Here is a 55,555-nt window from a genome sequence, read left to right as displayed (position 1 = left end):
TCATTGTCGATTTCGAGGACGCGGTGGCGCCCGACGCCAAAGCGTCGGCGCGCGAGGGCCTGGCCGGTTCCTGGCTACAGTGGCAGGCCCGGGCGGCCGCCGCCGGCGTGTCTCTGCTGGTGCGCGTGAATGCCGCCGACAGCGAATATCACGCGGGGGACCTGGACTGGTGCCGCGCCCGGCGGGCGCGTGACCTGGTATTGCCCAAGGCCGATGCCGCCGCCCTCGACGCGCTGGCGCTTGCCTTGCCGCACGCCAATTATTATCCGCTGATGGAAACCGCTGCGGGCTTTGCCGACCTGCGCGCGGTGAGCCGCGCGGCCGGCGTGGTGCGGTTGCTGTTGGGCAGCATCGACCTGATGTTCGACCTGGACGTGGCGGACGAGGACGAGCCGCTGGACTATTTCCGCGCCAGGTTGGTGATGCATTCGCGCGCGGCGGGATTGCCGGCGCCGGTGGACGGGGTTTGCACGGCCATCGGCGATGCCGTGGAGCTGGCCCGGCAGACCACGCGCGCGCGGCGCTTCGGGTTTGGCGCCAAGCTGCTGATCCATCCGCAGCAGGTGGCGCAGGTGCATGCCGGGCTGGCGCCGTCGGAACGGGAGCGGGCCTGGGCGCGGCGCATCGTGGCCGCCGCCGCCGGTGCGCAGGGCGCCGCGCTCGCGGTCGACGGCAAGATGGTGGACCGGCCGGTACTGGAGCGCGCGCGCAAGATCCTGCGGCAGGCCGGCTAGGTTGGGGCGGTGGGCGATCCGCGCGCGTGCTGCGCCGCGTCAGCGAGCGCCAGGGCGAGCGCTGGCTGGTGCGGCGCCTGAACGGCCTGCGCTGGAGGCGCCGTGCGACCGGTGCGGAGCGTGGCCTGGAAGGTGGCTAGGGCGCTGGCGAAGTGCTTCCGCAGCCTGCTTCAGCAACCAAAACGCGCCTTGTCACATGAGCGGCGCACGCTGCGCATGCCGCTGCGCAGCATCGAATTGTCTTGTCATTGCGCCACCGTTATTCATAATTATGAATTATTGGGCCTGGCAAGACACATCCGAGGCCATCCCGATGCCATTGCATTCTTCCATCCGGAGGCACCATGCGCATCATCCAGCAGGCCCTGTACCTCGAGGTGGCGGAGCGCCTGCGCACCATGATCGACGAGCACGCGCTGATGCCGGGTGCCTGGATCGACGAAGCCAGCGTGGCCGAATCGATGGGTATCTCGCGCACGCCGATGCGCGAGGCGCTCAAGGTCCTCGCCGCCGAAGGCCTGGTGCGGCTGGAGCCACGCCGCGGCTGCTTCGTCAATGCGCTGTCCGAGCAGGACCTCGACGAGATCTTCCCGCTGATGGCGCTGCTGGAAGGGCGCTGCGCCTATGAGGCCGCGCGTAACGCCACCGCTGCCGACCTGGAGGCCCTGGAGAGCCTGCATGCCGATCTGGCGCGATACGCCCAGGGCGGCAATATCGACGCCTACTACGAAACCAATTACCAGATCCACGAAGCGATCCAGCAGCTCGCCGGCAATCGCTGGCTGTCTGGGCTGATCAGCGATTTGCGCAAGGTGCTGCGGTTGTCGCGCCACAAGAGCCTGAAGCTGCCGGGCCGCATCCGCGAATCCTGCGCCGAACATCTGTCGGTGTTCTCCGCGCTCAAGGCGCACGATCCCGAGGGCGCCGAAACCCTGATGAAGACACACTTGCTGCGCCAGCGCGCCGCGCTCAGGGCGCTGGACGCGGCAGAGTTGCAGGCGCCCGCGGATACCGCCGCGGGCGCCGGTTCATCCATCCATCGATAGCAGGTACCCCATGGATACCCTCAGCAACAGCGAACAGAAAGCCAGTGCTCCCGTCAGTGCTCCCCTCAGCGGGCCCGAGCCCTCGGGCGAGACCCTGTTGTCGCGCTTCGGCCGCTGGTGGGGCCGCAAGGGCGAGCGCGATGGCAACGCGAGGCCCGATGCCGGCATCGCTGCCAAGGCGGACGCCGGGCCCGTGACCTTGCCGGCCCGTGTGCTGCGCAGGCAGCGCGAGCAACTGCGCCTGTGCTTTGACGCGCGCCTGACCGACGGCGCCGCCAACACCGCCGCGCAGACCTGGCGCGCCGAGTACGAGGCGGCGGGCGACGATGCGCGCCAGGCCATGCTCGCCGTGCTGGCGGAAGTCGCGGCCAATGGCAGCACGGAGGCGGGCGAGGACGGCAAGGCCGCCAAAGCGGCCGCCGGCCTGCCGCAAGCCATGTCGACCGCGCGCATCCGTTTCTTCAAGCGCCTGGCCGCCTTGCACGGCCAGCAGGGCGCCAGCGTGTGCGGCCTGCATTTCCTGATCGGCTTGCGCGCCGACATGCTGCGCTGGCATAAGCGCGTGCCGGGCCTGCACCCGCTCGACGACGATCTCGAAGCGCTGTTCTCCAACTGGTTCGACGTCGGCCTGCTCGAATTGCAGCCGATCACCTGGGACTCGCCGGCCTCGCTGCTGGAGAAGCTGATCCGCTACGAAGCCGTGCACGAGATCGCCTCCTGGGCGGATTTGCGCAACCGGCTCGATTCGGACCGGCGCTGCTATGCCTTCTTCCATCCGCGCATGCCGCGCGAGCCACTGATCTTTGTCGAGGTGGCCTTCGTGCCCGAGATGGCGGCAAACGTCCATGCGCTGCTGGACGAGGCCGCGCCGCTGGAAGACCTGCGCCGCGTGAAGTGGGCCATCTTCTATTCCATCTCCAATACGCAGGCGGGCTTGCGCGGCGTGAGCTTTGGCAATTTCCTGCTCAAGCGCGTGATCGAGGAGTTGCAGCGCGAGTTTCCCAAGCTCAAGCAGTTCGCCACGCTGTCCCCAATTCCCGGCTTTGCCGACTGGCTGCGCAAGCGCGACGGCGAGTCGGTGGGCAAGGTGCTGGGCGACAAGCGCCTGGCGCGCTGGAGCGAGCGGCACGGCGCCCCGCCCGCCGACGGCGCAGGCTGGCTGGCGGCGCTGCCGGCGGATTCCGAGGACGTACTGGTGCGCGACACAGCGCTGGCGCTGGCCGCGCACTACCTGGTGCGCGAGCGCCAGCAGGCGCTGCCGGCCGACCCTGTGGCACGCTTCCACCTGGGCAATGGCGCCTGCGTGGAGCGCCTGAACTGGGCCGCCGACCTGTCGCGCAAGGGGCGCGCGCAGTCGTGCGGCATGATGGTGAACTACCTTTACGCGACCGAGGCGCTGGATGACAATCTGGTTCGCCTCGGCAACGGCAACCCGCGGATCAGTCGCGCGGTGAGCAAGCTGTTGTGACCCTCGTCAGGTCGTAAACAGGGCCATTTTCACGGGCCATTCAGCAGTCCTTCATTTGACTTTCCGCAGCATAAGAGAGAGGAGATAGGTTCATGAATCGTCGTCAGTTTCAACTGGCAGGGCTGGCTTGCGCGCTTGGCGCGGGTCTCGGCGCGGTTGCTCCCGTGGCGCAGGCCGACACCTGGCCGTCCAAGCCGATCACCGTGATCGTGCCGTTCCCCGCCGGCGGCGGCACCGATGCCTTCGCCCGTCCCCTTACCGCCCAGCTCTCCAAGCAGCTCGGCAAGCAGTTCGTGATCGACAATCGCGGTGGCGCTGGCGGGACGGTGGGCGCCAGCATTGCATCCAAGGCCGCGCCGGATGGCTATACCGTGTTTATCGGCGGCGCCCATCATGCCATTGCGCCGTCGTTCTACAAGAAGCTCGACTATGACATCGAGAAGGATTTCATCCCCGTCACGGTGATCGCGCAGCCGCCGCAGGTGATCGTGGTGAACCCGGCCAAGGTGAGCGCCAACACGCTGGGCGAACTGATTGACTATGCCAAGAAGAACCCTGGCAAACTGAACTACGCCTCGGCCGGCAATGGCTCCTCCCACCACCTCGCGGGCGAGCTGTTCAAGCTGCAGACCAAGACCTTCATCACGCATATTCCCTACAAGGGCGCGGGTCCTGCGCTGTCCGACCTGATTGCGGGCCAGGTCGACATGGACTTCGACGGGCTCGGCTCCTCGGCCCAGCATATCCGCGCCGGCCGCATCAAGCCGCTGGCGGTGGCTTCCTCCAAGCGTTCGGCCGCTTTCCCGAATGTGCCGACCGCCGCCGAGGCGGGTGTGCCCAACTATGAAGTTTCCACCTGGTATGCGATGTGGGTGCCCAAGGGCACGCCCAAGGACATCGTAGACAAGCTCTACACCGAAGTGGAAAAGGCACTGAACACGCCGGAGATGAAACAGATCTGGCTTGCCAACGGCTCCGATACGCCGGCCTACACGCAAGAGCAGTTTGCCCAGTTCCAGCGCGCCGAGATCAAGCGCTGGGGGCAGGTGGTGCAGCTGTCCGGCGCCAAGATCGACTGATGAGGAATCGACCAATGCATCCTGGTGCGCGTGGAGCGCAGGCATGAGCGGCGCGGTGGAGTTCGCGCGCGACGGTGACGTGGCCACCGTCACGCTGTCGCACGCGGGCAAGCTCAATGCGATCTCGGTGGCGATGTGGCGCGCGCTGGCGGAGGGTTTTGCGCAGCTGTCGGCCGATCCGTCGCTGCGCTGCGTGGTGATACGCGGCGCCGATGGCAACTTCGCCGCCGGCGCCGACATCGCCGAGTTTCCCGGGGAGCGGGGCGACGCCGCCGCGCTGCGCCGCTATCACGTGGCGGTGATCGCGCCGGCACTGGCCGCCATCGCCGGCTGCCTCCATCCCACGGTGGCGATGATCGAGGGGGTTTGCGTGGGCGGCGGGCTGGAGATCGCCTGCCATTGCGACCTGCGCATCGCCGCCAGCGACAGTCGCTTCGGCGTGCCGATCAACCGTCTCGGCTTTCCCATGGCCCCCGGCGAACTGACGGGGCTTCTGGCCCTGGCTGGCCGCGCGGTGACGCTGGAGATCCTGCTGGAGGGGCGCGTGTTCGACGCCGCCGAGGCGCGCGACAAGGGGCTGCTGACGCGCGTGGTGCCGGCCACGGCGCTCGGCGAGGAAGTGGCCGCCACGGTGAAGCGTATCGTCGCGGGCGCGCCGTTGGCTGCACGTATCAACAAGGAGAGCATCCGGCGTCTCGCGCCGGCCCCCGAGCCGCTGAGCGCGGCGGAGCTGGAGGCGCACTTCCGCTATGGCGGCAGCAGCGACCATGCCGAAGGCGTGGCCGCATTCCTGGCGCGCCGGCCGCCGCGCTTTACCGGGCAGTAGCAACGGGCCTATCATTGCCGGCTATTGATCGGGATGCCCATGCTATTGCCGATTCCGTTTTTTATCTTCCGCAACATGAACGCCAACCTGTTCGCCCTATTTGAATCCCGCTTTCCGGCGGATCGCAGTGCCTGCTGCATCGAGACCCACGACGGCCTCTACTACAGCTGGGACGACCTCGACCGCGCCACCGCCCGGATGGCCAACCTGCTGACCGCGCTCAAGCTGCCCGAGGGCGCGCGCGTGGCGGTGCAGGTGGAGAAGTCGCCCGAGGCGCTGTTCCTGTACCTGGCCACGCTGCGCGCCGGCTACGTCTACCTGCCGCTCAATACCGCCTACCAGGAGGCCGAGATCGATTATTTCGTCGGCAATGCGGAGCCGGCGGTGGTGGTGTGCAGTAGCGCTAACTTCGGCTGGGTTTCCAAAGTGGCGTTCCGCCACGGCACGCAGCATGTGTTCACGCTGGACGACGACCGCTCGGGCTCGCTGCTGTCCCGCGCCGCCGCGCAGCCGGACAGCTTCGCCACCGTGGCGCGCGGCGCCGGCGATCTTGCCGCCATCCTGTACACCTCGGGCACCACCGGGCGCAGCAAGGGCGCCATGCTGAGCCACGGCAACCTCGCTTCCAACGCGAAGACGCTGCACGAATACTGGGGCTGGCGCAGCGACGACGTGCTGCTGCACATGCTGCCGATCTTCCACGTGCACGGCCTCTTCGTGGCTTCGCATGGCGCGCTGCTGGCCGGCGCCAAGATGATCTGGGCGCCCAGGCTCGACATGGCCCAGGTGCTGAAATTCCTGCCGCGTTCCACCGTGATGATGGGCGTGCCCACCTACTACGTGCGCATGCTGCAGGAGGCGCGCTTCGACGACGATACCTGCCGCCGCATGCGGCTGTTCGTGTCCGGCTCGGCGCCGCTGCTGATGGAGACCTTCGACGCCTTCCGCGAGCGTACCGGGCACACCATCCTGGAGCGTTACGGCATGAGCGAGACCGTGATGCTGGTCTCCAACCCTTACGAGGCGGATGCCGGCGAGCGCATCGGCGGCACCGTCGGCAAGGCGCTGCCGGGCGTTTCCGTGCGCGTGGTGGATGGCGACGGCAAGGTTTGCGCGGCCGGCGAGATCGGCAACGTGGAGGTGCGCGGACCCAACGTGTTCCATGGCTACTGGCGCATGCCGGAAAAGACGCAGGAAGAGTTCACCGAGGACGGCTGGTTCAAGACCGGCGACGTGGGCCGCTTTGGTGGCGCCATCGTCAGCCAGGCCGGCGAGCGCAAGGTGCCGGACGACTACCTGACCATCGTCGGCCGCAGCAAGGACCTGATCATCTCCGGCGGCTACAACGTCTATCCGAAGGAGATCGAGAGCTTTATCGACGAGATGCCGGGCGTGGCGGAAAGCGCCGTGATCGGCGTGCCGCATGCCGACTTCGGCGAAGCGGTGGTAGCGGTGGTGGTCGGCAAGCCGGGCGCGGAGCTCGACGAGTCCATCCTGATCGGCTCGCTCAAGGGCCGCATCGCCAACTTCAAGGTGCCCAAGCGCGTGCACCTGGTCGATGAACTGCCGCGCAACACCATGGGCAAGGTGCAGAAGAACGTGCTGCGCCAGCAGTTCGCGGCGCTGTAAGCCTGCGAGGCGGCGGTCAGGGCCGCCGCCTCGCTGTCATGCCGGCCTGGCTCACCTGGTCACGCCGAGCCACTCCTTCAGTTGCGTGGCCTTCGACCGGCTCACCGGCACCAGCGTGTGTTCCGCATCGTCCATCACCAGCTGGATATGCTCTTCCGACCGGATCACTTCGATCGCGTGCGGAAGGCTGACGATATGGCTGCGGTGGACGCGCAGGTAGACGCTGTCATCCAGGCGATGCTCAAGATCCGTCAGCGAGAGATTGGACAGGTAGCGCTCGTCCCTGGTCACGATCGTCGTGTAGTGGCCATCGCCCTGGAACCGCACGATGTCCTTCAGGTCCACCAGGATCACGCGGTTCTTGCGGTACACGGGAATCTTGAATAGCCGCCGCGGCGACGGCACGTTGCCGCCCGCGCGCTGTTCATCCGGTTCCGTGGTGAGATCCGTCACGTCGTAGAAAATCATGCAGGTGCCGCAGATACCGCCCGAGGCCGTCATCTTGGACACCTTGATCAGCAGGATCCGGTCGGGGATGTTGATCATCATGGCGAGCGGCGGAGGCGACTTCACCGGGCATCCGCTGGCGTCCTCCGCCTGAAGCAGGAAGCGCAGCTTCTCCCGGCTTTTCTCCGGGTGCAACTGCAACACATCGATCCCGATCAGCTTGTCCTGGCTGACGCCCAGCGACTGCTCGCTGGCGGGGCCCAGGATTTGCATCGCCACATCGTTGAACGCGGTGACATGCCCCTGCGCATCGAGCCAGACGATGCCCGGATTGAACTGCTCCAGTTTGTGCTGGAACGTCTCCTGGCGACGCGCATCGGGCGTCGTCACGGTGAAGGGCGCATGGCGGTCCATTCACATCTCCTGGTCATTCATGGGGCCCCTCGTGCGCCTGGCCCGGCATTTCCCTTGTGCATTTCTGTTGTATGTGCAACCTGCATTTCGTGCAAGTTTCCGACGCCTGGCGCAGGCAAAACGGCCGTTCGGGAATTCAAATTGCTTTGCTGCGGTGCATTCTGAAATGCTGCAAGAAACACTGCGCGCCCGGGGCATCGCTGGCCTGGACGGGAACTGGCGCATGACAAGGAGACCGATGTGATACCTCGTCCGTTCGAATATCACTTGCCGAAGACGTTGCCGGAGGCGTTTGCCTTGCTCGGAGAGTACGGCGACGACGCCAAGCTTCTTGCCGGCGGCCACAGCCTGCTGCCCATGATGAAGCTGCGCTTCGCCGAGCCCGGCCACCTGATCGACCTGGGCAAGCTGGCGGAACTCAAGGGCATTCGCGAGGACGGTGGCGAGATCCGCATCGGTGCCATGACGACCGAGAACGAGCTGATCTGGTCGGCCTTGTTGCAGGAGAAATGCCCTCTGCTGGTCGAAGGCGCGCGCCAGATCTCGGACCCGCAGGTGCGCTACCGGGGCACGCTCGGCGGCGACATCTCGCACGGCGATCCGGGCAACGATCATCCGGCGCTGATGATCGCGCTGGACGCCTCGTTCGTGCTCGCGGGCAAGCTTGCCGAGCGCGTGGTGCCGGCCGACGGCTTCTTTCTCGGCACCTACATGACGCTGCTCGAAGCGGACGAGATCCTGACCGAAATCCGCATTCCGGTGCCGGCCACGGGCAGCGGCCATTGCTACGCCAAGCTCAAGCGCAAATCCGGCGACTTCGCCACCGCCGCCACGGCGGTGATGCTGCGTATGCGCGGCGAGACCGTGGAGGATGTGCGCATCGCGCTGACCAATGCCGCGCCGACCGCCCTCAGGGCCAGCGACGCAGAGCAATACCTGCGCGGCAAACCGCTCGACGATGCCGCCATTGCCGAGGCCGCGCGGCTGGCGATGGCCATCTGCGACCCGGCCGAGGACCTGCGCGGCGACGTCGAATACAAGACGGCGATGGCGGGTGAGATGACGCAGCGCGCGCTGCGCGTTGCTTATTCGCGCGCCGCGCACTGAACTGGCGATACGGTAAGCCGATAAGCAGGTTCCGGAGGCACGACATGAGCAAAAAGACGATGGTGTCGTTCAGGCTGAACGGCAAGGACACGGACGTGGTGGTCGAGCCGCGCGAACTGCTGATCCACACATTGCGGGAGCGGTGCCTGCACACCGGCCCGCACATCGGCTGCGAGACTTCGCATTGCGGCGCCTGCACGGTCGACATGAACGGCATGTCGGTCAAGGCCTGCACGGTGCTGACGGTGCAGGCGGAGGGCGCGGACCTGCTGACCGTGGAAGGCATGGCGCAAGGCGGCGAGCTGCACGCGCTGCAGGAAGCCTTCATGCAGGAGCACGCGCTGCAATGCGGCTTCTGCACGCCCGGCATGCTGATCCGCGCGCACCGGCTGCTGCAGGAGATCCCCGACCCGAGCGAGGAGGAGATCCGCTACTGGATGGCCGGCAACCTCTGCCGCTGCACGGGCTACCAGAACATCGTGAAAGCCGTGCAGTACGCCGCGCGCAAGCTGCGCGGCGAGGCGGTCCAGACCTCGCATCCGCTGATGGGCGAGACGCAGTGATCCCGCCGTCATCCAACATCGACGCAACGGAGAAGCATGATGGGAAATATGAATGCCGAATCCGGGCGCGTGGCCGCGCTGGAAGGCATGGGCTGTTCGCGCAAGCGCCGCGAGGATCCGCGCTTCCTGCAGGGCAAGGGCACCTATGTCGATGACATCAAGATGCCGGGCATGCTGTTCGGCGTGATGGTGCGCAGCCCGTACGCGCATGCGCGCGTGAAGAAGATCGACAAGTCGCGCGCGCTCGCGCATCCCGGCGTGCACGCCGTGCTGACCGCCGATGACCTGAAGCCGCTCAAGCTGCACTGGATGCCGACGCTGGCCGGCGACGTGCAGGCGGTGCTGGCCGACGAGAAGGTCTGCTTCCAGAACCAGGAGGTGGCGTTCGTCGTGGCCGACGACCGCTATGTCGCGGCCGATGCCGCGGAACTGGTGGAAGTGGAATACGAGGAACTGCCCGCGCTGGTCGATCCGCTGCAAGCCCTGGTGCCGGACGCGCCGGTGATCCGCGAGGACATCCGCGACAAGCAGGCGGGCGCGCATGGCGCGCGCAGGCATCCCAATCACATCTTTACGTGGAATATCGGCGACAAGGACAAGACCGACCGCGTGTTCGACAACGCTGAAGTCACCGTGACGCAGGACATGCTGTATCCCCGCGTGCATCCGTGCCCGCTGGAGACGTGCGGCTGCGTGGCGTCCTACGACAAGGCGCGCGGGGACCTCACGGTCTACATCACCTCGCAGGCGCCGCATGTGGTGCGTACGGTGGTTGGCCTGCTGTCCGCCATCCCGGAGTCGAAGATCCGCATCATCTCGCCGGATATCGGCGGTGGCTTCGGCAACAAGGTTGGCGTGTATCCCGGCTATGTCGTTTCCATCGTGGCATCGATCGTGCTCGGGCGGCCGGTCAAGTGGATCGAATCGCGCGCGGAGAATCTCAGCACCACAGCGTTTGCCCGCGACTATCACATGAAGGGCGAACTCGCCGCGGACAGCGACGGGCGCATCAAGGCACTGCGCGTGCATGTCGTCGCGGATCATGGCGCCTTCGACGCGTGCGCCGACCCCACCAAGTGGCCGGCGGGCATGTTCCATGTGTGCACCGGTTCCTACGCGATCCCCAACGCCTTCGTCTCGGTCGATGGCGTCTACACCAACAAGTTTCCTGGCGGTGTGGCCTACCGCTGCTCGTTCCGCGTCACCGAGGCGGTCTACCTGATCGAGCGCATGCTGGACGTGCTGGCGCTGGAGCTTGGCATCGACAAGACCGAACTGCGGCTGCGCAATTTCATACGCAAGGAGCAGTTCCCGTATCTCACGCCGCTGGGGCTCGAGTACGATTCCGGCGATTACGAAACCGCGCTGCGCAAGGTACTGGACGCCGTTGACTATCCCGCGCTGCGCGCCGAGCAGGCGGCGCGGCGGGCTGACAAGCATGCCGAGTGGCTGATGGGCATCGGTGTCAGCACCTTTACCGAGATTGTCGGCGCGGGGCCGTCGAAGTCGTGCGACATCCTCGGCATCGGCATGTTCGATTCGTGCGAGATCCGCGTGCATCCGGACGGCTCGGCCATCGCCCGGATGGGCACGATCACGCAGGGGCAGGGCCACCAGACGACTTACGCGCAGATCATTGCTTCGGAGGCCGGCATTCCGGCATCGGTGATCCAGGTGGAGGAGGGCGATACGTCCACCGCGCCGTACGGCCTTGGCACCTACGGCTCGCGCTCCACGCCGGTTGCCGGCGCGGCGGTGGCGCGGGCGGCGCGCAAGATCCGCGAGAAGGCCCGGCTGATCGCCGCGCACCTGTTCGAGGTCGGCCCGGACGATGTCGAGTTCGACCTGGACCGCTTTGCCCTGAAGGGTTCGCCCGGACAGTTCAAGACCTTGAAGGAGGTCGCATGGGCCGCCTACAACAACGTGCCGGAAGGCATGGAAATGGGGCTGGAAGCGGTGGACTACTACGATCCGCCCAACTTCACCTTCCCGTTCGGCGCCTACGTTTGCGTGCTCGATATCAACCGCTACTCGGGCGAGACGCGGGTGCGCCGCTTCTACGCGCTGGATGACTGCGGCACGCGCATCAACCCGATGATCATCGAAGGGCAGATCCACGGCGGGCTGACGGAGGGCTTCGCCGTGGCGATGGGGCAGGAGATGCCCTACGACGAAGCCGGCAACCTGCTGGGCGCCACGCTGATGGACTACTTCATCCCGACCGCGATCGAAACGCCGCACTGGGATACCGATTTCACTGTCACGCCGTCGCCGCATCACCCTATTGGCGCGAAAGGCGTGGCCGAATCGCCGCACGTCGGCTCGATCCCGTGCTTCACCTCGGCGGTGGTCGATGCCTTCGCGCACCTGGGTGTCACGCATATGAACATGCCCCACAGCGCCTATCGCGTCTGGCAGCAAAGCCGCGCGCTCGGGCTGGCGGAGCGCTGACGCCAGGAGCCCGCCATCGCGCCGCGTGCGGTGGCCGGCGGCGGCTCACGAACTCGAGGACAGCCCGATGAAAGTCGTACTCGAAAAGGTATTTCCGCTGGCATCCACGGTCGATGCCGCGTGGCATTCCCTGCGGGACGTCGAGGCCGTGGCCGCGTGCATGCCGGGCGCGACGATCACCGAGCGCGTGGATGCCACGCACTACAAGGGGACGATTGTCGTTCGACTGGGCCCCGCCACGATGTCGTTCAAGGGCGATATCGAAGTGCTTGGCCTCGATCCGGCCGCGCGAAGCCTGCATCTGGCCGGCAAGGGCGCGGATTCGACGGGCTCTTCCGCCGCGTCGATGGACCTGCTCGCGACCGTGCGGGCGGCAGGCGCGGCTTGCGAGCTGGCCGGCAGGAGTGAGGTGACGATGAGCGGGAAGGCGGCCGCGTTTGGCGGACGGATGATGAACGCGGTGGGGGACCAGATCCTCAAGCAATTCGCCGCCAATTTCGCGGCGCTTGTGCAGGCGCCGCGGGCACGGCCCGCTGCGGATGCCGCCGATACCCCCGTGCCGGAGGCGGCCGCGCCGCAAGCCGGGTTGAACGGCCTGGCGCTTGCCTGGGCCATGCTGCGCGACTGGGTGCGCGGGATCTTTTCCCGCAAGGCCACCTGACCGGATGCCCGAGCCCGCCATGACCACCGGCCGCATGAACGACGTGATATCGCTGCAGCAGCGCCTGGAGCGGCATGGCTATATTGCCGAGCGCAGCTTCGCGGCGACCCTGCTGCTGACCATGGAGATGCGCCGTCCCCTGTTGCTGGAGGGCGAGGCGGGCGTCGGCAAGACCGAGGTCGCGAAAGCGCTAGCGCGCTTGCTGGACACGCGCCTGATCCGCCTGCAGTGCTATGAAGGGCTGGACGCGCATTCGGCGCTCTACGAGTGGAACTACCAGCACCAGTTGCTGGCGATCAAGCTGCTGGAGCAGGACGAACGCCCGGTCCCGGACAAGGAGCAGGACATTTTCTCCGAGCGCTACTTGTTGAAGCGGCCATTGCTGGAGGCGATCACCACGACGCCGGCGCCGGTGCTGCTGATCGACGAGATAGACCGTACGGACGAAGCGTTTGAAGCGTACTTGCTGGAGTTGCTGTCGGACTTCCAGATGTCGATTCCGGAGCTCGGCGTGATCCGCGCGGCGGAGCGTCCCTTCGTGATCCTGACCTCGAACGGCACGCGCGAGATCTCCGATGCGCTGCGCCGCCGCTGCCTGTACCAGTATGTGGACTATCCGAGCTTCGACAAGGAACTGCTGATCGTGCGCATGCAGGTGCCGGAGGTGCCGGAGAAGCTCGCGCGCCAGGTCGTCGAGTTCGTGCAGGCCTTGCGGCAGATGGATATGCAGAAGCGGCCCGGCCTTGCCGAGACGCTCGACTGGGTGTCGGCCCTGCTTCGGCTGGGCATCAGCGCGCTCGACGCCGGCGGCGTCGAGCGGATCATGGATTCCCTCTCCGCCCTCGTCAAGACGCGCGCGGACCAGGCCGGGCTGACCCGTCCGGTCGTGGAAAAGCTGGCCGCAGCATGCTGACCGCCATCCCTTGCGCCGACGAACGGGCGCCTGCGCAAAGTCTCGGTGCCATGCTCGAATCCCGCTATGCCGGGTTCGCGGGATGGCTGCGCGCCAACGGCTTTGGCATCACCAGCAGCGAGATGGCCGCCGCGATGGAGGTGGCGCAGCGCATGGGGCAGATGGATAGCCAGCTGCTGCGCTGGAGCCTGCGCGCGCTGTTGTGCTCGCGCGCCGAGGAATGGCGCCGCTTCGATGCGCTGTTCGACGCCTACTTCCTCAGGCCGAACCGCCGCGCGCTGGTGCGGGCCCATGCGGGCGGCGCTGGCCGCATGGCGCGGCAGCGCGACGGCGGCCGGCCCGACGACAGCGAAGGCACGCCGCTGGCACCCGGTGGATATGGCGACGACACGACCGGTATGGGCAGCGCGGCCGCGCGCGGCGTCTCGGTCGAGGCCTCGCTCGCCCACGCGGATTTTCGCCATCTCAACCAGCCCGATGCACTGTTCGCCATCGACGAGGCGATGCGGCGCTTCGCGCAGCGGCTGCGCGGCATACAGACACGCCGCGAACGCCGCGCCGTGTCCGGCCGCGTGATCGACATGCCGTCGACGATCCGGCGCAGCGTGTCGCGCGGCGGCCTGCCGCTGGACCTGGCCTGGCGGCGCCCGCAGCGGCGGCGTCCCCGCATCGTGCTGCTGCTGGATGTGAGCCGCTCGATGAGCCTGTACAGCTTCTTCTTTCTCCGGCTTGCACGGGTGTTGAGCGCGCGCGTTTCCGACGTGCATTGCTTCATCTTCCATACGCGGCTGGTGGGTATCGCGCAGGCGCTGCGCGATCCGGATCCCTGGCGCTCGCAGGAGCGGCTGGCGCTTCTGTCGGCGGGGTGGGCGGGCGGCACGCGCATCGGCGAAAGCCTGGATGAATTCAACCGGCAGCATGCCGCGGCGCTGCTGCACTCGCGCACCGCCGTCGTCATCGTCAGCGACGGCTACGATGCCGGCGCGCCGGCGTTGCTGCGGCAGTCGCTGCACAGGATCCGGCGGCGTTGCCGCACCCTGGTCTGGCTCAATCCGCTCGCGGGCCAGCCCGGCTTTACGCTCGCCAGCGGCGGCATGTTGGCAGCGCTGCCGTATATCGACCTGCTGGCCGGTGCGCGCGATCTCGCAAGTCTTCAGCAAGTGCTGCCACAAGTGCTGTCCATTCTGCAATGAAGCAATGAACGACGATACTCTCCTGCAACTAGAGCAACGGCTGATCGAAGCCTCGCTGCCGTTCGCCGTCACCACCGTGATACGGGCGCAGCCGCCTACCTCGGCCTGGGTAGGCGCGCAGGCGCTGGTGGAAGCCGATGGCGCGTTGCACGGCTGGATTGGCGGCGGCTGTTCCCGCGCCATCGTGATCCAGGCCGCGCTGGAGGCAATCCGTTCGGGGCAGCCCAAGCTGCTTCGCATCAGCAACGCGCCCGCGGCGCCGGAGGCGGATGTGGAAAACCACGCCATGCCGTGCGCGAGCAACGGCACCATCGAACTGTTCATCCAGCCGACGCTGCCGCCGCCCGTGGTGCTGGTGCTTGGCGCGACGCCCACCGCGCTGGAGGCCTGCGTGCTCGCGCAGCGCATGGGGCTGAGCGTTGCCGCCGCGGCGAAGGTAACCGTGCCGCTCGCCGCGCTTGGCTTGCCGCGTGTCATCGAAGGCTTCGACGATGCGGCCTTTGCATTGCTGGATCCGCAACTAGTCCTGGTGGCCACTCAGGGCGACGGGGACGAGGATGCCCTGGAAGCCGCCATGCGCAGCCGTGCAGCGGCGGTCCTGCTGGTAGCCAGCCAGCGCAAGGCGGACAAGCTGCGCGAGGCCATGCGCGCGCGCGGCATCGCCCCGGAACGGCTGGCCGCGCTGCATGCGCCGGCCGGACCCTGTATCCATGCGCGGACCCCGCAGGAGATCGCGCTGGGCGCGGTCGCGGGACTGGTGATGCTGCGCCGCCTGCTGGAGCAGGAGCGGGCGGCCGAGGTGTCGGGCGCGGGGCCGGCCGACAAGCTGCCCGTGGTGCGTCCGTGCGAGTCGATGGCATCGGTCGAGCCGATGCCGGTGCGCTACGTGAACCCGGTCTGCGGGATGGAGATCGATATCGCTTCTGCGAAGTATGTTGTCGACTACGGCGGGCAGCGCCTGTATTTCTGCTGCGACGGCTGCAAGGTGGAATTCGAGCGCGAGCCGGGCAAGTACCTGGCGATCGCGCGGCAGCGGGAAACGACATGAACGACATGAGCGAGACTGCGACCGCGCTGCCTGCCTTCTCGGCGGTCGTGCTGGCCGCCGGCATGTCATCGAGGATGGGGGACAGGCACAAGCTGCTGCTGCCGGTGGCAGGGCAACCCGCGGTCAGGCGTACCGTACGCGCCGTGCTTGCGGCGGGACCGCAACAGCTTGTCGTGGTGACCGGCTTCCAGGGCCGCGCGGTGATCGAATCGCTTGAGGACCTGCCAGTCGGCTTCCAGCCCAATCCGCGCTACGAGGAGGGCCAGATGACCTCGGTGGCCGCCGGCGTCGCCGCGCTGCGGCTGCCGTGCAGCGTGGTGCTGGTCTGCCTGGCCGACCAGGTCTTGCTGGAGGCCGGCGATTACCGGGAGCTGGTGGACGCCTTCGGCGCCATGCCGCGCGGCTCGATCCTGGTCCCGGTATTCGCGGGGCAGCGGGGCAACCCGGTCGCCTTTTCCGCCAGCTATGCCGCCGAGGTGGTGGCGGGGCACGTCAATCCCGGCTGCCGCAAACTGATCGCCGACCATCCGGACGAAGTCTTCGTCCATGAAGCCAGCCACGACCGCTTCACCACCGACATGGATACACCGGAGGACTACGCCCGCATCGTGGAGCGGCTGCGCGTTGGCAGCACGGCTCGCGCATAGGAAAACGGGCCTCTCCCGCTGCGCGGAAGAGGCCCGTTTGACCCGTGTGTGGTTCGTCCTGGTCCGGACGCGCGGGATTTACTTCAGCATCTGCACCGAACCGTTTACCGTCACCGTGACCTGGGCCTTGCCGCCCTCTACCGGCACCGGCGCGGAATCGGCCATCATGGCCTTGGCCGCGTACATGCGCGGCATCGGCTGCACGGCGCCGGCTTCGCTCACCTGGACTTCACGGATGGTGTAGCTGCCGTAGCCGAACAGTTTGGTGGTGGCCTGCGCTTTTTCGCGGAAGGAGGCCACGGCCTGCTCGGTCAGCTTGGCCTCGGCGGCGTGGCGGGCTTCGCGCGACAGCGAGAAGCTGATGTTCTGCACCTGCATCTGGCCGGCGAGCTGGCCCGCGAGCTTGGACACCGCGGAGAAATCACGCGACTCCAGAATCACCTCGGCGCGGCCGCGCCAGGTGCTGATGCGCCCGTTCTTGTCGTTGGACGGATAAATGGTGAAGCCGCCTGATTGCGCCTGCACGCCGCTGGTCCGCTTTGCCTGGGCAATCACTTCCTGCGTCTTCGCCGACAACGACGAGGAAATCGCGCCGGGCTCCGCGCCTTCCTGTTCGGCTGCCAGTGTCATGTGCACCACGTCGGTGGGTACCTCGGTGGCGGCCTGGGCGGACAGCGACAGCACGCCGGCGGGCGCCGGGTCGTGGGTCGGGCCACCACCCTGGGCGGAGGCAACCATGGCGGTGGTACCGAGCAGCGTGGCGGCAAGCAGTTGTTTCATCAGGATTCTCCCTTTCTTGGCGATGCAAATCAGACGCGCGGCCGAGGTGATCGTTCCGTTACCTTGCGATCGACGTTGTATCTACATGTATCCGCTGCGCTGCACCGCCCAAGCCGCCGCTCAGAACGCGTGCCAGGCCTTCCACAGCATATAGGCCGCAAGACTGAACAGCAGGCAGGCGAAGACCTTCTTGAGTTGCCCGACATCCATGCGGTGCGCGGTGCGCGCCCCCAGCGGCGCGGTCAGCACGCTGGCCACGGCGATCACCGCCAGCGCTGGCAGATAGATGTAGCCGAGCGAACCCGCCGGGAGCCCGCCCTGGCCCAGCCCGCTCCATACATAGCCGATCACGCTCGCCACGGCGATGGGAAAGCCGAGCGCGGCCGAGGTGGCCACGGCGTTGTGGATGGGCACGTTGCACCAGGTCATGAACGGCACCGAGACAAAACCGCCCCCCGCGCCGACCAGGCTGGACAGGAAGCCGATCACCCCGCCGGCGCCCAGCATGCCCGGCGTGCCGGGGAGCTGCCGGTGCGGGGCGGGCTTGCGGTTGCGCAGCATTTGCCACGCGGAGAAACCGACAAACACCGCGAACAGCAGCGACAGCCAGCTCGTCTTGAGCGCCGCGAAGACCTTGCCGCCCCCGATCATGCCGCCGATCAGGATGCCCGGGGCCAGCGCGAGCACCAGTTTCCATCGCACCATGCCGCGCTTGTGATGGGCACGTACCGAGGACAGCGAAGTGAACAGGATGGTCGCCATGGAAGTGGCGATCGCCATATGGACGATGGCCTCATGCGGGAAGGCCATGGCGGTGAACAGCAGCGTGAGGAAGGGCACCATCAGCATGCCGCCGCCGACGCCGAGCAAGCCGGCGCAAAAACCGGTGAAGGCGCCGAGCAGCAATAGCCCGGGAATCAGGGAAAAACTCATGATGCGGAATCGGCCTTATTGGTGTTGTAGTTATGTAGTCGGCAGCCATTGTGTCATGCCGCCTGTGTGACCGTCAGTGCTGCCCGCCATGGTGGGCGGCCGCAGCCGCGCCGCATCTTTGAAGCGTTTCAGCGCATCAGCGCATCAGATTCGTGGTAATGAAACGCCATTCGGCCGGCGTCACCGGCGTGATCGACAAGCGGTTGCCGCGGCGTAGCACGGCCATGTCCGCCAGTTCCTCGTGCGCGCGCAGGTCGGCGAGCGAGATCAGCGGGCCCTTGCCGACAAAGCGCACGTCGACCAGCATCCAGCGCGGTGCATCGGGCTTGGCGGCGGCATCGTAGTAGTCGCTCTTCGGGTCGAACTGGGTGGGATCGGGATAGGGCTGCGAGCTGACTTCGGCCAGGCCGGCAATGCCGGGCTGCGGGCAGGAGGAGTGATAGAACAGCACGCCGTCGCCGATGCGCATGGCGTCGCGCATGAAGTTGCGTGCCTGATAATTGCGCACGCCGGTCCATGGCAAGGTGCCACGCTCGGCCAGGGTATCGATGCTGGCCTCATCGGGTTCCGATTTCATCAGCCAGTACTGGCGGGCGCGCGTGGTGGCATTGGCTTGCGTGGATCGGCTCATGGGCAGGCAGGGCAGGCGTGACGTTGGCGACAGCGCTATGGTGCAGCAAGCCCGGCCAAAAGAAAACCGTTTGCCCGACGCGGGCCGGCGTGGGCGCGCATCAGCAAGGAAGCGGGGGCAGGGCGCAGGAGGGAAACATGGCGGCGCAAGAAAGCGCGGCACAAAAGGAAAAGGCGGTGGTTAAAAAACCACCGCCTTTAGAGGGGTCCCCGCCTCGGCCGCTGGATCGGCATCCTGAACCCAAGTGAGGTTCAGAGTGGCTGCGGAAGCCGCATTTCGGGTACATCACTGTTTCAGGGAGTCCAGACTGCGACTATGAACCAAGCGACGCGCTCGCCCACACGGCATAATCCCGCACCAACAAATGCTTATCGGTTCAAGGAATATGATCCTGACGAACCAGGCAGGGAAACTGTCAAACGTCTGACCTTTATTGCACTACCGAACACAACGGCTCCGGGAGGGCTGTCAGACGTTTGCCGTTTCGAACTTGGATGGGATGAAAACGGCGGTCAGGCGCGATAACCCGACCTAAGGTGCCGCAACTATGTGGCTTGGTGCGGCTTGGCTCCACTATACACCGCACCGCTTTCCATACCAAGCCCGTCGTTGCGTGTCGTTACATTTTGCTGACGCGCGCGGCATGTCGGGCACATCGCGGCTCCCCTGTGCCGTGCGGTACACCGCCTGCGGTGCGTTCAGTTGCGCGGCGCGGGCGCATTGGTACCCACGTGCGCGTACTGCCGCAGGGCTTCGTCCGCGCGTTCGTTGAGTTCGCGAATGCGCGCGCGCACGGCATCGACGGGAATCGCGCCGTCCTCCTGCTGCTTGCGCTTGAGCGAGAGCAGGTCGGAGGCGATGCTGATGGCGGCCATCACGGCAACGCGTTCCACGCCTTTGGCGGACACGCCGCCCTTGAGGCGGGTCATCTGGTCGTCTACCAGTGCCACGGCTTCCAGCAGCGCGGCTTCATTGTCGGGCGAAATGGCGAAACGGTAGGACTGGCCGGCAATGTTCACTTCGACTTGCTTGTTGCTCATGCGTTTTCTCCGGGAGCCTTGTGATCGGCGCGGCTGGCCGCCTCGCCTTCGCCCAGCAGGTCGAGCTGGCGGGCGTCGCTGGCGGTGGGCAGCTTGTCGAGGATCGACTGGATGCGCAACTGCGCTTCCTCGATCTTGATATTGAGCAGCTCGCGGTCTGCCGCCATGGCTTCGCGGTCGCCGCGCAGCTGGCTGGCCTCGGCCTGCAGGCGTTCGATCTCCTCGCGCAGCCGCTGGTTCTCCGCCGCAAGGGTATCGGCATGGTGCAGCACACGCCCGATCTTGGCGGCGAGTTGTTCGAGTTCGGTGAGCATAGAGCCTGTCATATCTAGGGTCTCGGGTTTTGGGATTTTAGCCCAAGCGCTATCGTGAGGACGGCGAACGCAGGTGTGTGTGACCGGGCCTGCGCGCCGAAGTTGCATGCATCGTCGCTTAACGGCATTCCGGGCGACGGCTTTATGCCTGTTTTCAGGCGCCCGCCACTGGTTTTCCGCCGGAATCACGCGGCATTGACGCTTGCCCTGAAACTGCCTACACTCGCGCACGTTCCAGGTGCTCGTAATCCTATTCACTACAGGGTTGCAGTTCAACGGGAAACAGGGAGCCAGCCGCCGCCGCCAGGGCGGGGCCGTGCCAACCTGTGCTGCCCCCGCAACGGTAAGCGACCGCGATCGCAAGATCGCAAGGCCGACCCACAAGCCACTGAACCGCAAGGTTCGGGAAGGCGGTCGGACTGGTGTCGCCAGCCCGGATACCGGCCTGGATGAGAGTGCGCTGCCTTTTGCTGTCTTTTTGCGGGAACCGGCGGCGTGCTTCGTCGCCAGACGGTCCGCGGGGGAACGGACCAGGCAGATCTCTCCCACAATCGCATCATGCGCTCATCGTCCTACAGGTCGAGCCGTCCGGCATTGCCGGCGCGCCGTCACACCGCCCCCGTCTTCGTCTCCCGGCAACTGCCCGCAGCGCTTGCCGCCTTGCTTGCCGTGAGCGCGCCTGGCATCGCCATGGCCCAGTCCGCCGGACAATCCGCCTCGCAGCCCGCGGCCGATGCGCAACTAGACCCGGTGGTGGTCACTGCCACCCGCACTGTCCAGCCGTTGACCGAGGCGCTGCCGCATACCACCGTAGTGACCCAGCAGGACATCGTCAACTCGCAAGCCATCGACCTGCGCTCGTTGCTGCGCACGCAGGCCGGCGTGGAGTTTGCCGCCAACGGCGGCCTGGGTGCCAATACCAGCCTGTTCATGCGCGGGGCCAACTCCAACCAGACGCTGATCCTGATCGACGGCGTGCGGATCTCGGCTGCCAGCAGCGGCACGGCCCAGCTCTCGAATATCCTGCCCGACCAGATCGACCATATCGAGATCGTGCGCGGCAATGTCTCGGCGCTCTATGGCTCGGATGCGATCGGCGGCGTGGTGCAGATCTTCACCAAGAGCGGTGCGGGCCAGGCTCCCGCAGCCAACGCTCAGATCGAATACGGCAGCAACAATACGCGCCAGGGCACGGTGGGCTACGGCGGCCAGGTGGGCGATACCTCGTTCAATATCACCGGATCGGCCGTCAAGACAGACGGTTTTTCGGCGATCAATGCGGCCCAATGGAACGGTGACAATCCGGCCAAGGCAAAGAAGGGCACAGGCCCGAACCCGAACGACAACCCGTATGACAACAAGAGCGTATCGGGCCAGGTGAAGCATCGTTTCACCAGCGACTGGGACGCCGGCGTCACCGCCTACTACTCGAAGAGCAAGCTCTCCTACGACACCACGACAGGCAAACCGACCGATGTCTGGTGGATGAACAGCGAGTTGTACACCGTATCCGCCTTTGTCAACGGCAAGTTCACCCGGGACTGGACCACGCATTTCAAGATCGCGCAGAGCGGGGACAATAGCGAAAACACCCTGAACGGACTGTTCAACAGCAACTTCAACACGCGCAACCGCCAGTACACGTGGCAGAACGAATATGCGCTGGCGCCCACCCATAAGCTGCTGTTCGGCACGGAGTATGCGCAGCAGGAATTCAGCTCGAACACGTATGGCGCGCCGGGCCGCAATATCATGTCGGTGTTCGGCGGCTACAATGGCCGGCTGGGCAAGCACCAGCTGCAGCTCAATGCGCGCAACGACCATTACTCGGATTTCGGCAGCCAGGCGAGCTATTTCGCCGGCTACGGCTATAACGTGACCGAGGCGTTCAAGCTGATCGCCAACGCCAGCAATGCCTTCCGCGCGCCCACCTTCAACGAACTGTACTATCCCAACTATGGCCAGCCCGGCATCCAGCCCGAGCGCGCCAAGTCGGTCGAGCTGGGCGCGCAGTACAGCACGGACAGCGCCGGCCTGCTGCGCGTGACCGCGTTCGAGACCCGCTACGACAACCTGATCACCGCCGCGTTGCAGCCCAACGGCTTGTTCCTGGCGCAGAATATCAACAAGGCCAAGGTGCAGGGCATCGAAGCCTCGTGGCGCGCCAGGCTGATGGGCACCGATGTGGGCGCCAGCGTGACCTTCCAGAACCCGGTGGACGAGCAGAGCAATACGCAGTTGCTGCGCCGCGCGCGCCGCCATGCCGCCTTCGACGTGGGCCGCCAGTTCGGCGCCTTCCGCCTGGGCGGCGAGTGGATTGTTTCGTCGGCCCGCCTCGATAGCGGATCGCGTACCCTGGGCGGATACGGTATCGTCAACCTCACTGCCCGTTACAACATCGACAAGCAATGGTTCGTTGCCGCCCGCGTGGAAAACCTGTTCGACAAGAACTACCAGCTCGCCTATCCCTACAACACGCAGGGACGCGCCGGCTTTATCACGCTGGGCTGGCGCCAGTGATGGCGGCCGCCTGAGATGCGTCGCGCGCTAGCCGTCTGGCTGATGCTTGCCGCCGCCGGCGTGGCGGTGTTCCTGCTGTCCCTGGCGGTGGGCAGCGTGCCGCTGTCGGGCACGCAGGTCTGGCAGGCGCTGTCAGGCGCCACCGACGATACCGCCGGCGCGATCGTGCGTGAGCTGCGGCTGCCGCGCGCGGCGGCCGCCTTCGCCTGCGGCGGCCTGCTGGCGCTGACCGGCGCGCTGATGCAGGTGCTGCTGCGCAATCCGCTGGCCGAGCCCTATGTGCTGGGCGTCTCGGGCGGCGCGGCCACCGGCGCGCTCACCGCCATGCTGATGATGTGGCCGCTCTGGACGGTGCAGGCCGGTGCAGCGGGCGGCGCACTGTTCTCGATGCTGCTGGTGGCCACGCTGGCCCGGCGCGACCTGCTGCACCCGCAGGTGCAGGGCGGCCACCATGAGGCCGGCTCGCGCCTGCTTCTCACCGGCGTGATCCTGGCCGCGGGCTGGGGCGCGCTGATTACCCTGATCCTGAGCGTGGCGCCCGAAGCGCGGCTGCGCGGCATGTTGTTCTGGCTGACCGGCGATCTTGGCGGTACCGCCAGCTACGGGCTCGCGCTGGGTGCCCTGGCGTTGGCCGTGCTGCTGGCGATGCCGCTGGCGCGCTCGCTCAATGCGATGCTGCTGGGCGAGACGGTAGCGCAGGCGCTGGGCGTGCGCGTCGGCGCCGTGCGGATGTCGGTGTTCGTGCTGGCCTCGCTGGCCATCGCGGTGGCCATCACGTCCGCCGGCTCGATCGGCTTTGTCGGCCTGGTGGTGCCGCATCTGGTGCGCCTGGCCTGGGGCAACGACCAGCGCCTGTTGTTGCCAGCCTCGGCCTTGCTCGGCGGCGCGCTGCTGATGGCCGCCGACCTGGTGGCGCGCACGGTAATCGCGCCCGCGCAGTTGCCGGTGGGCGTGATCACGGCGCTGCTGGGCGTGCCGACTTTTCTCTTCTTGCTGTTGCGCAGGCCGCGCTGATCCCCATGACGAGCTGGAACCAACCCGTCTCGCCTTGTCCGCCGCTGGTGCTGCAGTCCTTGCAGCTGCGCGCTGGCAAACGCGCCTTGCTCGATGGCCTGAGCCTGACCATGCAGGCCGGCGAACTCTGGTGCATCGTCGGCCCGAACGGCGTCGGCAAGTCCACGCTGATGTCGGTGCTGGCCGGACTGCGCAAGCCCGACGGCGGCGCGGTGCTGCTCGACGGCCGCGCGCCACTGGAGATCGCGCCGGCCGCGCTGGCGTTGCGCCGCGCCTATCTGCCGCAGGCGGTGCACGATACCTTTTCGATGTCGGTGCGCGACGCCGTGGCCGTGGGCCGCCATCCTCACCTATCGGGCTGGGGCTGGTCCGGCCGCGAGGACGATGCGGTGGTCGCCGCGGTCATCCGCGAACTGGATCTCGACGGGCTGGCCGGGCGCGATGTGCTGACCCTGTCCGGCGGCGAACGCCAGCGCGTCTCGCTGGCCGCCACGCTGGCGCAACAGGCGCCGTTGCTGCTGCTCGACGAACCGGCAGCCCACCTGGACCTGCGCCACCAGATCATGGTGCTGGAAACCCTGACCCGGCTGGCGCGCACCGGCCGCCACGCCGTCGTGGTGATCCTGCACGACCTCAACCTGGCGCGGCGCTACGCGACCCATGCCTTGCTGCTGGCCGAGGACGGCCTCTGCCTGCATGGCCCCGCGTCGGAAGTACTGACTCCCGCGTATTGCTCGCACGCGCTGCGCACGCCGATTGTCAGTGTCAGCGACGGCCACCATACCGCGCTGATTGCCGACGGCGCCACTCATCCGGAACAAGACGGAAATCAATATGACTGAACCCCAGGCCAACGCCCCCTCCAAGAACGAAGACGCCGCCCGCGACGAACGCCACAAGGCGCGCATGGCGCGCAAGAAGGATGTCGTGGACGCCAAGATCGCCGCGGCCCAGGACGAGCGCGGCGTCATCGTGATCACCACCGGCAACGGCAAGGGCAAGTCCAGCTCCGGCTTTGGCATGGTGGTGCGCGCGCTCGGCCACGGCATGCAGGCCGGCGTGGTGCAATTCATCAAGGGTGCGATTCCCAGCGGCGAGGAACTGTTCCTGCGGCGTTTTCCGGAGCAGTGCGCCTTCCACGTGATGGGCGAGGGCTACACCTGGGAAACCCAGGACCGCGCGCGCGATGTGGCCAAGGCCCAGGTGGCGTGGGAGGTGGCGCGCGGGCTGCTGCGCGACCCGTCGGTCGGGCTGGTGCTGCTGGACGAACTCAATATCGCGCTCAAGCTGCATTATCTCGATGTCGACACCGTGATCGCCGACCTGCGCGCGCGCCCACCGATGCAGCATGTGGTGATCACCGGCCGCGGCGCGCCGCCTGCGCTGATCGAGGCGGCGGACACCGTGACCGACATGACGCCGGTCAAGCACGCCTTCCAGCAGGGCATCAAGGCGCAGCGCGGCGTAGAGATGTAAGGCTCCGGCCATTTGTGCATTTGTGCCATTTGTCATTCAGCCAATCACTGCGACGAACATCATGCAATTACCCTACATTGCCCCGCTCGACGCCTCCCTGCGCCCGGCGCTGCAAGCCGCCATCGATGCCAAGACCAAGCCGCTCGGCGCGCTCGGCCGGCTCGAAGACCTGGCCCTGCAGATCGGCCTGATCACCGGCGGCGGCACGCCTGAACTCAAGCGACCGGCCGTGATCGTGTTCGCCGGCGACCACGGCGTGGCCGACGCCGGCGTGAGCGCCTATCCGGCCGAAGTGACGGCACAGATGGTGCTCAATTTCCTGGCCGGCGGCGCTGCCATCAATGTGTTCTCGCGTCTGCACGGGCTGGCGCTGGAGGTTGTGGACGCCGGCGTGCGCGCGCCGCTGCCGTCCGCGCCCGGCCTGGTCAACTGCCGCATCGCGGCGGGCACGCGCAATTTCGCGCAAGAGCGCGCGATGACCGCGGAGCAGGTGCAGGCGGCGCTCACCGCCGGCATGGCGCGCGTGCTGCGCCACGCGCAAGAGGGCAGCAACGTGATCGGCTTCGGGGAGATGGGCATTGCCAATACCTCGTCGGCCGCTTGCCTGGTGAGCCGGCTGACCGGCACGCCGATCGACGATTGCATTGGCCGTGGCACCGGCCTGGACGATGCCGGCCTGGCACGCAAGCGGGCTGTGCTGTCGCAGGCGCTGGCCCTTCATGCCGATGCCGTGGAGCCGCTCGACGTACTCGCGGCATTCGGCGGTTTCGAGATCGCCATGATGACCGGCGCTTTCCTGGCCGCGGCGGCCAGCCGGATGGTGATCCTGGTCGACGGCTTTATTGCTTCGGCCGCGCTGCTGGTGGCGCAGCGCCTTGCTCCCGAGGTGCTGCAGTACTGCGTGTTTTCGCATTGCTCGCATGAGCACGGCCATCGCCGGCTGCTCGAGCATTTCGGCGCGGAACCGCTGCTGGCCCTGGACCTGCGCCTGGGCGAGGGCACCGGCGCCGCGCTGGCCTATCCGCTGGTGGCCTCGGCCGCGGCCTTCCTGCGCGAGATGGCGACCTTCGGCGCCGCCGGCGTCAGCACGGCTTCCGCCTAGCGCGGCGGCAATCCTGCCACAATGGCCCATGCTCGATGAAATCCGCTATTTCCTGACCGCCGTTGGCTACTTCACGCGGGTGCCCGTGCCGCGCTGGGTTGGCTTTGCGCCGCACTACCTGAACGCGGCGGCGCGCTATTTCCCGCTGGTGGGGCTGCTGGTGGGCGCGCTCGGCGCGCTGGCGAGCTGGGGCGCACTGCAATGGTGGCCGCCCGGCGTGGCGCTGCTGCTGGGCATGGCAGTGACGCTGCTGGTGACAGGCGCCTTCCACGAAGACGGCCTGGCCGACTGCATCGATGCCTTCGGCGGCGGCTACCGGCGCGAGGATGTGCTACGCATCATGCACGACTCGCGCATTGGCGCGTTCGGCGCTATCGCGCTGGTGGTGGCGCTGCTGCTCAAGTGGCAGTTGCTGGTGGCGATTGCTGCGCGTAGCGGCATGGTGGAGCTGCTGCTGGTGCTGGTGGCCGCGCATGCGGCCAGCCGCGCGATGGCGGTGAGCTATCTGGCCACGCTGGACTACGTGCGCGCCGAGGGTAAGGCGAAGCCGGTGGCGCAGCGGCTGTCGGGCATCGGCCTGGTGTTCACGCTGCTGTGCGGTGCCTTGCCGCTGTTGCTGGTGTCGCTGCCGTTTGCCGCCGTGGTGATGGTGGCGTTGGTGGTGCTGCGTTTCCTGCTTGGGCGTTATTACGTGCGCCGTATCGGCGGCTACACCGGTGATTGTCTCGGCATGGCGCAGCAGCTGGCCGAGTTGTTGATCTATCTCGTAGCAGCGGCATGGACCTGGTCCTGATCCGGCACGCGCGGCCTGAGGTTGCGCAGGGCGTTTGCTACGGGGCGCTCGATTTGCCCCTTGCGCAACCAGTGGAACCCGAACCCGCTCGCATGTTTTCGATGCTCGATGGCCTGGTGCCGCAGCGCATCGTCAGCAGCACGATGGCGCGCGCTCGCGCTACAGCGGCGTTGCTGGCGCGGGACCTCGGGCTGCCGCTCGAGACCGATGCGCGGTTGCGTGAGCTGGATTTCGGCAGGTGGGAGGGCTGTGCGTGGGATGCCGTGCCGCGCGCGGAGGTGGAGGCGTGGGCCGCGGATCTGCTGCATGCCAGGCCTCACGGCGGCGAGACGGTGGCCGAGGCGATGGCGCGTGTGCAGTTTCACCTCCCCTGCGGGGAGGCGACCTACTTTCTTGTCTTGCCAAGAAAGTAGGCAAAGAAGGCGCGCCGGATGGGGCGACACCCCCTCGGGATCCGGCGAAAAGAGCGGCCGGGACCCAAACTCGCATCGCCTTAAGGCGATAYTCAAACATGGGTCCCTCTTTTCCGCTCTTTTCACCGGATCCCGAGGCGCCCCATACGGCCAGGTACACCTACACGGCTCGCTCCGCATTGCGCTGGGGTGTGGGCCGCCCTTGGGGGCGCTCCACACGGCTACCAATCGTTGATTTGGCGGGCTCGCCCCTGCAAATGGCAGCCCTCTCGCGCAGGCGGGATGGGGCGGGCGTTCCTGGACCTGTCCTACCTATTGCGCCGGCCGCTTGCGGCGCGCGTTGTCCAGGTCCTTGCATACGACTTCCGCACCCTGGGTGATGCGCGGGCCGGCCCGGTTGACCAGGTCGCCGTCGATGGCGTACAGGTTGCCGCGCGCTACCGCGGTCACCTGTTTCCAGCGTTCCCACATGGCGAAGTCGGGCAGCGGGCGGTCGGAACGGGTCGCGCCCATGCTGGCGGTCATCATCACCTCGGGATTGCCGGCGACCACGGCTTCCACCGATACCGTCGGTACCAGCAGGGATTCGTTGGCGAACAGGTTGCGCCCGCCGCAGAGCGCCAGCACGTCGCTGATCAGGTGCTGCCCGCTGAGGGTCATCAGCGGTTGCTGCCAGACCTGGTAGAAGACCGTTACCGGCGGCCGTGCGGCGTAGGTCTGGCGCAGTTTGTCGACCTGATGGCGGAAGCTGGCGGCGGCGCCGTTGGCGGTGGATTCGGTGCCGAGCAGCACGCCAAGCCTTTCGATATTGCTGGGAATGCCCTCCAGCTTGCGCGGCTCGCTGTAGAACAGCGGCAGGCCGAGCGCGCGCAGCCGGTCGGTCTGCTTTTGCGCATTGCCGTGGCGCCATACCACGATCAGGTCCGGCTTGAGCGCGGCGATGCGTTCGAGATCCAGTGCCTTGTTGTCGCCTACGCGCGGGATGTCGCGTGCCTGCGGCGGGTAGTCGCTGTAGCTCACGGCGCCGACGATGCGCGCGCCGCCGCCGGCAGCGTACAGCATCTCGGTGACATGTGGCGCCAGCGAGATCACGCGGCGCGCGGGTTGTTCCAGCGTGACGGTTTGCCCGGCATCGTCGACCACCGAGACAGCGGCGCCGGCGTTGCCGCAAACGCCGATGCCCAGCAGTGTTGTCAGGACCAGCAGGGAACGGGCAGTCATCGGGAAAGGGATCATCGGGGTTGTGTCGGGGAAGGTGCCTGTGTTGAGCCGTCTTGATGCATGCCCATGGGCATCGCGGCGCATGCGGATGCCAGCGCCGCGTCGAGCCATTGCCACGCCGCTTCTTGCGCCGGGGGCAATCCCAGCCGCAGGCTTGGCATGGCATCGACGCTGGCCGGTGCGTCGAACAGCCGCGTCCATACGCCTTGCCGCGCAAGCGTGTCGTGCAGCAGCGCCGCGTCGGCGCGCGGCACCCAGCTGAACAAGGGGTGGCTCACGGGCGCCAGGCCGTGCGCGCGCAGTATCGCCGCGAGCCGCCTGCCCGCCTGCTGCAGATGCTCGCGCGCGGCGGCCTGCCAGCCGTGGTCGGCCAGGGCCAGGCGCGCTACCGCGCGCGCCGGGCCTGCCACGGTCCAGTGCCCGAGCTGTTCGGCCAGCGCCGCCAGCAAGGCGGGCTCTGCCAGCACGAAGCCGCAGCGCACGCCGGCCAGGCCGTAGAACTTGCCGAGCGAGCGCAGGACTACCAGGCCGGGGAGATCCGAGCGCGCGGCCAGCGACAGCGCGGGCGTGCAATCCATGAAGGCTTCGTCGAGCAGGAGCGTGCCGCCGCGCGCCGCCAGATCGGCATGCCACGACAGCAGCGTGTCTTGCGTGAGCGTGCGCCCGGTGGGGTTGTTGGGGTTGACCACCACCAGGTGGTCGAGCCGCGCGGCAAGGTCGCCGCGCGCGAAATCCGCTTCGGCCAGCGGCATCACCTGATGCCCGGCGCGGGCGAAGGCGGGCGCGTATTCGCTGTAGCCCTGCGCCGCCACGCCAACGCGGCCCGGTTTGAGCAATTGCGGCAGGGTGCGGATGGCAGCCTGCGAGCCGGCCACCGGCAGGGCTTGCGGCGCGCAGTAAGCCTGCGCCGCCAGCTCCGACAGGCCGTCGCCGTCCTGCGGCAGCCGTTGCCATGCGTCGGCGGGCAGGGCCGGCACGGGATAGCCGTCGGGATTGATGCCGGTGGAAAGATCGAGCCAGTCTTCGGCTGGCCGGCCGTAGCGGCGCACGGCGGCGAGCAGGTCGCCGCCGTGGCGGATCGGTGTACTCATGCGATGCCGTATTGGAGGAGGGCGGCGCTGGCGCCGGCGGCGGCCAGCCATAGCCAGAGCGTGCGTTGAACCAGCCGGAGGCAGGCGTGCACATCGGCGGCGCCGGGTGCGCGTCCCTCGCCAAGCGGCGGACGCTCCTCCCATTCGCCGTGGTAGCGTGCGGGCCCGCCCAGTGCCACGCCGACGGCGCCGGCGCCGGCGGCCATCACCGGGCCCGCATTGGGGCTGGACCACGCCGGCGCCTGCGCCCGCCAGCAGCGCAGCGCTTGAACGGTGCGTCCGAGCAGTGCGTAGGAGAGCGCGGTGAGGCGGGCAGGCGCCAGGTTGAGCACGTCGTCCAGGCGCGCGGCGGCCCAGCCGAAATGCAGCAGGCGGGGCGTGCGGTAGCCCCACATCGCATCCAGCGTATTGGCAAGGCGGTAGGCGATCACCGCCGGCGCGCCGCCCAGCAGGAACCAGAACAAGGCGCCAAAGATGGCGTCGTTGCCATTCTCCAGCGCCGATTCGCAAGCGGCGCGGGCCAGCGCCTCGCCATCCGCGTCGGCGGTGTCGCGCGAGACGATGCGTGCCGTGAGCTGGCGCGCATCGGCGAGATTGCCTTGCGCCAGCGCCACGGCGATCGGCGCGATATGCTGGGTCAGGCTGCGCGCGCCCAGCGCGGCGTAGAGCGCCAGTGCCTGCAACAGCCAGCCCAGCACCGCGCTGAACTGCGTGGCGGCATGCACCAGAATGCCGGCCAGCGCGGCCGGCGTCAGCACCATCAGCGCCCAGGCGGCCAGGCCGGTGAGCCGCTGGCGCAGCGGCGCGCCGCCACGGTTCAAGCGGCGTTCCAAGGCCGCCGCGAGGCGGCCGAAACCCACCAGCGGATGCCAGCGGCGCGGCTCGCCCAGCCACTGGTCAAGCAGCACGCCGGCTACGGCGGCGGCCACGCAGGCGGTCCAGGTAAAGTCGAGAAACGGCCACCACGAAAGCAGCGAGGACAGCGAAGACAGCATCAGCACGCCGGGTCGGCGCCTTTCACGCTGACGGGAATGCCTGCCACCAGCAGCCGCACGCGGTCCGCGGCGGCGGCCAGCTTCTGGTTCAGGCGGCCCAGTTCGTCCACGTAGAAGCGGGTGATGGCGCCCATCGGCACCACGCCGAAGCCGATCTCGTTGGAGACCAGGATGACGTGGCCGGGCAGGGTGGGCAACGCGGTCAGCAGCGCGTCGATTTCCTCGGTGAAGGCGGCCGGCGGCGTCACCAGGCCATGCTCGGGATAACTGCGGGCGTCGAGGAACAGCAGGTTGTTGAGCCAGAGCGTGACGCAGTCGACCAGGATGCAGCCATTGTGGGTCGCGTGCGCGTACAAGGCGTCGGCAAGGTGCAGCGGCGCCTCGACCAGGCCCCACTCGGCCGGGCGCCGGGCGCGGTGCAGCGCGATGCGCACCTCCATCTCTTCATCGGCGCTGTTGTCGTCGTGGCGCGCGGTGGCGATATAGGTGACGGGGCCCCCGGTGGCTGCGGCATGGTCGGCGGCCATCTGCTCGGCAAAGTGGCTCTTGCCCGACCGTGCCCCGCCGAGCACCAGCGTGAGCTGGCGTGCGCGGCCGGCCGCCGCCGCGGCGTGCGGCGCGGTCGCGGCCTGGGGCGTGCGTTCGCCGGCCGGCGCGTGGCTGGTTGCGCTGACGGGCTCGGTGGCGGTGGCGGAGGCTTGTGCCGGGATCATCCGGGTATTGTAGCGGGCGCATCCATGGATCGCACGCCCGCGATGGCGCGCGCAGGGCCGCCGGGAAGCACGCCGATGCGATAATCCCACGATGCAAAAAAATCTCTCCGAAGCCACCGCGCAGGCGCTGCCGGGCGGCTTGCGCGGTACCTTGATGGTGCAGGGCACCACCTCCGACGCTGGCAAGAGCACCCTGGTGGCAGGCCTTTGCCGGGTGCTGGCCCGCGCCGGCGTGCGCGTGGTTCCGTTCAAGCCCCAGAACATGGCGCTCAACAGCGCGGTCACCGCCGACGGCGGCGAGATCGGGCGCGCGCAGGCCTTGCAGGCGCTGGCCGCCGGGCTGGCGCCGCATACGGACATGAATCCGGTGCTGCTCAAACCCAGCAGCGATACCGGCGCGCAGATCATCATCCATGGCCAGGCGCGGCTGGACCTGGATGCGCGCGCCTATCACGCCTACAAGCCGGTGGCGATGCAGGCGGTGCTGGCCTCGCACCGGCGCCTGGCCAGCGCCTACGAGGTCGTCATGGTGGAGGGCGCCGGCAGCCCGGCGGAGATCAACCTGCGCGACCGCGACATCGCCAACATGGGTTTTGCCGAAGCGGTCGACTGCCCGGTGGTGCTGGTGGCCGACATCGACCGCGGCGGCGTGTTCGCCCACCTGGTGGGCACGCTGGACTGCCTGTCGGAATCCGAACGCGCGCGCATCAAGGGCTTCATCATCAACCGCTTCCGCGGCGACATCGCGCTGCTGAAGCCCGGGCTGGACTGGCTGGAGGCGCGCACCGGCAAACCCGTGCTGGGCGTGCTGCCCTACCTGCATGGCCTGCACCTGGACGCCGAGGACGCCATCATCGGCTCGCAGGCGGCCAAGCAGGGCGAACTGCTGCGCGTGATCGTGCCGGTGCTGCCGCGCATTTCCAATCACACCGATTTCGATGCGCTGCGCGCGCATCCGCAGGTGGACCTGCGCTTCATCGGCCCTGGCATGCCGATCCCGCCTGCCGACCTGATCGTGCTGCCAGGCAGCAAGAGCGTGCGCGCCGATCTGGCCTTCCTGCGCGCCAATGGCTGGGAGCCGGCCCTGCGTCGGCATCTGCGCTATGGCGGCAAGGTGATCGGCATTTGCGGCGGCATGCAGATGTTGGGCCGGCGTGTGGACGACCCGGCCGGCAACGAGGGCACGCCCGGCAGCAGCGAAGGTTTCGGATTGCTGGACTACGAGACGGTCCTGGCGCCGCACAAGCAGCTGCGTGTGGTGAGCGGCCGGCTGGCCCTGGAGGACGGCAGCGAGGCAGCCGTGCAAGGCTACGAGATCCATATGGGCGTGACCACCGGCGCGGCGCTGGCGCGCCCGGCGCTATGGCTCGAAGGCGAGCGCCCGGACGGCGCGCAGTCGGAGGACGGCCAAGTGCTGGCCTCCTACGTCCACGGCCTGTTCGACCAGCCCGAGGCCTGCGGCGCGCTGCTGCGCTGGGCCGGGCTGGCGCGGGCCGAAGGCGTCGACCTGGCCGCGCTGCGCGAGGCGTCGCTGGAGCGGCTGGCCGACACGCTCGCCGCGCATCTCGACCTGGGCACCTTGCTGGCGCCCTTGCAAACTTCGCCGCTGGCCGGGCCGCCCGCGCGCGGCAACTGCTAAACTCGCAGGCGGGTCCGCTCCGCCGGGGCCCGCTTACGACAAACGGCAAGGCCGTGGCGGAACCCGGAGCGGCGCGCCCGAGGGCAGCGCCGCCATGGAAAGCCATTGCGGAGACACCCATGCCTGTAGTCGTGATCGCCAATCCCAAAGGCGGCGTAGGCAAGACCACGCTGGCCACCAACCTGGCGGGCTATTTCGCCAGCGCCGGCCATGCCGTGATGCTGGGCGATACGGACCGCCAGCAATCCTCGCGCGCCTGGCTGGGTTTGCGGCCGGCCTCGGCGCCGGCCATCCGCACCTGGGACATCAGCTCCGACCAGATCGCACGTCCGCCCAAGGGCACCACCCATGTGGTGCTCGACACCCCGGCCGGCCTGCACGGCTGGCGCTTCAACGACGTGATGAAGCTGGCCCACCGCGTGGTGGTGCCGCTGCAGCCTTCCCTGTTCGATATCCTGGCCACCCAGGATTTCCTCGCTCGCCTGGCGGACGACAAGCGCGTGCGCCACGGCGAGGTGGAGGTTGGCGTGATCGGCATGCGGGTCGACCTGCGCACCCGCGCGGCCGAGCAGTTGCAGCGCTTTGTCGCGGAGCTGGGGCTGCCGGTGCTGGGTTTCCTGCGCGATACGCAGAACTACGTGCAGCTGGCCGCGCACGGGCTGACCTTGTGGGACGTGGCGCCATCCCGCGTGGCGCGCGACTGGGAGCAGTGGCAGCCCATCATCGGCTGGCTGGAGCAGCCCGCCCTGGCTAAGCGCCCAGCCGCCTGAGCAGGGCGTCCACCGACGGCCAGCTGACGCGGCGTACGGCCACGATAAGGCTGGCGCCGGGAAACGCATCGTCGAACGGTTCGCTTTCGATGCCGTCCAGGCGCCGGTAGAACTCGCGCGCCTGGGTGTTGCTGTCCAGCACATAGAGGAAGAGCGGCTGCCCGGGCCATCCGCTGGCCGCGCGCCGCGCGCAATGCGCGAACAAGCGCTTGCCGAGGCCCAGTCCATGCCATTGCGGCAGCACATGCAGGTTGTCCAGGTACACGCCGAACTGCGGCTCGGCTTCCGCTTGCAGGCAGGCAAAGCCGGCCGGCTCGCCATCCACGCGCGCGAGCGTGACCTCCAGCGGCCCCTCGGCGCCATCCACCAGGCGTGCCCGCCAGGCCCGCAGGCGCTCGGCCGGCACTTCCCGTTCCAGGTAATCCGCCGGCAACAGGCCCTGGTAGGCGTGGTGCCAGCTTTGGGTGTGCAGGCCGGCAATCAGCGCTGCATCTTGGGCCGCGGCGGGCAGCAATTCGATCGATCTGGGCATCTTCAGGGCAGGAACGCGGGGCCGGCGGTGGCCGCGCACGCCATTCTGCCGCAATCCGGTGCGGCCCCGCCACAGTCTTGCTCCCGTCGCGCGCGGGCTTGTAACGCCTGATAGAATCGCGAATCTTTCGCATTCTCATTTTTACTGGCGTGACGTATCCATGCGTTGCCGGCCTGTGATGCGCAATACATAACCCCCCCAAATCTGCTCTCTGCCTCCCATGGTCACCGGCCGCCTGCGCGTTGTCATCGTCAAGATTCATCTCTACATCGGCTTAACGCTGGGTTTGCTGTTCGTCATGCTGGGCCTGACCGGCACCGCCATCGCCTGGCGCGATGAACTCGATGCGCTGCTCAACCCCGGATTGCTGACCGCCTCGGCCGAGGTGCCGCTGCCGGTCGCGCCGGCGACGGTACAGGCGGCGACCGACAAACTGCAGGCCGATCCGCGCTACGGCCGTCCCGGGTTGCTGATGCTGCCGTCCGCGCCGCACGAGGTGTTCGTGGCCTGGTATCCGCTCAAGGGCGCGGATGCCGGCCGTTCGCGCCAGGTCATGGTCGATCCCGTCACGCTGGCGGTGAAAGGGGAGCGGGTCTGGGGCGAGCCGGGGCTGTCGCGCCCGCTGCTGATGCCCACCTTGTTCCAGGTGCACCATTACCTGCTGTCTGGCGAGACCGGCCGGACCATTCTCGGCATTGCCGGCATGTTGCTGCTGGTGATGGTGATCTGCGGGGTCGCGATGTGGTGGCCCAAGCTCAAGCCGCGCGCGGTGTTGCATGCCTTTCGCATCACGCACGGCGGCTCCTGGTCACGCTTCAATTATTCGCTGCACCGCGCGGGCGGCATCTTCGCGGCGCCGGTGCTGGCTACCATGGCGTTTTCCGGCTGGTACCTGGACCTGCCCAAGTGGGTGACGCCGCTGGTGGCCGGCGTGATGACGGTGACGCCACCCGGCAAGCCGGCATCGGCGCCTGTGCCCGCCGGAACGCCGCCGCTCGGCGCGGCGCAAGCGGTCAGCGCGGCCCAGGCGCTTTACCCCGCCGCGCAGGTCACGCGGGTGAGTTTCCCGCGCAAGGCCGGCGATCCCTTCGAGGTCCGCGTGCGCCAGCCCGGGGAGGTCCGCCAGGGCAGCGGCGCCACCCGGATCTGGCTCGATGCCCACACGGGCAAAGGCCTCGGCGTGCGCGATCCGATGGCCGCGCCCGCCGGCGATACCTTCCTCAACTGGATGTACCCGCTGCATACCGGTGAAGCCTTCGGTTTGCCGGGGCGGATCTTTATCTCGGTGTTCGGGCTGGTGCCGCTGCTGTTCGCCGTGACCGGAGTGCTGATCTGGTGGAAGCGGCGGCGCGGGCATCGGCGCCATGTGGCCCGGACGCTGCAACGCGCCAGGGCACGGACCGCCTGACCGGGCCGGGTCTGCACGGGCGGTGCCCCGGCAGGGCCTTGAACGACAAAAAGAGAAGCGGCCCTGGGGCCGCTTCTCTTTGCTACGGGGTAGGTGCGGCGCCAGCCGCTCCCGGCGTCAGATCTCGAGATTGTCGATCAGCCGGGTAGCCCCCAGCTTGGCTGCCGTGAGGATCACCAGCGGCTCGCCCGCCACGTATTCCTCGCGGGTCGGCGGCTGCAGGTCTACCTGCTTGCGGATGGCAATGTAGTCCGGCTTCCAGCCACGCGCCTGCAGCGCAGCCTGTGCATTAGCCTCGATCGCGGCCAGGTCGGCGCTGGCGCTGTTGGCGGCCAGAACGGTATTGCGCACGTCATGCAGCGTCTTGTAGAGCACCGGTGCCTCGGTGCGCTCGTCGGGCGTCAGGTAGCGGTTGCGCGAGGACAGGGCCAGGCCGTCCTCGGCGCGCACGGTCTCGGCCGGCACGATGTCGATCGGCAGCGCGAACTGGTTCACCATGCGGCGCACGATCATCAGCTGCTGGTAGTCCTTCTTGCCGAATACCGCCACGCGTGGCTGCGCGCACGAGAACAGCTTCATCACGACCGTGCAGACACCTTTGAAGAAGCCGGGGCGGAATTCGCCTTCGAGGATGTCGCCGAGGTCGTGCGGCGGCTCCACGCGGTATTCCTGGGGCTCGGGGTACATGTCCCGCTCGGTCGGCGCAAACAGCACGTACACGCCTTCCTTCTGCAGCTTCTCGATGTCGTCCTGCAGCGTGCGCGGGTACTTGTCGAAATCCTCGTTGGGACCGAACTGCAGCCGGTTGACGAAGATTGACGCGACCACCGGGTCACCGTGCTGGCGCGCCAGGCGCATCAGCGACAGGTGGCCTTCGTGCAGGTTGCCCATGGTCGGCACGAAGGCCGCCCGGTTCTGTCCGCGCAACTGGTCCCGCAACTCGTGAATGGAGGAGATGACTTTCATGAAGTTGGTGTGCTGGTCGTGGTAGGGATGACCCTGGCGCATACGCGCGCCCGAGAAGCCGGTCTGGTGCTCTTGGTGGCGCCGACTGTCGGCGGATTGTAGAGCATGTGGCCCGAGGCGGGCGCCGCTATCGGTGCGGCCTAGCTGGGAATGTACGCCAATCGCACATAAATCGGCGCAAACGGCTCGGCCTGGGTGATCTCCACCAGGGCTTCACGCGAGAGCTCCAGCATGGCGATGAAGTTGACCACCACCACCGGCACGCCCTTGCCGGAGCGCACGGCTTCGTCGAAGAGCTCGCTGAATTCCATGAAGCGCGTATGCTGCAGGCGCCGCAGGATATGGCTCATGTGCTCGCGCACCGACAATTCCTCGCGCGAGATCTTGTGGTGCTGGTTGAGCCTGGCGCGCTTGAGCACGTCGGCCCAGGCGGCCTGCAGGTCCACGACCTCGACATCGGGAAAGCGCGGCGCGAGGCTTTGCTCGATATAGACCTGCGAGTGCAGGAAGTCGCGCCCGAGCTGCGGCACCTGGTCGATGCGCATGGCCGCCAGCTTCATCTGCTCGTATTCGAGCAGGCGGCGCACCAGTTCGGCCCGGGGATCCTCTTCTTCCTCGTCGCTGTCGCTTTTCTTCACCGGCAGCAGCATGCGCGACTTGATTTCGATCAGCATGGCCGCCATCAGCAGGTACTCGGCCGCCAGCTCAAGATTGCTCTTGCGGATCTGGTCGATATACGTGAGGTACTGGCGCGTCACTTGCGCCATCGGGATATCGAGGACGTTGAAGTTCTGCCTGCGGATCAGGTAGAGCAGCAGGTCCAGCGGCCCTTCGAACGCTTCCAGGAAGATTTCCAGCGCATCCGGCGGGATGTACAGGTCCTGGGGCAGCTTGAACAGCGGCTCGCCATACAGGCGCGCGAAGGCCATGCCGTCGACGGCGGCCGGCGTGGAGTCCTGTCCGGGTGCCACGCTGGGCAGCTCGATCGGCGGCTTCAGCTTGTCCTGCTCGCTCTGGTTCATCTAGGGGCGGGCGCTCGAGGGGGCGGGTACGGCTTCAGTCCAGCGAATAGACGTAAGGCTTCTGCGCCACGCGGGAGGCGTCGGCGCGGGCACGTTCTTCGAGATTGATCGGGCTCTTGTCCCACAGCAGGGCGCGGCCCTGGCGTTGTTCCGCTTCCAGGGAAGGGCGCTCATCCTTGAGCGACTTCAGGAACTGGGTGATATCCGATTCGTAGAGAGCCATGACGGGAAACAGTGGGGAATTGTCGAACGAGCCCGGATTTTACCGTATTGGCAGGGTCAGTAACGGGATTGCACGCGATTCCGCCATTTTGATCCCACACCCCTGATGCGCGGCCGCCCGGGGGGGTCTTTTTGGCGCCATCGGGCAGGCTGGCCGCCCGGGTGTGGTCAAATATCGACTTTGCGTGACGTGCACCAATCGATGAGGATGGATCCAGGGACCCCGCGTACCAGGCCCGCCGGCTTTGTCGCCGCCTCCGGCGCAGAGCCGGGGGCGGCGGCCGCGCTGCGCCGCCTGGCGTGTCCGTTGCTGGCGGCCCTGGCGCTGTCCGCGGGGCCGGCCGCTGCCGCCTACAAGGTCGAGGTGGAGGCGCCCAAGGCGATCAAGGAAATCCTGCAAGACCACCTGGACCTGTCACGCTACAGCGCGCGCGACGACATCTCGCCGGACCAGTTCAACTACATGGTCGAGACGGTTGGCGAGCAGGTCCGCCAGTTCACCTCCACCGAAGGCTATTTCGATCCGCAGACCACCGCCAAGGTGGAAGGCAGCGGCGATAAGCGCACCGTGACCATCACGGTGGACCCTGGCGCGCGCACCGTGATCCGTGCGGTCGACGTTAGCGTGAGCGGCCCCGCCGCCACCCAGTCGCCGGAGCAGATTGCCGAAATCCGGGCCAAATGGGGCCTGCCGGTGGGCGAGCCGTTCCGGCAGGCGGACTGGTCCAAGGCCAAGGAGGACGCCCTGGTGGAGTTGCAGAGCCATACCTACTACGGCGCCCGCATGACCGGCTCGCAGGCGCGCGTCGAGCCGGACGAACATGCGGCGGACCTCAGCGCGCGTTTTGCCAGCGGCCCGGCATACCGCATGGGACCGCTGAAGATCAGCGGGTTGCGGCGTTATCCCGAGCAGATCATCCGCAACGTCAATCCGCTGTACGAGGGCGAGCCGTACCGCGTGGAGCGCCTGCTGGAATTCCAGCGGGCAATCCAGAACCAGCCCTATTTTTCCAACGTGCAGATCGACCTGGGCCAGCAGGAGTCGACGGATCAGGGCAAGGTGACCGAGGCGGGCACGGCCAGCGACGCCGAGCCAAAGGTCGACATGAACGCCGACAAGGTCACCGTGCCGGTGTATGTGCGCGTGCGCGAGTATCCCGTCAACCGGCTCTCGAGCGGCGTGGGCTACACCACCGATACCGGCGCCCAGGTCGAAGGCCGCTATTCCTATTACAACCTGTTCAACCGTGCCTGGGTGTTCGACTCGCAGGCACGCATCGAGCAAAAACGCCAGTACGTTTTCGCCGAGATGGCCATGCCGCCCGATAGCAGGACGTACCGCAACAGCGTCTACAGCAGCTACGAACGCACCATCGACCTGGAAAGCACCGACCTGACCAGCCTGCGCACCGGCCTGAAGCGCTCCCGCTCGCGCGAGAATTACGACACCACCATCTCGCTGGACTATTACTACGACAACCTGCAGCCCTTCGGCGAGCCGAACCAGCTCAGCCGGGCGCTGGTGCCGGCTTTCGCATGGACGCGGCGCGACGTGGACAACCCGGTGTTCCCGCGCCGCGGCAATGTCATCAACACGCAGGTTGGCGTGGCGGCCCAGCACGTGCTGAGCGACGAGACCTTTTTCCGTGTCTACGGCCGTATCCGCCAGTACATCCCGGTGGGCAAACGCGACCTGGTGGTGGCCCGGCTGGAACTGGGCGCCGATATCACCAGAGGCGACGTCACCAAGGTGCCGGCCTCGCTGCGCTTTCGCGCCGGCGGCACCGATTCGATCCGGGGCTACAGCTATCAGTCGATCGGCACGCGCGACGGCGCCAGCGTGCTGCCCGCCAAATACCTCGGCACTGCCAGCCTGGAATACCAGTACTGGTTCCTGCCCGACTGGGGCGCCGCGGTTTTCTGGGACGTGGGGACCGCCACCGACAACCTGACGGGCGTCAAGCTCTACAACGGCGTGGGTATCGGGGCGCGCTGGCGCAGCCCGGTCGGGCCGGTGCAGCTCGATATCGGCTACGGCATCCAGGAGACACAGTTCCGCCCGCATATTTCACTTGGAGTTGCGTTCTGATGGCGATGCGACCCTGCCGGCAGGCCGGCGCCTCCCGTCCACGCAGCCGCAAGGCGTTTGCCGCATGAGTATCCCCGACATGCCTCCCGTTCCCGCCCGCGATGCTGGCGCACCCGGACCGGCGCGTCCGCGCCGGGGGCGCGTCTGGCGCTGGCTGGCGTGGCTGGTGGCGGTGTTGCTCGTGCTGCTGCTGGCGGCGCTGTCGGCCGTGGCGCTGGCCCTGCGCACCGAGGCGGGTACGCGCCAGCTATGGTCAATGGCCACGCGGCTGTCCGACGGCGCCTTGTCCGGCAAGCTGGAGGGCGGCACGGTGGCCCAGGGCCTGCGCCTGCGCGATGTGGTGTTCGCGAGCGGCGAGACACGCGTGACGGTGGACCGCCTCGATGGCGACTGGTCGTTCAACTGGTCGCCGACCCGCTTGCATGTCAAATGGCTGCGCATCGGTGCGGTGACGCTGCGTTTGCCCCCGGCCCAGCCCGACAGCGCGCCTGCGACGCTGCCCAAGTCGCTCGAGCTGCCGCTGTCGGTGGACGTGGATACGCTCACCCTGGCACGCCTGGCCTTGCTGGAGGGGCCGCCGGCCACGCCCAGCGAGATGGTGTTTGCCGACCTGGCGGGTTCGCTGCATTCCGACGGGCAGCACCATCGCGCCAGCGTGGAACACCTGGTCACGCCGTATGGCAAGCTCGCCGCCAATGCGCAGATCGCCGGCCAGGCGCCTTTCGCGTTGACCGGCGCGGGCCTGCTGGAGGGCAGCTGGGAGAAGGAGTCCTTCAGCATCAGCGCCAGCATGCGTGGCTCGCTCGCCGCCCTGCGCGCGGAAGTCGAGGCCAGCGGCGATCGAATGCGCGGCCGCGCCGGGGCCGACCTGACGCCGTTCGGCAAGGTGCCGTTCACCCATGTGGTGGTCAACGGCGAGCATATCAATCCGCGCCTGTTCAGCGCTTCGGCGCCGCAAGCCAACCTGTCCGTGCAGGCCGAGTTGCGGCCGGTGGACGGGGCGGGCGCACCGGCACCGGCAGCGGCGGCATCCTCGCCGGCGGCTGCCAGCGCCCCGGTTGCAACGGCATCGGCGGTTCCCGCCTCCGCCGCCGGCGCAAAGCCCGCCGGCGCCACCGACGAGGCGCCCCTGCGGGTAGCGGGCGACGTGCGCATCGTCAACCATGACGCCGGCAAGCTCGACGCCGAGCGCCTGCCGGTGGAATCGGTGCAGGGGCACATCGAGGTCAGCGAGACGGCACAGGCGGTGCGCGACCTGCGCGTGGCACTGGCCGGTGGCGGCGAGATCCGTGGCGGCGGCGCGCTGCACGAGGGCCGCGGCGGCTTTGACCTCGACGTGCGCAACCTCGACCCGCAAGCCCTCTATGGCAGCCTGAAGCGCGTGCGTTTGTCCGGCCCGGTGATCCTGCGGCTGGAGCCCGGCCGCCAGAGCGCGGCGCTGGACCTTGCCGGCGGCGAGTTCAAGCTGTTCGCCGATGCGCGCCTGGACGCCGAGGCAGTGACGCTGACCGCGCTGCGCGCCGGCATCGGCTCGGGCACGCTCAACGCCGAGGGCAAGCTTTCGCTCAAGGACGAGCAGCCCTTCAGCTTCAAGGGCAAGCTCACCAACTTCGACCCCGCGCGCGTCGCCACGGTGGCGCCCGGCCGCATCAATGCCGATTTCACTGCCAGCGGGACACTTGCGCCGGAGTTGCGCGTGGGGCTCGATTTCTCGGTGCGCGACAGCGTCTATGCGGGGCTGCCTATGCGCGGCGAGGGCAAGCTGCGCCTGGCCGGCGAGCGCCTGCTGCCGAGCCAGGCCACGATTGACATGGCCGGCAACCAGGCTCAGCTCAGTGGCAGTTTCGGCGCGCGCGGCGACCGCCTGAAGCTGCACGTGGACGCGCCGCAGCTCGAGCGGCTCAAGTTCGGCGTGGCCGGCGTGCTCAAGCTCGATGCCAACGTCACCGGCACCCTGGCGCGGCCGGAAATCGTGGGCACCTATAGCGCCCAGTCGCTGGTGGTGGGCCCGCACCATGTCGCCAGCGCCAGCGGCAGCGCGGAGCTGCGCGGGGGCCTGGATGGCACGCTCGCGCTGCAACTGAACGCACGCGACTATCGCGGCCCGGTTGCCACGCTGCACACGCTCGACGTGACGCTCAGCGGCACCCAGGCCAGGCACAGCTTCGAGTTGAAGACGGCCGGCGCGCTGCACGACAAGCCGATGCAGCTGACGCTGGCGGGGCAGGGTGCCTGGCAGGGCCAGGCGGGCTGGAACGGCACCATCCGCACCCTGGAAGAACGCGGCACCGTCAATGTGCGGCTGATAGCGCCTGCACAGCTGCTGGTGGCCGACCAGCATGTGCGGCTGGGCGCCGCCGGCCTGCAGTTCGAGCGCGCCCGCGTCAATGTGGACAGTTTCGAGTTCGATCATGGCCGCATCCGCACGCAGGGCAACCTCGACGGCTTGCAGGTGGCAAATCTGCTGCGCCTGGCCGAGGCGCTCAGCGGCGAGGCGCCGCCGGTGCGCTCGGACCTGGTGCTGGACGGGCGCTGGAACATCACGCTGGCCGAGACCGCCTCCGGCTTCGCCGAGTTGCGCCGCCGCAGCGGCGATGTCTCAGTGAGCGCGGGTCGGGGCTTCACCACGCTGGGACTTGGCGAGAGCGCGCTGCGCGCCGAGTTTGCCGGCAGCCGCGTCAACCTGCGCGGCGGCGTCGAAGCCGCGCGCCTCGGGAAGCTGGTGGTGGACGCGTCCGCCGGGCTGCTCCAGGACCAGGGCTTGATGACGGTGACGCCGGCTTCCGCGCTGGCGGGCAAGGTGTCGCTGGATGTGCCGAAGATCAAGACGCTGGAAGCGTTCACCGGGCCGCAATACGCGTTCGATGGCAAGCTGGCGGCCACCCTGCAGCTTGCCGGCACGGTCGGCAACCCGTTGCTCACCGGCAATATCGACGGCAGTGGCATCGCTATCACGCTGTACGACCTGGGCATCCGCCTGACCGACGGCATCGTGCGCGTCGCGCTCGATCAGAACGCCATTGAGCTCAAGCAAGTGGAATTCCGCGGCGGCGACGGCAAGATCGTGGCCACCGGCAACGTGAAGCTGGGCGAGACCGATCCCAACCTGACCGGCAAGATCGTGGCCGACAAGCTCCAGATCTTTGCCAGCCCCGAGCGCACCCTGATCGTTTCCGGCGATGCCAGTATCGTGAACGAGAACCGCCAGATCGTGATACGCGGCAAGTTCCGCGTGGACAGCGGCCTGTTCGACCTGCCCAAGGCCGGTGCCCCGGAGCTGGGCGACGACGTGGTGGTGGTGCGCCGCCGCGACCAGCGCGAGATCAAGACTGCCGCCACGCCCGTGCCGGAGACCAGGCCGGCCAGCCGCTTCAGCCCGCTGATCGATCTCACGCTCGACCTGGGAGACAACTTCCGCTTCCGCGGGGCCGGCGCGGACCTGCGCCTGGGCGGCCAGCTCGGCATCAAGAGCGCGCCGCTGACCCCGCTGCGCGCCACCGGCACCATTCGCGTGACCGACGGCACCTATGAAGCCTTCGGGCGCAAGCTGAACATCGAGCGCGGCATCGTCAATTTCAACGGTCCGGTGGACAATCCCAACATCAATATCCGCGCCATGCGCCGCAACCAGGAGGTGGAGGCCGGCGTGGAGGTGACCGGCACGGTGCGCCTGCCGCGCGTCAGGCTGGTGTCGGAGCCGAATGTGCCGGAGGAGGATAAGCTGTCATGGCTGATGTTCGGTTATGGTGCCGAATCCGCCGCCGCCGGACAGCAGAAGCAGCTGGGTGGCGCGGCCCTGGGCGGCGCTGCGCTGGGGATGATCGGCGGGCGTGCCGGCAAGGGAATCGTGCAGCATTTCGGCATCGATGAGTTTTCCATCGGTCCGAGTACCGCGGGCCTTAACGACCAGCAGGTGGTAAGCGTGGGCAAGGCCGTGACCGAGCAGATCTCGGTGGGCTATGAGCAGAGCCTGACCAGTGCTTCCAGCGTGTTCAAGCTGACCTGGGCATTCTCGCGGCGCTGGTCCCTGGTTGCCAAGGGTGGTTCGATCAGTGGCCTGTCCCTGTTGTTCAACCGCCGCTTTGACAGTTGGGGCAATCTGTTCACCGGCGCGGGCGGCCGCGCCAGATCCGAAGGGAGCCAGACCGATGGCAGCAATGAAATCAACAGCAAAACCGGCGACGATGCCCCCCGCGGTGCCGCCTCGGATGCCGCGCCTGCGCGGCCCTGAGGGGCAACGCTATCGCCTCCCTTCAGATACTGCCGCGTCGTACCGACGCCTTGCCGCCATGGGACTGATTTCCTCCGTGCTTGCCCTGTTCGGGTGCGACCAGCAGAAGGTCGACGAAGCGATGAAGAAGGCGGGTGATGCCGCGCGCTCTACCTGGAACTCGGTCAAGCCCGATAGCCAGCTGTTCAAGGGCATCGTGGTGGGCGAGTCGGGCGAGGAGGACGTGCGGCGCCAGGCCGGGCGCCCGGAGATTGTCTGGGAAGAGGATGGGGGCGGGCGCCGCCTCGAATACCCGCGCGGGCCGGAGGGCGGCACTACCTGGATGGTGACGATCGGCGCAGACGGCAAGGTGAGCGCCGTCGAGCAGGTGCTGACAGCGGAAAACTTCGCGCGCGTGCGGGCCGGAATGAGCCGCGACGACATCCGCCGCCTGCTGGGCAAGCCCACCAAGGTGGAAGCCTTCGCGCTCAAGAAGGAGGAGGTCTGGGGCTATCGCTGGTGGGAAAGCTCGCAGGAGAAGGCCTTCTTCAACGTGCATTTCAACGCCGACGGCAAGGTAACCCACACCTCGCGCAGCGACGATCCCTCCAAGATGCAGGGCGGCTAGCCCACTACGGGCAGCGGGGCTTGCTGGCGGCGCGGCGTCAATCGACGCCGGCGCCGTTGCGGCATTGGCGGATCAACGCGGGCGCGCCTCACCGCCTCGGTACATCAGCGGATACGCATGCCCGGGACCGCGCCTTCGTGCGGCTCCAGGATCCAGAGCCCGGGCGTGGCCTTCTCGTCCGCCGCGGAAGCGGCCAGCACCATGCCTTCGGACAGGCCGAACTTCATCTTGCGCGGCGCCAGGTTGGCCACCATCACGGTGAGCTTGCCCACCAACTGTTCGGGCGTGTAGGCCGACTGGATGCCGGAGAAGACGTTGCGCGTCTTGCCTTCGCCCAGGTCCAGCGTCAGCTGCAGCAGCTTGTTCGAGCCTTCCACCTTCTGGCATGCCACGATCTTGGCGACGCGCAGGTCGATCTTGGCGAAGTCGTCGATGGTGATGGTCTCGGCGATCGGCTCGATCGAGGCGGCGGCATCGTCCGCCGTGGCGGCGGGGGCGGTGGCTTGCAGCGAATCGCGGTTGGCGGCCAGCAGGGCATCGACCTGCTTGGCATCCACGCGGGTCATCAGGTGCGAGTACGGCTGCACCGGACGCGAGGCCGACAGCTGCTTGTCGATGCCGCGCCAGTCCAGCGGCTCGATATTGAGGAAGCGCTCGACGCCCGCGGCCATCTGCGGCACCACCGGCTTGAGATAGACGGTGAGCAGGCGGAAGGCTTCCAGCGAGACCGAGCAGGCGGCGTGCAGGGCGGCACGCCTGGCTTCGTCCTTGGCCAGTTCCCACGGCTTCTCGGTGTCGACGAACGCGTTCACTGCATCGGTGAGTTCCATCACCAGGCGCAGCGCCTTGCTGTATTCGCGGCCCTCATAGAAGTGCGCCACCTGCGGCGCGGCTTCACGCAGTTGCTTGAGCAGCGGGTGGGCCAGCGCGGCCTCGTCCACCACGCCATCGAAGCGCTTGACCAGGAAGCCGGCAGCGCGGCTGGCGATATTCACGTACTTGCCGATCAGGTCGCTGTTCACGCGTGCGATGAAGTCGTCGAGGTTGAGGTCGAGGTCTTCCATGCTGGCGTTGAGCTTGGCGGCGAAGTAGTAGCGCAGCCACTCCGGGTTCATGCCGGTATCGACGTAGCTCTGCGCGGTGATGAAGGTGCCGCGCGACTTGCTCATCTTGGCGCCGTCGACCGTCAGGAAACCATGCGCGAACACGTTGGTGGGCGTGCGGTAGCCCGAGAAACGCAGCATGGCCGGCCAGAACAGCGTGTGGAAATACAGGATGTCCTTGCCGATGAAGTGGTACTGCTCGGCGGTGGAATGCGGGCCTACCCAGGCGTCGAAATCGATGCCCTTCTTCTCGGCCAGGTTCTTGAAGCTGGCGTAGTAGCCGATCGGCGCATCCAGCCACACGTAGAAGTACTTGCCGGGTGCCCCGGGAATCTCGAAGCCGAAGTAGGGCGCGTCACGCGAGATGTCCCAGTCCGACAGCGTCGAGGCCTCGCCTTCGGCGCCAAGCCATTCCTGCATCTTGTTGGCCGCTTCCGGCTGGGCCAGGTCGGCCACCCACTCGCGCAGGAAGGTTTCGCAGCGCGGGTCGGAGAGCTTGAAGAAGTAATGGGCGGAAGATTTGCGCACCGGCGTGGCGCCGGACACCACCGAATACGGGTTCTTCAGGTCGGTGGGCACGTAGGTGGTGCCGCAGACCTCGCAGGAGTCGCCGTACTGGTCCTTGGCGCCGCACTTCGGGCACTCGCCCTTGATGAAGCGGTCCGGCAGGAACATGTTCTTGACGGGGTCGTAGAACTGCTCGACCTCGCGTTCGGCAATCAGGTCTTCGGCCTTCAGCGCCAGGTAGATCTTCGCGGAGAGCTGCTTGTTCTCGTCGGAGTCGGTGCTGTAGTAGTTGTCGAACGACACCATGAAGCTGTCGAAATCGCGCTTGTGCTCGGTCCACACGCGGTCGATCAGCTGCTTGGGGGTGATGCCTTCCTTTTCGGCCCGCAGCATCACCGGGGTGCCGTGCGTATCGTCCGCGCCGACGTAGTACACCTCGTTGCCCATCATGCGCTGGAAGCGCACCCAGATGTCGGTCTGGATGTACTCCACCAGGTGGCCGATATGGATCTGGCCGTTGGCGTATGGCAGGGCAGATGTGACGAGGATGCGACGTGCGGTCATGGAAAAATTGCCGGTCAGGAGGGGGTTGGACAGTAAGGCGGGGGCGCCGCCGCGAGAATCAGGCGGGCACCGTGAGAGGGCTATTCTAGCAAGCGGGGCAGGCAGCGCGTGCACTCCGGCAGGGCGGAGCGGGAAGAGAGTGCTGTAAGTGCCTGAAAAGGCACTGAAAAACTTCTGGGCAAAAAAAGCGCCGGTTAGTACCGGCGCAGCTTTCCACAACGGAAAAGGAGGAGAAATCAGGTACCGCCCGGGAGGTCAGCCACCCATCGCGAGCCAGCAACGGTGACAAGCGGTACCTGTTTCTATGACAGCATCATCGCTGAATTGGTTTCAAATAAATTTCGACCCGGCGATTTTGTGCGCGACCCGCCTCAGTGGCGTTGTCCGCCAAGGGCTGGGTTTGCCCCCGGCCTTCGGCTGCCAGGCGGGTCCGGGCCACGCCGCGGTCACCCAGATAGGTCGCCACGCTCTGCGCGCGGCGCTGCGACAGTTGCATGTTGTAGCTGGGATTGCCCGTGCTGTCGGTATGGCCGACCACGGTGGCGGAGACGTCCTGTTGCTGGGCAAGGGTCTGCGAAACCTGGTCCAGCACCGAGCGGAACGAGGGCTTGATGGTGGCGCTGTCGGTGTCGAAGGTTACCTGGCTCGGGATATTTACCTTCAGCGAGCCATCCGGCTGCTCGGTGATCTGGGTCCCGGTGCCGGCAGTGTCCTTGTTCAGCTTGCCGCGGATCGCGTTCCAGTTGTAACCCGTAGCTCCGCCGAGTGCCCCGCCTACCGCCGCGCCGACGAGCGTGCCGGTAGTGTTACCGCCGATCAGGTTGCCCAGGCCGGCACCGACCGCAGCGCCCACACCGGTTCCGACCGCGGTCTGCGTGCCTTGTTCTGTAGCGCAGCCGGCGGCAAGAATGGCGACAACGGCAAGGCTGGCAAGCTTGAATTTCATGCTTTCTCCTTCAGGACGGATCTTGTTGAGATGATTGTTGAAGTGGTGTGAGCTACACCACTAGAAATAACGCGGACGGCACGTGAACACAAGAGTCCGGGCGGTATTCCGCTGGCGTGCGTTCCTGGCGCACTACAATAAGGAGATGAAGCCGGGTGCACAAGTCTGTTGCTGTGACAGTTGTAAGTGCGTGTAATTCCACGCCCGCGTGAGGGGCTTGTCGTCCGCGCGCCACCTGCCGCCTGCGCTTCGCTCATACTTTGATACAGTACGCGCCTTCCCCATATTCAGTAGCGGAGATTGTCTTGAGCCTCACCGTCGACCAGGTTACCGAAGTCCTGCGCACCGTGATCGACCCCAACACGGGCCGGGATCTGGTGTCTACCCGCTCTGCCCGCAACGTTCGGGTCGAAGGCGGCGATGTGTCGCTTGAAGTCGAGCTGGGCTATCCCGGCAAGAGCCAGCTGGAACCGATCCGCAAGCAGGTGGTTGCTGCGCTGCGGCAACTGCCGGGCGTGACCAATGCCAGCGTGGCCGTCAGCATGAAGATCGTGGCGCATGCCGTACAGCGCGGCGTCAAGCTGCTGCCGGGCGTGAAGAACGTGATCGCCGTGGCGTCGGGCAAGGGCGGGGTGGGCAAGTCCACCACCGCCGTCAACCTGGCGCTGGCATTGTCCGCCGAGGGCGCCCGCGTGGGCATGCTCGACGCCGACATCTACGGTCCCAGCCTGCCGATGATGCTCGGCATCGACGGCCGCCCCGAGTCCTCCGATGGCCAGACCATGGAGCCGCTTGAAGGCCACGGCCTGCAGGCCAACTCCATCGGTTTCCTGATCGAGCAGGACAATCCCATGGTGTGGCGCGGCCCGATGGTGACCTCGGCGCTGGAGCAGTTGCTGCGCCAGACCAACTGGCACGATCTCGATTACCTGATCGTCGACATGCCGCCGGGCACCGGCGACATCCAGCTGACGCTGTCGCAGAAAGTGCCGGTTACGGGCGCCGTGATTGTCACGACGCCCCAGGACATTGCCTTGCTGGACGCCAAGAAGGGCCTGAAGATGTTCGAGAAGGTGGGGATTCCCATTCTCGGCCTTGTTGAGAACATGGCGGTCTACTGCTGCCCGAACTGCGGCCACGTCGAGCATATCTTCGGCGAAGGCGGCGGCGAGAAGATGTGCGAGGACTACGGCGTGGAGTTGCTCGGCAGCATGCCGCTGAACCGTTCGATCCGCGAGCAGGCCGACACTGGCCGCCCGACTGTGGTGTCCGACCCTGACAGCCCGATCGCCGAGCTTTACCGCGCCATGGCGCGCAAGGTGGCCGTGAAGGTGGCCGACCGTGCCCGCGACATGACCAGCAAGTTCCCCAGCATCGTGGTGCAGAACACCTGAACGCCATGGGCACGCCAGCCGATCCCGCCGCAGGCATCCCGGCCACCGGGGCAGATGCTGTGCCCGCTGGCCGGCCCGGCGTCACCATGGCCGTGGTGATGCGCCGCGTGGCGCTGCGCAGCCCCTGGCAACCGTGGAAATGGGAACTCGACGCCGTCCTGCCCGACCTCGGCGAGTTCGGTGCCGTGCCGCACTGCCTGGCGCAGGACGAGCATGGCGCGCGCTGGCTGTATCCAGGCTACGGCGTCACGCTGTTCCGCGATGAGGCGGAGGGGTATTACCTCAACCTGACCTCCACCGCGCCCTGCTGGTTCGTGCTCTGGCGCATGGCGGAGGAGGGCGGCCAGGCCGCCGTCCCCGCATCGGACGATGGCGAGCCGTTGCCGCTGCCGGTCACCGTGACACTCTCCTACAACGAGGCCGGACGCTGGCTCGATGCCGGCGAAACCGTCGAGAATGTGCCGCTGGCGCCCGAGCAACTCGACTGGCTGCGCGCCTACGTGGCAGAGCATTACCGCCCGGAGCCCAAGAAACGCCGCCGCCCGGAATCGTTCAAGGCGCCGGAGGACCGGGCGCGCTACTGATGCAGGCTGGTACCGCATGAGCGATGACACTTTCCTGTCGCGCTGGTCACGCCGCAAGGCCGCGGCGCGCCAGGGGCAGCCGCTGGCGCCCGAGCCGGCGCCACCCGTGCCGGCCGAACCGCCAGCCCCCGCTGACCGGTGGCAGGTGGAACCTGCCGCGCCGGCCGAGCCCCTTCCCACGCTTGCCGACGCCGCCTTGCTGCAGCCGGGCGACAGCATCGCGCGATTCGTGGCGCGCGGCGTAGACGAAACCGTCAAGCGCGCCGCGCTCAAGACCTTGTTTGCCGATCCGCATTTCAATGTGATGGACGGGCTCGATATCTACATCGACGACTACAGCAAGCCCGACCCGATTCCCCTCGATGTGTTGCGGCGCATGCGCCAGTCCGAGACGCTGGGCCTGTTCGCGCCGACCGACGACGAACTGGCTGCGGCACGCGCGGCGGAACAGGCGCCGGATGCGCCCGGAGCTGCGGTGCCGCAGGCGGAGCAGGCCAGCCCTGGCCAGTCCGCGACGCCGGAGCCTGTGGATGCAGTGCCGCCTGAAATGCAGGGGGGCGCGCAAGAACATGGTGGCGATCCAATCGCACCCACGCCAGTCGCGGCCGGGCCCGGTTTGCCGGGCACGGAGCGCCAGACGGACGATTCCGCCCCAGGCAAACACGCGTAGCCGCTGCCGCCGCGGCGGCCTACAATGGGCTTCCCCCCACAATTCGCCGGCCGCAAGACTCCTTAAAAAGGGAGCAACCACGCCGGCCAGCCGCATCGCCATGCCGACGCTGATTTGCAATTGCAACGACACCATGCCGCTTGACGGGGCGACGCTGTCGGGCAATGGTTCCACGACCGCAGGCGGCACCAGCCCGCCGCTCAAGGTGCACCACTTGCTGTGCCGCCGCGAAATCGGCGACTTCACTGCCGCGCTCGATGGCACGGACGATGTCATCGTGGCCTGCACGCAGGAGCGCGCCTTGTTCACCGAGGTAGCTGCCCGGCGCCAGGCCGAAGGCACCATGACGGCACCGGTGCGCTTCGTCAATATCCGGGAAACCGGCGGATGGTCGCAGGGGGCGCGGCGCGATCCCAAGACCGCCAACGCCAAGATCGCCGCGCTGCTGGCCGCTGCCGCGCTACCCGATCCGGAGCCGGTGCCCGTGGTGGACTACCGTTCGGGCGGAGCCGTGCTGGTGCTCGGCCCGGCCGCCCGTGCCATGCCCTGGGCCGGCAAGCTGGCCGAATCCGGCATGGAAGTGTCGGTGCTGCTGGGCGGCACCGGTGAGGCCATGGGCGCAGCCACTCAGCCCGCCTCGCGGGACTTCCCGGTGCACAGCGGCAAGCTGGTCAAGCTCGGCGGCTGGCTCGGCGCCTTCGAGGCAAGCTGGGAGACCGGCGCGGGGCGCGGCAACCCGATCGACCTGGATCTTTGCACGCGCTGCAACGCCTGCATCGAGGCGTGCCCCGAGGACGCCATTGATTTCAGCTACCAGGTCGACCTGGACCGTTGCCGTTCCCACCGCGCCTGCGTGAAGGCTTGCGGGGCCGCCGCCGCGATCGACTTCGATCGTCCCGTCAAGACCGCCACCGAGCGCTTCGACCTGGTGTTCGACCTGGCCGATACGCCGGCCTTCACCATGCACTCGCCGCCGCAAGGCTACCTCTACGCCGGCGCGGATCCGGTGCGCCAGCAGGCGCAGGCACTGGCCCTGGTCCAGATGGTGGGCGAGTTCGAGAAGCCGAAGTTCTTCCAGTACAAGGAGAAAATCTGCGCGCATGGCCGCAACAAGACCACCGGCTGCACGGCCTGCATCGATATCTGTTCCACCGAGGCGATCCGCTCGCAATGGCATGACGGGCGCGGCCGTATCGAGGTCACGCCCAACCTGTGCATGGGCTGCGGCGCCTGCACGACGGTGTGCCCGACCGGTGCCATCAGCTACGCCTACCCCAAGCCGGACTATCTCGGCGAGCGCTTGCGCACCCTGGTTTCGGCCTACCGCGCGGCAGGTGGCCGCGACGCCGTGCTGCTGCTGCACGGCGAGGAATACGGTAACGCTCCCATCCTGGCGCTGGGCCGCGCCGCGCGCGCCGGCCAGGCGAGCGGCATGCCGCCCAATGTGATACCGGTGGCGCTGTTCCATCCGGCCGCGAGCGGACTTGAGTTGTGGTTGTCGGCCATTTGCTGGGGCGCCAGCCGCGTCGCGGTGATGTTCACGGGCGACGAAGCGCCGCAATATCGCACGGCGCTGGTAGAGCAGATGGCGGTAGGGCAGGCGATTCTCGCGGGCCTTGGCTATGAGGGCGAATGCCTGTCGCTGGTGGATGGCCCTGATGCCGCCACGCTGGATGCGCAACTGGCGCAACTGGCGCAATCGAGCAGCCGGCCGGCACTCCCGCCGGCGCTGTTCCATGCCGCGGCAGCCAAACGCGAGACGCTGGATTTCGCGCTCGACTACCTGGTGCGCAAGGCGCCGCGCTCTCAGGCCAGCGTGCCGCTGCCGGCCGGGGCACCGTTGGGTGCGGTAGCTGTCGATACCACGCGCTGCACGCTTTGCATGGCCTGCGTCGGTGCTTGTCCCTCGCAGGCCTTGCGCGATAATCCCGAGCGTCCGGTGCTTGGCTTCCTGGAACGCAACTGCGTACAGTGCGGCCTGTGCGAAAGCACCTGCCCGGAAGATGCCATCACCCTGGTGCCGCGGCTGCTGACCGGCGAGGACGCGCGCCGCACGGTAACACTGGCCGAAACCCAACCCTTCCATTGCATCCGCTGCGCCAAGCCGTTTGGCACCGCGCAGATGGTGCATGCCATGCTGGCCAGGCTCGCGGACCACCCCGCGTTCGCCGGCGAGGCTGCCGAACGCCTGAAGATGTGTGGCGACTGCCGCGTCGTCGATATGATGGAAAAGAGCAGCGGCACCCCAAGCGGTACCGTGGTGCAGTAGTACAGCCGGTGGGACGCAAGCGTGCCTTGCCGCGTGAGCGGCAAGGCGCGCTTGCGCCGGCCAAGTCAGCAATCCGGTCTCCCGGTACCCTTGAGAACCATCACGAAATGACAGATTTCCAGCCCATCCAGCTGATTCCCCCGGTCATCGAAGCCACGGCCAATGCCGAGGACACCGCTCGCGCTGACCTGTACGGTCTGCTGGCCACGCTGTTGTATCGCGCGCCAGATGCCGCGCTGCTGCACCATATCGCCGCCAACCGCGCCATTGGCGAGGACGCCGCGACCACGCTGGGCGAAGCCTGGAATGATTTGTGCGATGCAGCATCGATCGCGACGGCCGCCGAGACGGCCGACGAGTACCAGGAATTGTTCATCGGCGTGGGCAAGCCGGAAGTCCTCCTCTACGGCTCCTACTACCAGACCGGTTTCCTCAACGAACGCCCTGTGGTGGCGCTGCGAGACGACCTGGCACGCTATGGCCTGGTGCGCCAGGACAATGTCAGCGAGACAGAGGACCATATCGCCACGCTGTGCGAAGTGATGCGTTTCCTGGTGGCGGGCGAGGATGCGGGTGTTTCCAATCTCGCAGAGCAGCAACACTTCTTTGCGCGCCATGTTCAGCCATGGGTGGAGACGCTATGCGATGCCATGGCGGCGCATCCGCAAGCCCGTTTCTATGTACAGGTAGCCGCTTTGCTGAAAGCCTTCATGGCGGTCGAGGCGATCGCGCTCGACATGCGCTGAGCCTTCAAGGCGGATCGCCGGGATCGCCGGAAGGAGGCGGCCTCGCCTGCAACCTTGTTTCAAACAAGCCGGGCATGGCATTTTTTAAACGCAGGTATCAGTAAAAACCCGCGTATTGCATGGTCTTTCAGCACATATCAATCTAAAATAGGCAAAAGAATACATAACAGGATTGGTTATCGGCTTTAATCTGCCGAGGAGCCCCACATGAAAGACAAGCAGCCCAGGGTCGCACGCCGTACTTTTCTCGCCGGCACGGGGGTTGTTGCCGCCGCCGGCGCGGCCGCTGCGCTGACCGCGCGCGGACCGGCCATGCCCACGCAGGCCGCGGCCATTCCGGATGTCACGCCCGGCGACGGCGAGGGCTACCGGGTTACCGAACACATTCGCAAGTACTACCGGACAACGCTGGTGTGAGCCGAGTCGCGTCTTGTGCGCGCCCGTTCGACCTCGTTTCCATCCAGGGGTGATACATGATCTTGACCCGCAAGCGCGCGGCGCAGGGCAGCGCATCCTCGCAACTGGCCGGCACCGTGGCCGGGCATGCCACCGGCAGGCTATCCGACCGCCTGGCCGCCGGCCTGGCTGGCGCGATGCCCACCATGGACCGCCGCAGTTTCCTCAAGCGCTCCGGCATCGGGGTGGGGGCGGGTCTGGCGGCCTCGCAACTGACGCTGTTGCGCCATGCGGACGCCGCGGATGCGCCGGGGAGCGGCGGCGAGGGTAAGAGCAATATCGTGGTGCGCCGCACCGTCTGCGGCCATTGCTCGGTGGGTTGCGCGGTCGATGCGGTGGTGCAGAACGGCGTATGGGTACGCCAGGATCCGGTCTTCGATTCGCCGATCAATATGGGCGCGCACTGCGCCAAGGGCGCCGCGCTGCGCGAGCACGGCCATGGCGAGTATCGCCTGAAGTACCCGATGAAGCTGGTGAACGGCAAGTACCAGCGCATTGGCTGGGACCAGGCGCTCGACGAGATCTCCGCCAGGATGAAGGAGATCCGCCAGCAGACCGGGCCGGACTCGATGTTCTTCGTCGGCTCCTCCAAGCACAGCAACGAGGGCGCTTACCTGCTGCGCAAGTGGGTGTCGTTCTTCGGCACCAACAACACCGACCACCAGGCTCGCATCTGCCACTCCACCACGGTGGCCGGCGTGGCGAATACCTGGGGCTACGGTGCGATGACCAACTCGTACAACGATATGCAGAACGCCAGGGCGGCGCTGTATATCGGCTCCAACGCGGCCGAGGCGCACCCGGTATCGATGCTGCACCTGCTGCACGCGAAGGAGAATGGCTGCAAGGTGATCGTGGTCGATCCGCGCTATACACGCACGGCGGCCAAGTCCGATTACTACGTGCGCATCCGCTCCGGCACCGACATCGCCTTCCTGTTCGGCGTGCTGTACCACATCTTCAAGAACGGCTGGGAAGACCCGAAGTATCTCAACGACCGCGTCTACGGCATGGACAAGGTCAAGGAGGAAGTCCTCGCCAAGTGGACGCCGGACAAGGTCGAGGAAGTCTGCGGCGTGCCCGAGGCCCAGGTCCACCAGGTTGCCGAGATCATGGCCAAGAACCGCCCCAGCACGCTGGTGTGGTGCATGGGCCAGACCCAGCACACCATCGGCAACGCGATCGTGCGGGCCTCCTGCCTGGTGCAGCTGGCGCTGGGCAATATCGGCGTGTCGGGCGGCGGCGCGAATATCTTCCGCGGCCACGACAACGTGCAGGGCGCCACCGACGTGGGCCCCAACCCCGACTCGCTGCCGGGCTACTACGGCCTGGCCACCGGCGCGTGGAAGCATTTCGCAGCGGTGTGGGGCGTGGATTACGAATGGATCAAGAAACAGTACGCCTCGCAGGCGATGATGGAGAAGTCCGGCACCACCGTATCGCGATGGATCGATATCGTCACCGAGAAGCCCGACCTGATCGATCAGGACAACAACGTCCGCGGCGTGTTTTTCTGGGGCCACGCACCCAACTCGCAGACGCGCGGGCTGGAGATGAAGAAGGCCCTC

At 67.3% G+C, this 55,555-nt stretch carries 50 protein-coding genes, 1 other RNA gene and 1 riboswitch (2 of these 52 only partly in view); of the genes, 34 read left to right on the top strand and 17 right to left on the bottom strand.

Going from position 1 to position 55,555, the window contains the following annotated elements; translation table 11 throughout:
- The 6 genes from AC1DS6_RS20390 to AC1DS6_RS20365 all read left to right on the top strand — a co-directional run.
- On the top strand, nucleotides 1-734 hold the 3' portion of the coding sequence (locus AC1DS6_RS20390) for an HpcH/HpaI aldolase/citrate lyase family protein (RefSeq protein WP_441625363.1). Its footprint begins 106 nt before the window's first position; the window shows 734 of its 840 coding nt (coding positions 107-840); the start codon falls outside the window, past its left edge; it ends in the stop codon at nucleotides 732-734.
- A gap of 344 nt (nucleotides 735-1,078) precedes the next feature.
- A complete protein-coding gene (locus AC1DS6_RS20385) occupies nucleotides 1,079-1,780 on the top strand; it encodes a GntR family transcriptional regulator (RefSeq protein WP_441625361.1) in 702 nt (233 codons plus the stop codon).
- 10 nt (nucleotides 1,781-1,790) lie between these two features.
- Nucleotides 1,791-3,248 carry a malonyl-CoA decarboxylase domain-containing protein gene (locus AC1DS6_RS20380; protein WP_441625359.1) on the top strand — a complete coding sequence of 486 codons (1,458 nt, stop codon included), beginning with the start codon at nucleotides 1,791-1,793 and terminating at the stop codon, nucleotides 3,246-3,248.
- A 92-nt stretch (nucleotides 3,249-3,340) separates the two neighbouring features.
- Nucleotides 3,341-4,327, top strand: a complete 987-nt coding sequence (locus AC1DS6_RS20375; protein WP_441625357.1) for a Bug family tripartite tricarboxylate transporter substrate binding protein — start codon at nucleotides 3,341-3,343, stop codon at nucleotides 4,325-4,327.
- Nucleotides 4,328-4,370: 43 nt separating this feature from the next.
- Nucleotides 4,371-5,153 (top strand): enoyl-CoA hydratase/isomerase family protein, encoded by a 783-nt coding sequence (locus AC1DS6_RS20370; RefSeq protein WP_441625355.1) that lies wholly within the window; start codon nucleotides 4,371-4,373, stop codon nucleotides 5,151-5,153.
- A gap of 75 nt (nucleotides 5,154-5,228) precedes the next feature.
- Nucleotides 5,229-6,782, top strand: a complete 1,554-nt coding sequence (locus tag AC1DS6_RS20365; protein ID WP_441625513.1) for a malonate--CoA ligase — start codon at nucleotides 5,229-5,231, stop codon at nucleotides 6,780-6,782.
- Nucleotides 6,783-6,833: 51 nt separating this feature from the next.
- Here AC1DS6_RS20365 and AC1DS6_RS20360 read toward each other — a convergent pair whose 3' ends face one another.
- Nucleotides 6,834-7,643 carry a LytR/AlgR family response regulator transcription factor gene (locus AC1DS6_RS20360; RefSeq protein WP_441625353.1) on the bottom strand — a complete coding sequence of 270 codons (810 nt, stop codon included), beginning with the start codon at nucleotides 7,641-7,643 and terminating at the stop codon, nucleotides 6,834-6,836.
- A 240-nt stretch (nucleotides 7,644-7,883) separates the two neighbouring features.
- On the opposite strand from AC1DS6_RS20360, the gene AC1DS6_RS20355 reads away from it, so the two are divergent.
- The 8 genes from AC1DS6_RS20355 (at nucleotide 7,884) to AC1DS6_RS20320 (ending at nucleotide 16,226) form a co-directional block, all read left to right on the top strand.
- A complete protein-coding gene (locus AC1DS6_RS20355) occupies nucleotides 7,884-8,750 on the top strand; it encodes an FAD binding domain-containing protein (RefSeq protein ID WP_441625351.1) in 867 nt (288 codons plus the stop codon).
- A gap of 44 nt (nucleotides 8,751-8,794) precedes the next feature.
- Nucleotides 8,795-9,313 (top strand): (2Fe-2S)-binding protein, encoded by a 519-nt coding sequence (locus AC1DS6_RS20350; RefSeq protein ID WP_441625349.1) that lies wholly within the window; start codon nucleotides 8,795-8,797, stop codon nucleotides 9,311-9,313.
- A gap of 36 nt (nucleotides 9,314-9,349) precedes the next feature.
- Nucleotides 9,350-11,764 carry an aerobic carbon-monoxide dehydrogenase large subunit gene (locus AC1DS6_RS20345; protein WP_441625347.1) on the top strand — a complete coding sequence of 805 codons (2,415 nt, stop codon included), beginning with the start codon at nucleotides 9,350-9,352 and terminating at the stop codon, nucleotides 11,762-11,764.
- 67 nt (nucleotides 11,765-11,831) lie between these two features.
- Complete coding sequence (locus AC1DS6_RS20340; RefSeq protein ID WP_441625345.1) at nucleotides 11,832-12,425, top strand: SRPBCC family protein; 594 nt, start codon at nucleotides 11,832-11,834, stop codon at nucleotides 12,423-12,425.
- Nucleotides 12,426-12,444: 19 nt separating this feature from the next.
- On the top strand, nucleotides 12,445-13,338 hold the full coding sequence (locus AC1DS6_RS20335; protein ID WP_441625343.1) for an AAA family ATPase: 894 nt from the start codon (nucleotides 12,445-12,447) through the stop codon (nucleotides 13,336-13,338).
- A complete protein-coding gene (locus tag AC1DS6_RS20330; protein WP_441625341.1) occupies nucleotides 13,332-14,531 on the top strand; it encodes a vWA domain-containing protein in 1,200 nt (399 codons plus the stop codon). Before AC1DS6_RS20335 ends, AC1DS6_RS20330 begins: the two co-directional genes overlap by 7 nt.
- Before the next feature lie 4 nt (nucleotides 14,532-14,535).
- Nucleotides 14,536-15,579 (top strand): XdhC family protein, encoded by a 1,044-nt coding sequence (locus tag AC1DS6_RS20325; protein ID WP_441625339.1) that lies wholly within the window; start codon nucleotides 14,536-14,538, stop codon nucleotides 15,577-15,579.
- Nucleotides 15,576-16,226, top strand: a complete 651-nt coding sequence (locus AC1DS6_RS20320; protein WP_441625337.1) for a nucleotidyltransferase family protein — start codon at nucleotides 15,576-15,578, stop codon at nucleotides 16,224-16,226. The genes AC1DS6_RS20325 and AC1DS6_RS20320 overlap by 4 nt, the downstream gene beginning before the upstream one ends.
- A 78-nt stretch (nucleotides 16,227-16,304) precedes the next feature.
- Here the strand turns inward: AC1DS6_RS20320 and AC1DS6_RS20315 are convergent, their stop codons facing one another.
- From AC1DS6_RS20315 to AC1DS6_RS20290, 6 genes are all read right to left on the bottom strand, one after another.
- Nucleotides 16,305-17,006, bottom strand: coding sequence for an SIMPL domain-containing protein (locus AC1DS6_RS20315; RefSeq protein WP_035876034.1), 702 nt, complete (start codon nucleotides 17,004-17,006; stop codon nucleotides 16,305-16,307).
- Nucleotides 17,007-17,126: 120 nt separating this feature from the next.
- Nucleotides 17,127-17,939 carry a sulfite exporter TauE/SafE family protein gene (locus AC1DS6_RS20310; protein ID WP_441625335.1) on the bottom strand — a complete coding sequence of 271 codons (813 nt, stop codon included), beginning with the start codon at nucleotides 17,937-17,939 and terminating at the stop codon, nucleotides 17,127-17,129.
- A gap of 136 nt (nucleotides 17,940-18,075) precedes the next feature.
- Complete coding sequence (locus tag AC1DS6_RS20305; RefSeq protein WP_441625333.1) at nucleotides 18,076-18,570, bottom strand: EVE domain-containing protein; 495 nt, start codon at nucleotides 18,568-18,570, stop codon at nucleotides 18,076-18,078.
- Between the two features lie 202 nt (nucleotides 18,571-18,772).
- Nucleotides 18,773-18,983: non-coding RNA, 6S RNA (gene ssrS, locus AC1DS6_RS20300), on the bottom strand.
- Nucleotides 18,984-19,268: 285 nt separating this feature from the next.
- Nucleotides 19,269-19,610, bottom strand: coding sequence for a cell division protein ZapA (locus AC1DS6_RS20295; RefSeq protein ID WP_441625331.1), 342 nt, complete (start codon nucleotides 19,608-19,610; stop codon nucleotides 19,269-19,271).
- The gene (locus AC1DS6_RS20290; RefSeq protein WP_045235926.1) at nucleotides 19,607-19,924 is read right to left on the bottom strand and encodes a hypothetical protein; all 318 of its coding nucleotides are present in this window, start codon (nucleotides 19,922-19,924) and stop codon (nucleotides 19,607-19,609) included. Before AC1DS6_RS20290 ends, AC1DS6_RS20295 begins: the two co-directional genes overlap by 4 nt.
- Before the next feature lie 219 nt (nucleotides 19,925-20,143).
- A riboswitch (cobalamin riboswitch) is annotated at nucleotides 20,144-20,387 on the top strand.
- Nucleotides 20,388-20,482: 95 nt separating this feature from the next.
- On the opposite strand from AC1DS6_RS20290, the gene AC1DS6_RS20285 reads away from it, so the two are divergent.
- From AC1DS6_RS20285 to AC1DS6_RS20255, 7 genes are all read left to right on the top strand, one after another.
- Nucleotides 20,483-22,444: a TonB-dependent receptor plug domain-containing protein gene (locus tag AC1DS6_RS20285; RefSeq protein ID WP_477102997.1), complete on the top strand. Its 1,962-nt coding sequence runs from the start codon at nucleotides 20,483-20,485 to the stop codon at nucleotides 22,442-22,444.
- 15 nt (nucleotides 22,445-22,459) lie between these two features.
- Nucleotides 22,460-23,458, top strand: coding sequence for a FecCD family ABC transporter permease (locus AC1DS6_RS20280; RefSeq protein WP_441625327.1), 999 nt, complete (start codon nucleotides 22,460-22,462; stop codon nucleotides 23,456-23,458).
- Nucleotides 23,459-23,463: 5 nt separating this feature from the next.
- Complete coding sequence (locus tag AC1DS6_RS20275) at nucleotides 23,464-24,300, top strand: ABC transporter ATP-binding protein (RefSeq protein WP_441625325.1); 837 nt, start codon at nucleotides 23,464-23,466, stop codon at nucleotides 24,298-24,300.
- On the top strand, nucleotides 24,293-24,934 hold the full coding sequence (gene cobO / locus AC1DS6_RS20270) for a cob(I)yrinic acid a,c-diamide adenosyltransferase (protein WP_441625323.1): 642 nt from the start codon (nucleotides 24,293-24,295) through the stop codon (nucleotides 24,932-24,934). The genes AC1DS6_RS20275 and cobO overlap by 8 nt, the downstream gene beginning before the upstream one ends.
- A gap of 61 nt (nucleotides 24,935-24,995) precedes the next feature.
- Nucleotides 24,996-26,036 carry a nicotinate-nucleotide--dimethylbenzimidazole phosphoribosyltransferase gene (gene cobT / locus AC1DS6_RS20265; RefSeq protein ID WP_441625321.1) on the top strand — a complete coding sequence of 347 codons (1,041 nt, stop codon included), beginning with the start codon at nucleotides 24,996-24,998 and terminating at the stop codon, nucleotides 26,034-26,036.
- 28 nt (nucleotides 26,037-26,064) lie between these two features.
- Nucleotides 26,065-26,829, top strand: a complete 765-nt coding sequence (locus tag AC1DS6_RS20260) for an adenosylcobinamide-GDP ribazoletransferase (protein ID WP_441625319.1) — start codon at nucleotides 26,065-26,067, stop codon at nucleotides 26,827-26,829.
- Complete coding sequence (locus AC1DS6_RS20255; protein ID WP_477102996.1) at nucleotides 26,814-27,242, top strand: histidine phosphatase family protein; 429 nt, start codon at nucleotides 26,814-26,816, stop codon at nucleotides 27,240-27,242. The genes AC1DS6_RS20260 and AC1DS6_RS20255 overlap by 16 nt, the downstream gene beginning before the upstream one ends.
- A gap of 312 nt (nucleotides 27,243-27,554) precedes the next feature.
- Here AC1DS6_RS20255 and AC1DS6_RS20250 read toward each other — a convergent pair whose 3' ends face one another.
- Genes AC1DS6_RS20250 through cobU form a run of 4 tightly spaced genes read right to left on the bottom strand, consistent with a single transcriptional unit; the run spans nucleotide 27,555 to nucleotide 31,262 of the window.
- Nucleotides 27,555-28,463 (bottom strand): cobalamin-binding protein, encoded by a 909-nt coding sequence (locus AC1DS6_RS20250; RefSeq protein WP_441637588.1) that lies wholly within the window; start codon nucleotides 28,461-28,463, stop codon nucleotides 27,555-27,557.
- Nucleotides 28,464-28,474: 11 nt separating this feature from the next.
- Complete coding sequence (gene cobD, locus AC1DS6_RS20245; protein ID WP_477102995.1) at nucleotides 28,475-29,554, bottom strand: threonine-phosphate decarboxylase CobD; 1,080 nt, start codon at nucleotides 29,552-29,554, stop codon at nucleotides 28,475-28,477.
- On the bottom strand, nucleotides 29,551-30,549 hold the full coding sequence (gene cbiB, locus AC1DS6_RS20240; protein ID WP_441637592.1) for an adenosylcobinamide-phosphate synthase CbiB: 999 nt from the start codon (nucleotides 30,547-30,549) through the stop codon (nucleotides 29,551-29,553). Before cbiB ends, cobD begins: the two co-directional genes overlap by 4 nt.
- Nucleotides 30,549-31,262: a bifunctional adenosylcobinamide kinase/adenosylcobinamide-phosphate guanylyltransferase gene (gene cobU / locus AC1DS6_RS20235; protein WP_082094698.1), complete on the bottom strand. Its 714-nt coding sequence runs from the start codon at nucleotides 31,260-31,262 to the stop codon at nucleotides 30,549-30,551. The genes cbiB and cobU overlap by 1 nt, the downstream gene beginning before the upstream one ends.
- Nucleotides 31,263-31,353: 91 nt before the next feature.
- Here cobU and AC1DS6_RS20230 point away from each other — a divergent pair, with 91 nt between their 5' ends.
- Both AC1DS6_RS20230 and AC1DS6_RS20225 read left to right on the top strand, forming a co-directional pair.
- Nucleotides 31,354-32,901 carry a cobyric acid synthase gene (locus tag AC1DS6_RS20230; protein WP_441635515.1) on the top strand — a complete coding sequence of 516 codons (1,548 nt, stop codon included), beginning with the start codon at nucleotides 31,354-31,356 and terminating at the stop codon, nucleotides 32,899-32,901.
- Between the two features lie 119 nt (nucleotides 32,902-33,020).
- Complete coding sequence (locus AC1DS6_RS20225) at nucleotides 33,021-33,671, top strand: nucleotide-binding protein (protein ID WP_441635517.1); 651 nt, start codon at nucleotides 33,021-33,023, stop codon at nucleotides 33,669-33,671.
- Here AC1DS6_RS20225 and AC1DS6_RS20220 read toward each other — a convergent pair.
- Entirely contained in the window at nucleotides 33,652-34,203 is a 552-nt protein-coding gene (locus tag AC1DS6_RS20220; protein ID WP_441635519.1) for a GNAT family N-acetyltransferase, read from the bottom strand. The genes AC1DS6_RS20225 and AC1DS6_RS20220 overlap by 20 nt on opposite strands.
- Before the next feature lie 220 nt (nucleotides 34,204-34,423).
- Between AC1DS6_RS20220 and AC1DS6_RS20215 the strand changes: the two genes are divergently transcribed.
- Nucleotides 34,424-35,611: a PepSY-associated TM helix domain-containing protein gene (locus tag AC1DS6_RS20215; protein WP_441635521.1), complete on the top strand. Its 1,188-nt coding sequence runs from the start codon at nucleotides 34,424-34,426 to the stop codon at nucleotides 35,609-35,611.
- 117 nt (nucleotides 35,612-35,728) lie between these two features.
- On the opposite strand, the gene panC is transcribed toward AC1DS6_RS20215, so the two are convergent.
- The 3 genes from panC to AC1DS6_RS20200 all read right to left on the bottom strand — a co-directional run bounded on the left by panC (nucleotide 35,729) and on the right by AC1DS6_RS20200 (nucleotide 37,822).
- Nucleotides 35,729-36,577 (bottom strand): pantoate--beta-alanine ligase, encoded by an 849-nt coding sequence (gene panC, locus AC1DS6_RS20210; RefSeq protein WP_035864067.1) that lies wholly within the window; start codon nucleotides 36,575-36,577, stop codon nucleotides 35,729-35,731.
- Between the two features lie 140 nt (nucleotides 36,578-36,717).
- Nucleotides 36,718-37,599 (bottom strand): segregation and condensation protein A, encoded by an 882-nt coding sequence (locus AC1DS6_RS20205; protein WP_035863726.1) that lies wholly within the window; start codon nucleotides 37,597-37,599, stop codon nucleotides 36,718-36,720.
- A 34-nt stretch (nucleotides 37,600-37,633) separates the two neighbouring features.
- A complete protein-coding gene (locus AC1DS6_RS20200) occupies nucleotides 37,634-37,822 on the bottom strand; it encodes a DUF3460 family protein (protein WP_035863727.1) in 189 nt (62 codons plus the stop codon).
- Between the two features lie 207 nt (nucleotides 37,823-38,029).
- On the opposite strand from AC1DS6_RS20200, the gene AC1DS6_RS20195 reads away from it, so the two are divergent.
- The 3 genes from AC1DS6_RS20195 (at nucleotide 38,030) to bamE (ending at nucleotide 44,748) form a co-directional block, all read left to right on the top strand.
- The gene (locus AC1DS6_RS20195) at nucleotides 38,030-39,910 is read left to right on the top strand and encodes an autotransporter assembly complex protein TamA (protein WP_441635537.1); all 1,881 of its coding nucleotides are present in this window, start codon (nucleotides 38,030-38,032) and stop codon (nucleotides 39,908-39,910) included.
- Between the two features lie 64 nt (nucleotides 39,911-39,974).
- Nucleotides 39,975-44,141 carry a translocation/assembly module TamB domain-containing protein gene (locus tag AC1DS6_RS20190; protein WP_441635524.1) on the top strand — a complete coding sequence of 1,389 codons (4,167 nt, stop codon included), beginning with the start codon at nucleotides 39,975-39,977 and terminating at the stop codon, nucleotides 44,139-44,141.
- A 58-nt stretch (nucleotides 44,142-44,199) separates the two neighbouring features.
- Complete coding sequence (gene bamE / locus AC1DS6_RS20185) at nucleotides 44,200-44,748, top strand: outer membrane protein assembly factor BamE domain-containing protein (protein WP_441635526.1); 549 nt, start codon at nucleotides 44,200-44,202, stop codon at nucleotides 44,746-44,748.
- Between the two features lie 104 nt (nucleotides 44,749-44,852).
- Here the strand turns inward: bamE and metG are convergent, their stop codons facing one another.
- The gene (gene metG / locus AC1DS6_RS20180; protein ID WP_477102994.1) at nucleotides 44,853-46,922 is read right to left on the bottom strand and encodes a methionine--tRNA ligase; all 2,070 of its coding nucleotides are present in this window, start codon (nucleotides 46,920-46,922) and stop codon (nucleotides 44,853-44,855) included.
- 313 nt (nucleotides 46,923-47,235) lie between these two features.
- The gene (locus AC1DS6_RS20175; RefSeq protein WP_035863736.1) at nucleotides 47,236-47,868 is read right to left on the bottom strand and encodes a YiaD family glycine zipper/OmpA-like lipoprotein; all 633 of its coding nucleotides are present in this window, start codon (nucleotides 47,866-47,868) and stop codon (nucleotides 47,236-47,238) included.
- Between the two features lie 305 nt (nucleotides 47,869-48,173).
- On the opposite strand from AC1DS6_RS20175, the gene apbC reads away from it, so the two are divergent.
- From apbC to AC1DS6_RS20140, 7 genes are all read left to right on the top strand, one after another.
- Nucleotides 48,174-49,262 (top strand): iron-sulfur cluster carrier protein ApbC, encoded by a 1,089-nt coding sequence (apbC, locus tag AC1DS6_RS20170; RefSeq protein ID WP_035863737.1) that lies wholly within the window; start codon nucleotides 48,174-48,176, stop codon nucleotides 49,260-49,262.
- 5 nt (nucleotides 49,263-49,267) lie between these two features.
- Nucleotides 49,268-49,846 (top strand): DUF3305 domain-containing protein, encoded by a 579-nt coding sequence (locus AC1DS6_RS20165; RefSeq protein ID WP_441635531.1) that lies wholly within the window; start codon nucleotides 49,268-49,270, stop codon nucleotides 49,844-49,846.
- Nucleotides 49,847-49,862: 16 nt separating this feature from the next.
- Nucleotides 49,863-50,516 carry a DUF3306 domain-containing protein gene (locus tag AC1DS6_RS20160; protein ID WP_477102993.1) on the top strand — a complete coding sequence of 218 codons (654 nt, stop codon included), beginning with the start codon at nucleotides 49,863-49,865 and terminating at the stop codon, nucleotides 50,514-50,516.
- Nucleotides 50,517-50,616: 100 nt separating this feature from the next.
- A complete protein-coding gene (locus AC1DS6_RS20155) occupies nucleotides 50,617-52,785 on the top strand; it encodes a 4Fe-4S binding protein (protein WP_441635535.1) in 2,169 nt (722 codons plus the stop codon).
- Between the two features lie 107 nt (nucleotides 52,786-52,892).
- Complete coding sequence (locus tag AC1DS6_RS20150; protein WP_441625022.1) at nucleotides 52,893-53,531, top strand: TorD/DmsD family molecular chaperone; 639 nt, start codon at nucleotides 52,893-52,895, stop codon at nucleotides 53,529-53,531.
- Nucleotides 53,532-53,738: 207 nt separating this feature from the next.
- The gene (locus AC1DS6_RS20145; protein WP_441625004.1) at nucleotides 53,739-53,948 is read left to right on the top strand and encodes a formate dehydrogenase; all 210 of its coding nucleotides are present in this window, start codon (nucleotides 53,739-53,741) and stop codon (nucleotides 53,946-53,948) included.
- Nucleotides 53,949-54,004: 56 nt separating this feature from the next.
- Nucleotides 54,005-55,555, top strand: partial view of a molybdopterin-dependent oxidoreductase gene (locus AC1DS6_RS20140; protein WP_441625002.1) — the 5' portion only. 1,467 nt of this gene lie beyond the right edge of the window; 1,551 of the gene's 3,018 nt are visible here — the first part of the coding sequence; the start codon lies at nucleotides 54,005-54,007; its stop codon lies beyond the right edge, outside the window.

This window comes from Cupriavidus sp. 05L310, assembly GCF_056398185.1.
The sequence above is the reverse complement of the archived record's forward strand: the minus strand, read 5'-3'. Positions and strand labels throughout refer to the sequence as shown.

What these genes read in the sequence shown, in the direction of transcription:
- AC1DS6_RS20175 (WP_035863736.1), bottom strand. Translation starts at nt 47,868, where the DNA reads ATGAAATTCAAGCTTGCCAGCCTTGCCGTTGTCGCCATTCTTGCCGCC.
- AC1DS6_RS20200 (WP_035863727.1), bottom strand. Translation starts at nt 37,822, where the DNA reads ATGGCTCTCTACGAATCGGATATCACCCAGTTCCTGAAGTCGCTCAAG.
- AC1DS6_RS20340 (WP_441625345.1), top strand. Translation starts at nt 11,832, where the DNA reads ATGAAAGTCGTACTCGAAAAGGTATTTCCGCTGGCATCCACGGTCGAT.
- AC1DS6_RS20155 (WP_441635535.1), top strand. Translation starts at nt 50,617, where the DNA reads ATGCCGACGCTGATTTGCAATTGCAACGACACCATGCCGCTTGACGGG.
- AC1DS6_RS20230 (WP_441635515.1), top strand. Translation starts at nt 31,354, where the DNA reads ATGCAAAAAAATCTCTCCGAAGCCACCGCGCAGGCGCTGCCGGGCGGC.
- AC1DS6_RS20205 (WP_035863726.1), bottom strand. Translation starts at nt 37,599, where the DNA reads ATGAACCAGAGCGAGCAGGACAAGCTGAAGCCGCCGATCGAGCTGCCC.
- AC1DS6_RS20385 (WP_441625361.1), top strand. Translation starts at nt 1,079, where the DNA reads ATGCGCATCATCCAGCAGGCCCTGTACCTCGAGGTGGCGGAGCGCCTG.
- AC1DS6_RS20225 (WP_441635517.1), top strand. Translation starts at nt 33,021, where the DNA reads ATGCCTGTAGTCGTGATCGCCAATCCCAAAGGCGGCGTAGGCAAGACC.
- AC1DS6_RS20320 (WP_441625337.1), top strand. Translation starts at nt 15,576, where the DNA reads ATGAACGACATGAGCGAGACTGCGACCGCGCTGCCTGCCTTCTCGGCG.
- AC1DS6_RS20160 (WP_477102993.1), top strand. Translation starts at nt 49,863, where the DNA reads ATGAGCGATGACACTTTCCTGTCGCGCTGGTCACGCCGCAAGGCCGCG.
- AC1DS6_RS20305 (WP_441625333.1), bottom strand. Translation starts at nt 18,570, where the DNA reads ATGAGCCGATCCACGCAAGCCAATGCCACCACGCGCGCCCGCCAGTAC.
- AC1DS6_RS20165 (WP_441635531.1), top strand. Translation starts at nt 49,268, where the DNA reads ATGGGCACGCCAGCCGATCCCGCCGCAGGCATCCCGGCCACCGGGGCA.
- AC1DS6_RS20145 (WP_441625004.1), top strand. Translation starts at nt 53,739, where the DNA reads ATGAAAGACAAGCAGCCCAGGGTCGCACGCCGTACTTTTCTCGCCGGC.
- AC1DS6_RS20315 (WP_035876034.1), bottom strand. Translation starts at nt 17,006, where the DNA reads ATGAAACAACTGCTTGCCGCCACGCTGCTCGGTACCACCGCCATGGTT.
- AC1DS6_RS20255 (WP_477102996.1), top strand. Translation starts at nt 26,814, where the DNA reads ATGGACCTGGTCCTGATCCGGCACGCGCGGCCTGAGGTTGCGCAGGGC.
- cobD (WP_477102995.1), bottom strand. Translation starts at nt 29,554, where the DNA reads ATGAGTACACCGATCCGCCACGGCGGCGACCTGCTCGCCGCCGTGCGC.
- metG (WP_477102994.1), bottom strand. Translation starts at nt 46,922, where the DNA reads ATGACCGCACGTCGCATCCTCGTCACATCTGCCCTGCCATACGCCAAC.
- AC1DS6_RS20215 (WP_441635521.1), top strand. Translation starts at nt 34,424, where the DNA reads ATGGTCACCGGCCGCCTGCGCGTTGTCATCGTCAAGATTCATCTCTAC.
- AC1DS6_RS20360 (WP_441625353.1), bottom strand. Translation starts at nt 7,643, where the DNA reads ATGGACCGCCATGCGCCCTTCACCGTGACGACGCCCGATGCGCGTCGC.
- AC1DS6_RS20325 (WP_441625339.1), top strand. Translation starts at nt 14,536, where the DNA reads ATGAACGACGATACTCTCCTGCAACTAGAGCAACGGCTGATCGAAGCC.
- AC1DS6_RS20250 (WP_441637588.1), bottom strand. Translation starts at nt 28,463, where the DNA reads ATGACTGCCCGTTCCCTGCTGGTCCTGACAACACTGCTGGGCATCGGC.
- AC1DS6_RS20295 (WP_441625331.1), bottom strand. Translation starts at nt 19,610, where the DNA reads ATGAGCAACAAGCAAGTCGAAGTGAACATTGCCGGCCAGTCCTACCGT.
- AC1DS6_RS20220 (WP_441635519.1), bottom strand. Translation starts at nt 34,203, where the DNA reads ATGCCCAGATCGATCGAATTGCTGCCCGCCGCGGCCCAAGATGCAGCG.
- panC (WP_035864067.1), bottom strand. Translation starts at nt 36,577, where the DNA reads ATGAAAGTCATCTCCTCCATTCACGAGTTGCGGGACCAGTTGCGCGGA.
- AC1DS6_RS20150 (WP_441625022.1), top strand. Translation starts at nt 52,893, where the DNA reads ATGACAGATTTCCAGCCCATCCAGCTGATTCCCCCGGTCATCGAAGCC.
- AC1DS6_RS20290 (WP_045235926.1), bottom strand. Translation starts at nt 19,924, where the DNA reads ATGCTCACCGAACTCGAACAACTCGCCGCCAAGATCGGGCGTGTGCTG.
- AC1DS6_RS20195 (WP_441635537.1), top strand. Translation starts at nt 38,030, where the DNA reads ATGGATCCAGGGACCCCGCGTACCAGGCCCGCCGGCTTTGTCGCCGCC.
- cobT (WP_441625321.1), top strand. Translation starts at nt 24,996, where the DNA reads ATGCAATTACCCTACATTGCCCCGCTCGACGCCTCCCTGCGCCCGGCG.
- AC1DS6_RS20335 (WP_441625343.1), top strand. Translation starts at nt 12,445, where the DNA reads ATGACCACCGGCCGCATGAACGACGTGATATCGCTGCAGCAGCGCCTG.
- AC1DS6_RS20345 (WP_441625347.1), top strand. Translation starts at nt 9,350, where the DNA reads ATGATGGGAAATATGAATGCCGAATCCGGGCGCGTGGCCGCGCTGGAA.
- AC1DS6_RS20365 (WP_441625513.1), top strand. Translation starts at nt 5,229, where the DNA reads ATGAACGCCAACCTGTTCGCCCTATTTGAATCCCGCTTTCCGGCGGAT.
- AC1DS6_RS20370 (WP_441625355.1), top strand. Translation starts at nt 4,371, where the DNA reads ATGAGCGGCGCGGTGGAGTTCGCGCGCGACGGTGACGTGGCCACCGTC.
- cbiB (WP_441637592.1), bottom strand. Translation starts at nt 30,549, where the DNA reads ATGCTGTCTTCGCTGTCCTCGCTGCTTTCGTGGTGGCCGTTTCTCGAC.
- AC1DS6_RS20380 (WP_441625359.1), top strand. Translation starts at nt 1,791, where the DNA reads ATGGATACCCTCAGCAACAGCGAACAGAAAGCCAGTGCTCCCGTCAGT.
- AC1DS6_RS20285 (WP_477102997.1), top strand. Translation starts at nt 20,483, where the DNA reads ATGCGCTCATCGTCCTACAGGTCGAGCCGTCCGGCATTGCCGGCGCGC.
- AC1DS6_RS20330 (WP_441625341.1), top strand. Translation starts at nt 13,332, where the DNA reads ATGCTGACCGCCATCCCTTGCGCCGACGAACGGGCGCCTGCGCAAAGT.
- cobO (WP_441625323.1), top strand. Translation starts at nt 24,293, where the DNA reads ATGACTGAACCCCAGGCCAACGCCCCCTCCAAGAACGAAGACGCCGCC.
- AC1DS6_RS20310 (WP_441625335.1), bottom strand. Translation starts at nt 17,939, where the DNA reads ATGAGTTTTTCCCTGATTCCCGGGCTATTGCTGCTCGGCGCCTTCACC.
- AC1DS6_RS20190 (WP_441635524.1), top strand. Translation starts at nt 39,975, where the DNA reads ATGAGTATCCCCGACATGCCTCCCGTTCCCGCCCGCGATGCTGGCGCA.
- AC1DS6_RS20260 (WP_441625319.1), top strand. Translation starts at nt 26,065, where the DNA reads ATGCTCGATGAAATCCGCTATTTCCTGACCGCCGTTGGCTACTTCACG.
- cobU (WP_082094698.1), bottom strand. Translation starts at nt 31,262, where the DNA reads ATGATCCCGGCACAAGCCTCCGCCACCGCCACCGAGCCCGTCAGCGCA.
- AC1DS6_RS20275 (WP_441625325.1), top strand. Translation starts at nt 23,464, where the DNA reads ATGACGAGCTGGAACCAACCCGTCTCGCCTTGTCCGCCGCTGGTGCTG.
- AC1DS6_RS20280 (WP_441625327.1), top strand. Translation starts at nt 22,460, where the DNA reads ATGCGTCGCGCGCTAGCCGTCTGGCTGATGCTTGCCGCCGCCGGCGTG.
- AC1DS6_RS20350 (WP_441625349.1), top strand. Translation starts at nt 8,795, where the DNA reads ATGAGCAAAAAGACGATGGTGTCGTTCAGGCTGAACGGCAAGGACACG.
- AC1DS6_RS20375 (WP_441625357.1), top strand. Translation starts at nt 3,341, where the DNA reads ATGAATCGTCGTCAGTTTCAACTGGCAGGGCTGGCTTGCGCGCTTGGC.
- bamE (WP_441635526.1), top strand. Translation starts at nt 44,200, where the DNA reads ATGGGACTGATTTCCTCCGTGCTTGCCCTGTTCGGGTGCGACCAGCAG.